Origin of the sequence: Vibrio sp. Isolate32, assembly GCF_022397955.1 — a bacterium.
Taxonomy (GTDB): domain Bacteria; phylum Pseudomonadota; class Gammaproteobacteria; order Enterobacterales; family Vibrionaceae; genus Vibrio.
In genome coordinates, this window is record NZ_JAKEUQ010000013.1 from 1 (window position 1) to 57,671 (window position 57,671).

Annotated in this window: 41 protein-coding genes and 1 pseudogene (1 of these 42 running past the window's edge); 18 read left to right on the forward strand and 24 right to left on the reverse strand. The window is 45.5% G+C overall.

Annotation, left to right across the window (positions count from 1 at the left end; all coding sequences use genetic code 11):
- Both L1D11_RS11605 and can read right to left on the reverse strand, forming a co-directional pair.
- Positions 1–236: pseudogene (locus tag L1D11_RS11605) on the reverse strand (ISL3 family transposase); the annotation flags it as partial.
- Positions 237–382: 146 nt separating this feature from the next.
- Positions 383–1,051, reverse strand: coding sequence for a carbonate dehydratase (gene can, locus L1D11_RS11610; protein ID WP_239833494.1), 669 nt, complete (start codon positions 1,049–1,051; stop codon positions 383–385).
- 286 nt (positions 1,052–1,337) lie between these two features.
- On the opposite strand from can, the gene L1D11_RS11615 reads away from it, so the two are divergent.
- From L1D11_RS11615 to L1D11_RS11625, 3 genes are all read left to right on the forward strand, one after another.
- Complete coding sequence (locus L1D11_RS11615) at positions 1,338–2,969, forward strand: SulP family inorganic anion transporter (protein WP_239833506.1); 1,632 nt, start codon at positions 1,338–1,340, stop codon at positions 2,967–2,969.
- A gap of 318 nt (positions 2,970–3,287) precedes the next feature.
- A complete protein-coding gene (locus L1D11_RS11620; protein WP_239833495.1) occupies positions 3,288–4,205 on the forward strand; it encodes an ABC transporter ATP-binding protein in 918 nt (305 codons plus the stop codon).
- A 1-nt stretch (position 4,206) separates the two neighbouring features.
- Positions 4,207–4,977 carry an ABC transporter permease gene (locus tag L1D11_RS11625; RefSeq protein WP_239833496.1) on the forward strand — a complete coding sequence of 257 codons (771 nt, stop codon included), beginning with the start codon at positions 4,207–4,209 and terminating at the stop codon, positions 4,975–4,977.
- 138 nt (positions 4,978–5,115) lie between these two features.
- Here the strand turns inward: L1D11_RS11625 and panC are convergent, their stop codons facing one another.
- The 7 genes from panC to sfsA form a co-directional block, all read right to left on the reverse strand.
- Positions 5,116–6,006, reverse strand: coding sequence for a pantoate--beta-alanine ligase (panC, locus tag L1D11_RS11630; RefSeq protein WP_239833497.1), 891 nt, complete (start codon positions 6,004–6,006; stop codon positions 5,116–5,118).
- A gap of 8 nt (positions 6,007–6,014) precedes the next feature.
- A complete protein-coding gene (panB, locus tag L1D11_RS11635; protein ID WP_239833498.1) occupies positions 6,015–6,809 on the reverse strand; it encodes a 3-methyl-2-oxobutanoate hydroxymethyltransferase in 795 nt (264 codons plus the stop codon).
- Between the two features lie 22 nt (positions 6,810–6,831).
- Positions 6,832–7,317: a 2-amino-4-hydroxy-6-hydroxymethyldihydropteridine diphosphokinase gene (gene folK / locus L1D11_RS11640; RefSeq protein WP_019819796.1), complete on the reverse strand. Its 486-nt coding sequence runs from the start codon at positions 7,315–7,317 to the stop codon at positions 6,832–6,834.
- Positions 7,314–8,669 carry a polynucleotide adenylyltransferase PcnB gene (gene pcnB / locus L1D11_RS11645; protein WP_239833499.1) on the reverse strand — a complete coding sequence of 452 codons (1,356 nt, stop codon included), beginning with the start codon at positions 8,667–8,669 and terminating at the stop codon, positions 7,314–7,316. Before pcnB ends, folK begins: the two co-directional genes overlap by 4 nt.
- A 183-nt stretch (positions 8,670–8,852) precedes the next feature.
- Positions 8,853–9,728, reverse strand: a complete 876-nt coding sequence (gene gluQRS, locus L1D11_RS11650) for a tRNA glutamyl-Q(34) synthetase GluQRS (RefSeq protein ID WP_239833500.1) — start codon at positions 9,726–9,728, stop codon at positions 8,853–8,855.
- Between the two features lie 190 nt (positions 9,729–9,918).
- Complete coding sequence (gene dksA / locus L1D11_RS11655) at positions 9,919–10,365, reverse strand: RNA polymerase-binding protein DksA (RefSeq protein ID WP_004738189.1); 447 nt, start codon at positions 10,363–10,365, stop codon at positions 9,919–9,921.
- Between the two features lie 135 nt (positions 10,366–10,500).
- Positions 10,501–11,226, reverse strand: coding sequence for a DNA/RNA nuclease SfsA (gene sfsA, locus L1D11_RS11660; RefSeq protein WP_239833501.1), 726 nt, complete (start codon positions 11,224–11,226; stop codon positions 10,501–10,503).
- A 34-nt stretch (positions 11,227–11,260) separates the two neighbouring features.
- On the opposite strand from sfsA, the gene hrpB reads away from it, so the two are divergent.
- From hrpB to L1D11_RS11710, 10 genes are all read left to right on the forward strand, one after another.
- On the forward strand, positions 11,261–13,756 hold the full coding sequence (gene hrpB / locus L1D11_RS11665; protein ID WP_275665952.1) for an ATP-dependent helicase HrpB: 2,496 nt from the start codon (positions 11,261–11,263) through the stop codon (positions 13,754–13,756).
- The gene (mrcB, locus tag L1D11_RS11670; protein WP_239833502.1) at positions 13,753–16,152 is read left to right on the forward strand and encodes a penicillin-binding protein 1B; all 2,400 of its coding nucleotides are present in this window, start codon (positions 13,753–13,755) and stop codon (positions 16,150–16,152) included. The genes hrpB and mrcB overlap by 4 nt, the downstream gene beginning before the upstream one ends.
- A 38-nt stretch (positions 16,153–16,190) precedes the next feature.
- Positions 16,191–18,530, forward strand: coding sequence for a patatin-like phospholipase family protein (locus L1D11_RS11675; protein WP_239833503.1), 2,340 nt, complete (start codon positions 16,191–16,193; stop codon positions 18,528–18,530).
- Positions 18,531–18,802: 272 nt separating this feature from the next.
- Positions 18,803–21,391, forward strand: coding sequence for a bifunctional aconitate hydratase 2/2-methylisocitrate dehydratase (gene acnB / locus L1D11_RS11680; protein WP_239833504.1), 2,589 nt, complete (start codon positions 18,803–18,805; stop codon positions 21,389–21,391).
- Between the two features lie 281 nt (positions 21,392–21,672).
- A complete protein-coding gene (locus L1D11_RS11685; RefSeq protein ID WP_239833505.1) occupies positions 21,673–22,041 on the forward strand; it encodes a YacL family protein in 369 nt (122 codons plus the stop codon).
- A gap of 224 nt (positions 22,042–22,265) precedes the next feature.
- Positions 22,266–22,604: a P-II family nitrogen regulator gene (gene glnK / locus L1D11_RS11690; RefSeq protein ID WP_004738200.1), complete on the forward strand. Its 339-nt coding sequence runs from the start codon at positions 22,266–22,268 to the stop codon at positions 22,602–22,604.
- Positions 22,605–22,631: 27 nt separating this feature from the next.
- Positions 22,632–23,861 carry an ammonium transporter gene (locus tag L1D11_RS11695; protein WP_004738202.1) on the forward strand — a complete coding sequence of 410 codons (1,230 nt, stop codon included), beginning with the start codon at positions 22,632–22,634 and terminating at the stop codon, positions 23,859–23,861.
- A 322-nt stretch (positions 23,862–24,183) separates the two neighbouring features.
- The gene (locus L1D11_RS11700) at positions 24,184–25,197 is read left to right on the forward strand and encodes a Fe(3+) ABC transporter substrate-binding protein (protein ID WP_239832583.1); all 1,014 of its coding nucleotides are present in this window, start codon (positions 24,184–24,186) and stop codon (positions 25,195–25,197) included.
- Between the two features lie 248 nt (positions 25,198–25,445).
- The gene (locus L1D11_RS11705; protein ID WP_239832584.1) at positions 25,446–27,071 is read left to right on the forward strand and encodes an iron ABC transporter permease; all 1,626 of its coding nucleotides are present in this window, start codon (positions 25,446–25,448) and stop codon (positions 27,069–27,071) included.
- Positions 27,071–28,099 carry an ABC transporter ATP-binding protein gene (locus L1D11_RS11710; protein WP_239832585.1) on the forward strand — a complete coding sequence of 343 codons (1,029 nt, stop codon included), beginning with the start codon at positions 27,071–27,073 and terminating at the stop codon, positions 28,097–28,099. The genes L1D11_RS11705 and L1D11_RS11710 overlap by 1 nt, the downstream gene beginning before the upstream one ends.
- 143 nt (positions 28,100–28,242) lie before the next feature.
- On the opposite strand, the gene L1D11_RS11715 is transcribed toward L1D11_RS11710, so the two are convergent.
- The 13 genes from L1D11_RS11715 to L1D11_RS11775 form a co-directional block, all read right to left on the reverse strand.
- Positions 28,243–29,655, reverse strand: a complete 1,413-nt coding sequence (locus L1D11_RS11715) for a phosphoglucomutase/phosphomannomutase family protein (protein ID WP_239832586.1) — start codon at positions 29,653–29,655, stop codon at positions 28,243–28,245.
- Between the two features lie 72 nt (positions 29,656–29,727).
- Entirely contained in the window at positions 29,728–32,133 is a 2,406-nt protein-coding gene (locus L1D11_RS11720) for a N,N'-diacetylchitobiose phosphorylase (protein ID WP_239832587.1), read from the reverse strand.
- A gap of 126 nt (positions 32,134–32,259) precedes the next feature.
- On the reverse strand, positions 32,260–34,194 hold the full coding sequence (locus L1D11_RS11725; RefSeq protein ID WP_239832588.1) for a family 20 glycosylhydrolase: 1,935 nt from the start codon (positions 34,192–34,194) through the stop codon (positions 32,260–32,262).
- Positions 34,195–34,206: 12 nt separating this feature from the next.
- Positions 34,207–35,091 (reverse strand): N-acetylglucosamine kinase, encoded by an 885-nt coding sequence (locus L1D11_RS11730; protein WP_239832590.1) that lies wholly within the window; start codon positions 35,089–35,091, stop codon positions 34,207–34,209.
- 2 nt (positions 35,092–35,093) lie between these two features.
- A complete protein-coding gene (locus L1D11_RS11735) occupies positions 35,094–36,815 on the reverse strand; it encodes a glycoside hydrolase family 9 protein (RefSeq protein WP_239832593.1) in 1,722 nt (573 codons plus the stop codon).
- Positions 36,816–36,913: 98 nt separating this feature from the next.
- Positions 36,914–37,909 carry an ABC transporter ATP-binding protein gene (locus tag L1D11_RS11740; protein WP_105025506.1) on the reverse strand — a complete coding sequence of 332 codons (996 nt, stop codon included), beginning with the start codon at positions 37,907–37,909 and terminating at the stop codon, positions 36,914–36,916.
- Positions 37,910–37,997: 88 nt separating this feature from the next.
- Positions 37,998–38,981, reverse strand: coding sequence for an ABC transporter ATP-binding protein (locus L1D11_RS11745; RefSeq protein WP_008222182.1), 984 nt, complete (start codon positions 38,979–38,981; stop codon positions 37,998–38,000).
- Between the two features lie 2 nt (positions 38,982–38,983).
- Positions 38,984–40,009, reverse strand: coding sequence for an ABC transporter permease (locus L1D11_RS11750; RefSeq protein ID WP_239832595.1), 1,026 nt, complete (start codon positions 40,007–40,009; stop codon positions 38,984–38,986).
- A gap of 2 nt (positions 40,010–40,011) precedes the next feature.
- The gene (locus L1D11_RS11755; protein WP_239832596.1) at positions 40,012–40,998 is read right to left on the reverse strand and encodes an ABC transporter permease; all 987 of its coding nucleotides are present in this window, start codon (positions 40,996–40,998) and stop codon (positions 40,012–40,014) included.
- A gap of 169 nt (positions 40,999–41,167) precedes the next feature.
- Positions 41,168–42,850 carry an ABC transporter substrate-binding protein gene (locus L1D11_RS11760; protein ID WP_239832597.1) on the reverse strand — a complete coding sequence of 561 codons (1,683 nt, stop codon included), beginning with the start codon at positions 42,848–42,850 and terminating at the stop codon, positions 41,168–41,170.
- A 697-nt stretch (positions 42,851–43,547) separates the two neighbouring features.
- A complete protein-coding gene (locus tag L1D11_RS11765; RefSeq protein ID WP_239832598.1) occupies positions 43,548–46,937 on the reverse strand; it encodes a response regulator in 3,390 nt (1,129 codons plus the stop codon).
- Positions 46,938–47,153: 216 nt separating this feature from the next.
- Entirely contained in the window at positions 47,154–48,176 is a 1,023-nt protein-coding gene (gene rsmC, locus L1D11_RS11770; RefSeq protein ID WP_239832599.1) for a 16S rRNA (guanine(1207)-N(2))-methyltransferase RsmC, read from the reverse strand.
- A 110-nt stretch (positions 48,177–48,286) separates the two neighbouring features.
- Positions 48,287–49,372, reverse strand: a complete 1,086-nt coding sequence (locus L1D11_RS11775) for an AI-2E family transporter (RefSeq protein ID WP_239832600.1) — start codon at positions 49,370–49,372, stop codon at positions 48,287–48,289.
- 76 nt (positions 49,373–49,448) lie between these two features.
- Between L1D11_RS11775 and L1D11_RS22650 the strand changes: the two genes are divergently transcribed.
- On the forward strand, positions 49,449–49,574 hold the full coding sequence (locus L1D11_RS22650; RefSeq protein WP_004734537.1) for a hypothetical protein: 126 nt from the start codon (positions 49,449–49,451) through the stop codon (positions 49,572–49,574).
- Between the two features lie 131 nt (positions 49,575–49,705).
- On the opposite strand, the gene hemL is transcribed toward L1D11_RS22650, so the two are convergent.
- Positions 49,706–51,001 carry a glutamate-1-semialdehyde 2,1-aminomutase gene (gene hemL / locus L1D11_RS11780; protein ID WP_004738229.1) on the reverse strand — a complete coding sequence of 432 codons (1,296 nt, stop codon included), beginning with the start codon at positions 50,999–51,001 and terminating at the stop codon, positions 49,706–49,708.
- A 296-nt stretch (positions 51,002–51,297) separates the two neighbouring features.
- On the opposite strand from hemL, the gene erpA reads away from it, so the two are divergent.
- The 3 genes from erpA to L1D11_RS11795 all read left to right on the forward strand — a co-directional run bounded on the left by erpA (position 51,298) and on the right by L1D11_RS11795 (position 56,114).
- A complete protein-coding gene (gene erpA, locus L1D11_RS11785) occupies positions 51,298–51,639 on the forward strand; it encodes an iron-sulfur cluster insertion protein ErpA (protein ID WP_004738231.1) in 342 nt (113 codons plus the stop codon).
- 250 nt (positions 51,640–51,889) lie between these two features.
- Positions 51,890–53,014, forward strand: coding sequence for an efflux RND transporter periplasmic adaptor subunit (locus tag L1D11_RS11790; protein ID WP_239832601.1), 1,125 nt, complete (start codon positions 51,890–51,892; stop codon positions 53,012–53,014).
- 10 nt (positions 53,015–53,024) lie between these two features.
- A complete protein-coding gene (locus tag L1D11_RS11795; protein WP_239832604.1) occupies positions 53,025–56,114 on the forward strand; it encodes an efflux RND transporter permease subunit in 3,090 nt (1,029 codons plus the stop codon).
- 95 nt (positions 56,115–56,209) lie between these two features.
- Here the strand turns inward: L1D11_RS11795 and L1D11_RS11800 are convergent, their stop codons facing one another.
- Positions 56,210–57,499 carry a peptidoglycan DD-metalloendopeptidase family protein gene (locus L1D11_RS11800; RefSeq protein ID WP_128159489.1) on the reverse strand — a complete coding sequence of 430 codons (1,290 nt, stop codon included), beginning with the start codon at positions 57,497–57,499 and terminating at the stop codon, positions 56,210–56,212.
- Positions 57,500–57,628: 129 nt separating this feature from the next.
- Between L1D11_RS11800 and tyrS the strand changes: the two genes are divergently transcribed.
- Positions 57,629–57,671 carry the 5' end (the start) of a tyrosine--tRNA ligase gene (tyrS, locus tag L1D11_RS11805; protein ID WP_239832605.1) on the forward strand. The gene runs 1,145 nt beyond the window's last position, so only the first 43 of its 1,188 coding nucleotides appear in the window; its start codon is at positions 57,629–57,631; its stop codon lies beyond the right edge, outside the window.

A 57,671-nucleotide genomic window follows, 5' to 3' on the forward strand; every position in this document is an offset into this window, starting at 1 on the left:
CATTCATGACACTTAATTCTTCGTGTTTGAACCGAGAGCTCAACAGGAACACCGAGCAACATGGCCTCTTTTACATGACGCCATTGATACTCATGGATAGCCTCGGCCTCAAGACCACAAGGGCATTTTGCCTCAGAGTTAGGTTTAAGAGTCAGGGTAATAAGTGATGCTGTCTGGTGAGACTTTACTATTTTAAAGCCTTCCCAGAATGAAGATAGGAAAGTATGATTCGGCATGGAAACGGTAGTTTGTGTATGATTTTTGTTTGGCGACTAAACCCTATCACTTACTACCGTTTTTTTTGTTTTTAGTTCCCGCTAATCCGCGATGAACCTTAAAAAAGCCCGCTTGATGCGGGCTTTTTGTATTTTGATTGAGATAATTAGCTTTGTTGGCTAAGAAGAGGCGTCGTTAAGATTTTATTGATAGCTTCTAAGTGGCTGTTCTCTAGGGTATCGTTACTTGAGCAACGTACGCCAAGATCTTGCAATTTGCCATCGCCAATACCATAAACCACACCGTGGATTTCAACGTCTTGTCCACGCTCCCACGCATTTTGCATTATGGTTGAGTTGCCTAGGTTATAAACCTGTTCTGCGACGTTAATTTCGCATAACTTGTCACCCCATTGCTCACGAGGTAGCCCTTCGATTTGCTTACGGTATTTTAGGTAGTTGTCACGGATGTGAAGTAACCAGTTATTGATAAGGCCAAGTTTAGGGTTATCAATCGCCGCATTAACACCACCACAGCCATAGTGACCACAGACAATAATGTGTTTAACTTTGAGTACATCGACGGCGTACTGCACAACTGAGAGGCAGTTTAAGTCGGTATGAACCACTTGGTTGGCCACATTTCGGTGAACAAACAGTTCGCCAGAATACAAACCAGTGAGACGCTCGGCCGGAACACGGCTATCTGAGCAGCCTATCCATAGAAAACCGGGGCTTTGGCCCTCTTCAAGCGTTGTAAAATACTCAGGTCGTTGAGAGCGAATTTCTTCTGACCATTTAGAGTTGTTTTCAAAAAGCTGTTTAATCTCTGGCATTTTGCGTTTTACATCCCTTAATTAAGAATCTCAACTATACACAATGTTACAAATTCAATCTCGTAAAAACTGTGTCAAATAGTACTCATCTGACGTGTACTAGTCGTTAAAATCATTAACTTAGTGTAGAAGCTATGATCCGGTTATAAGACATGAATAATGTGATTGAATTAACACTTTCTGAACACTTGATACATTTGTTAAAGTGATAAGGTTTGTCATTTCATCATCAGGAAGGTGTGTTTTGTTTGGAAGTCGTTTTACGGATATCAATCTCAAAGGGGATATGTTTGGCGGTGTGACTACAGCCATCATCTCGTTACCTTTAGCGTTGGCATTTGGTGTTGCTTCCGGTGCGGGAGCTGAAGCTGGCTTGTGGGGCGCCATCATGGTTGGCCTATTTGCAGCATTGTTTGGTGGTTCGAGTAGTCTGATTTCTGAACCTACTGGCCCAATGACGGTGATCATGACAGCCGTAATGACGAGCATGGTAGCTAAATATCCTGAAACGGGTATGGCCATGACCTTTACTGTTGTGATGATGGCCGGTGCATTTCAGATATTACTTGGCACGTTAAAGTTAGGAAAATACGTTACTTTGATGCCATATAGCGTGATCTCCGGATTTATGTCGGGTATTGGCGTTATTCTGATCATCTTGCAGCTGTCTCCATTGTTAGGACATGCTGCTCCATCAGGTGGTGTAATGGGCACACTCTCTGCTTTGCCTGATACGCTAGCAAACTTAAAAGTGAGTGAGCTATTTCTAGGTGCACTGACGCTCGGTATTCTGTTTGGTTTCCCAGCTAAGTATCGTAAATATGTACCGGCGCAACTGGTCGCGCTTGTGGCCGTCACTCTGTTGTCAGTTATCTTTTTCGATACCGATTCTATTCGCCGTATTGGTGAAATCCCAGCCGGTCTGCCTTCTCTCGTTATCCCTACGATCAGCGCTGAACAATTCACTAAGATGGTTATTGATGCCTTAGTACTGGGTACTCTTGGCTGTATTGATACGCTTCTGACCGCGGTTATCGGAGATTCACTGACTCGTAAAGAGCATGATTCAGACAAAGAACTTCGCGGCCAAGGCATTGCGAATATGATCTCTGGTCTATTTGGTGCACTACCTGGTGCGGGTGCAACCATGGGGACCGTGACTAATATTCAGGTGGGGGCGCGTTCTCCGCTTTCTGGTGTGATCCGAGCTCTAGTATTAGCGCTCGTAGTATTGGTTGCAGGTGGGTTGACTGAACCTATCCCAATGGCGGTGCTGGCTGGTATTGCTATGTACGTTGGTTTCAACATTCTTGATTGGAGTTTCATTCAGCGTGCGCACAAGGTGAGTTATGCCGGTATGGGCGTGATGTACGGTGTAATGCTATTGACCGTATTCGTTGACCTGATCATCGCGGTCGGGCTGGGTGTGTTTATCTCGAATATCCTAATTATCGAAAGATTGAGCCGAGAGCAAGCTAGACAAGTTAAGGCGATCAGTGATGGTGATGATGAAGACGATATTCCATTGACTGATAGTGAACGCCAACTGCTTGATAATGCAAATGGTAAGGTTTTGTTCTTCTATCTATCAGGGCCGATGATCTTCAGTGTCTCAAAGGCTATTTCACGTCAGCACTCAAGTATCTCGGATTATGAAGCGATGATTCTAGACCTGACGGATGTGCCTATGATTGATGTCACTGTTGGCCTTGCGCTAGAGAATGCGATTAAAGATGCATTGGATGCGCAGTGTGAGGTGTACCTGCTGTGTCCTAATGAGAATACTCGTCTGCAACTAGAGAAGTTCCACGTAATTGACCTAGTGCCGGAATCGAACACTTATCGCTTCAGATATGAAGCCCTGACAGCGGCAACAAGCTATGTCGACAGAGATGAACATCAATTTGAGTCAGTTTAATTATTCTTTAATAAGATGACATGAATGAGCCATAGACGCTCAACTTATGACGGACCATTAATGCCGTTAAGTGAATAACTTAGCGGCATTTTTATATTTGTTGAACGCTGATTTCCTCTTCACCGTAGTTAACATTCTTACTTGTTCTCCAAAGAAACTCTCACACGATATTTGTATTAATCGTTATTCAACGATAAACTTGTTTGCAAAATGGCCGCGTACATTATCTTGAGCTAGTTTAACTGGTTCATTTCAGGTTTCGTTCTCTTCATCCTGTCCGGCTAACCACACTATTTATAGCAAATGGCAATCATCTCTATGTATGCATTAGAAATTGAGCAATTAAGAAAAACTTATGCTGGTGGCTTCGAGGCACTTAAAGGCATCAGTTTACAGGTAGCAAAAGGTGACTTTTACGCGCTTCTTGGTCCAAATGGTGCGGGTAAATCAACCACAATTGGTGTTATCTCTTCACTGGTAAATAAAACTTCAGGCAAGGTTCAAGTGTTCGGTTACGACATTGATACCGATCTGGAGTTGGCGAAGCAGAACTTAGGTCTAGTGCCTCAAGAGTTCAACTTTAACCCGTTCGAAACCGTCGAACAGATAGTGTTGCAACAGGCGGGCTATTACGGCGTGCCAAAAGCATTAGCGAAAGAACGAGCGAAAAAGTACCTATCTCAACTCGATTTGTGGGAAAAGCGTGGCGAACGTGCGAGAAACTTGTCTGGTGGTATGAAGCGTCGTTTGATGATCGCGCGTGCATTGATGCATGAACCTCATTTGTTGATCCTTGATGAACCAACAGCTGGCGTTGATATTGAACTGCGTCGTTCAATGTGGGAGTTCCTAAAAGAGATCAACGAAAAGCAGGGCATTACCATTATCTTGACGACGCACTACCTAGAAGAAGCAGAAATGTTGTGTCGTAACATTGGCATCATTAATCGCGGTGAGCTAATTGAGAACACAACAATGAAAGCGTTGTTGGGCAAGTTGAGTGCGGAGACCTTTATTTTGGATCTGGAAGTGGGGGCGACTGAACCTAAGCTTGAAGGCGTTAATAGCCAAGTGATGGTCAATGGCTCGCTAGAAATCGAAATCGACAAGAACCTAGGTTTGAATACCATCTTTGCTCAATTGAGCGAGCAACAGGTTAAAGTCCTCTCTATGCGTAACAAAGCAAACCGTCTAGAAGAGCTATTTGTAAGTATCGTCCGTGAAGGGAGTAAATAATATGTACAGCCTATATTGGACAGCTTTCTGCAGTTTGTTGACCAAAGAGATTAATCGCTTCACGCGCATCTGGGTGCAAACTTTGGTGCCACCAGCAATTACCATGACGCTTTACTTCATCATCTTCGGCAACCTGATTGGTGCGCGTATTGGTGAAATGAACGGCTTTAGCTACATGGAATATATTGTGCCCGGCCTGATCATGATGTCAGTGATCACCAACTCGTACTCCAACGTTGCTTCGTCGTTCTTTAGTGCTAAATTCCAGAAGAACATTGAAGAGTTGCTTGTAGCACCTGTTCCTAACTACGTGATTATCGCCGGCTTCGTAATGGGTGGTGTAGTTCGTGGCTTGTTAGTGGGTACCATAGTAACGTTCGTGTCGTTGTTCTTTGTCGACCTACAAGTTGACCATTGGGGCGTGATTATAGCGACGGTATTTTTAACTTCAGTTGTGTTCGCTCTGGGTGGCTTGATTAACGCTGTGTTCGCACGCACGTTTGATGATATCTCGATCATTCCGACCTTCATCCTGACGCCTCTGACTTATCTTGGCGGTGTGTTCTACTCGATCAGTCTATTACCTGAATTCTGGCAAGGTGTATCGAAGTTGAACCCTATCGTGTACATGGTTAACGCGTTCAGATATGGCTTCTTGGGTGTGTCTGATGTGGGTATTGTGACGTCGTTTGGTGTATTGGGTGTGTTTATCGTAGCGTTGTATGGCATTGCACACTACCTAGTGACTAAGGGTATCGGCTTACGCAGTTAATACCAGTCGTAGTAAATAACTGGTTACCCAGAATCGCAGGCAAAGAAAAAGGTCGATATTACATCGACCTTTTTTGTATCTTTCGTTTGTGCTTTTACTTCGCGTTAGGAGCTGGTCTACGTAAAGAGCAAAAAGCGATTACTCAGCGGTTTCTTCTTTCACTTCTTCTTTGGTTTCCGTTACCAAATCTAAAACTTGGTTGTCGATAAGGCGAGTCTTACCTAGGAAAGCCGACATTAGAATCACAGCTTGAGTCGATTCTGGAGTGATCGCTTGGAGCGTTTTCGCATCACAAATGAATATTTCATCTGGTTGCAGATCTGCAGCGCGTAGCTGGTCGGTTGCATCTTCAATCACTGATGCGTAGTCATCGCGACCACCACGAATAGCACTGCTGATCCAGCGCATAGTACGCGCTAGAACTGGCGCTCGTTGGCGCTCGTCAATCGTTAGGTTGCTATTGCGAGAGCTCATTGCTAAGCCATCCATTTCACGAACGGTCGCAACGCCCACAACTTTAATGTCCAACGCTAAGTCAGTGGTCATCTGGCGAATAACAGCAAGCTGCTGGAAGTCTTTTTTGCCGAAGCATGCAAAATCTGGCTGAACAATGTTAAACAGCTTGGTGACAATCGTCGCTACACCACGGAAGTGACCTGGGCGAGATGCACCTTCAAGCATGTGAGATATGCCTGGAACCTCAACAAACGTCTGTTTGTCTAATCCCTCTGGGTACATAACCTCTGGCGTGGGTGTAAATACTAACTCAACACCTTCACCTGTTAGTTTGCTTAAATCTGCTTCTAATGTGCGAGGATAGTTGTTTAGGTCGTCGGCACGGTCAAACTGCATTGGGTTTACAAAAATGCTTACCACTACAATGTCTGCTAGTTCACGAGCTTTCTTTACCAGAGTAAGGTGGCCTTCATGCAGGTTTCCCATTGTCGGTACAAAAGCAACCGTACGTCCATCACGCTTAAACTGTTTAATCTGCTCACGAAGAGCCGCTATTTCAGCAAAAGTTTGCATACTTACTCCTAAGCAATTGTATGAGCTTCATCAGGGAAGCGCGCGCTCTCTACTTCTTCTTTGTATAGAGCTACTGCCTTACGCATATCACCTGTTTCTGCTAGGAAATTCTTAGAGAACTTCGGCATGTAGTTCGCAGAAATACCGAACATGTCATGCATAACCAAGATCTGACCATCGGTAACATTACCTGCGCCGATACCGATTACTGGCACGTGACAAGCTTCTGTAATTCGTTTTGCCAATGAAGCTGGCACACATTCAAGTAGAACGATTTGAGCACCTGCGTTTTGTAGGGCGAGTGCGTCAGCAACCATTTTATCTGCTTGATCGTCGTCGCGACCTTGAACCTTGTAACCACCAAAGATGTTCACAGATTGAGGCGTTAAGCCTAAGTGCGCACATACTGGTACTGCGCGTTCTGTTAGCATTTTCACAGTATCAACCAACCAGCTTCCGCCTTCGATTTTTACCATGTTCGCGCCAGCACGCATCAAGGTAGCTGCGCTCTCACAAGCTTGCTCTGGCGTTGCGTAGCTCATGAAAGGCATGTCAGTCATAAGAAGACAGTTCGGGCTACCAGCACGCACTGAGCGCGTATGGTAAGCAATGTCTTCAACAGTTACTGGTAATGTATCGTTATGGCCTTGTAAAACCATACCCAGTGAATCACCGACAAGCAGAACTGGCATTTCTTGGCTTTCGAATAATTGAGCAAAGCTCGCATCATAAGCCGTCGAAGTCGCGAATTTACGGCCTTCACGTTTGCATTTGATCAGGTCGTTAATGGTTACTTTTTTCATTGGTTTTCCTTAATGCGCTTGGCTATTGTTGCCAAACATTGAGCCCGTTCTTATCTACTATTTTCAGTAGTTCTGTCAGCTCAGTCCCATCAGGGAGTTGTAAACTTGGTGCGATTTCAGCAAGCGGATAGAGTACAAACTCTCGTTCTTTCATTCCATAATGAGGAACGGTTAAGCGCTCTGAATCGATCACCTCATTGCCGTATAACACAATGTCGAGATCCAAGGTTCTTGGACCCCAACGTTCGTCTTTACGGACGCGCCCTTGCTCTAACTCGATCTTTTGAGTGCAATCAAGCAGTTCAATTGGCGTTAATTCGGTTTGGATAGCGACTACCGCGTTGATGTAGTCTGGTTGATTTTGCGGCCCCATTGGAGTGCTACTATATAGCTGAGAGGTCGCAATAAACGTTGATCGCGGTAGGCTTTTTAGCGTTTCGATAGCCAAATTTGCTTGGCTAACTGGGTCGGCAAGGTTGCTGCCGACCGCAATGTAAGCAGTTATCATTCGGATTGCTTACTCTTTTTGTTTCGGTAAGTCTTACGGCGACGATGGCCTGACTTTGATGGTGCAGCAACGTCGTTAGCCATTGCTTGACGCATGTTGCGACCTGCGGTCTGGTAACGCTCCCACCATTTTGCTAACTCTTTGGTTTCGCCACCTTCAATCTCCCCACGCATTTCTAGGAAATCGTAGCCTGCACGGAACTTGTTGAGCTCCATTAGACGAACAGCGCGTTTACCGTTGCGACGAGGCAGTCGAAGTTGCAGTTGCCAAACTTCGCGAATGGTTGCGGTGTGACGACGAGGAATAGCAATAGACTTTACTTGCTGATCAAGAATGATGTTACTCGCTTCCATGATCGCATCGTAGTGTGCCATACCCTGTTCAGCGACAAGTTTGTCTGCCAGCTTGTTCATTGGGTACCAAAGCATCGCTGCGAACATAAATGCTGGGTTTACTCGCTTACCATCTTCGATGCGAAGGTCGGTTGAATCGAGAACCAAATCAAGCATCTGCTCTGTGTGAGAGTCGTAATCTTCTGTGAAGTGTTCTGCTACTGCTGGGAACATATGTTGGAATAGATTGTACTCGCGCATCAGGTGGTAGGTTTCTAAACCGTGACCTGATTGCAGTAATTTTAGAGACTCTTCGTAAAGGCGCGCTGCTGGGATGTCTTTTAGAAGGTGCGCCAAACCTTCAATTGGGTCAGCGGTGTCTTCTTCAATATCGAAATCCAGCTTCGCCGAGAAACGCATTGCACGTAGCATACGTACAGGGTCTTCACGGTAGCGTGTCTCTGGATCGCCAATTAGACGGATCAGCTTGTCTTCTAAATCTTCTACACCACCTGCGTAATCGTGGATGCTGTAGTCTGCAATGTTGTAGTACATCGCATTGATAGTGAAATCGCGACGCTCTGCATCTTCATCAACACTGCCGTACACGTTGTCGCGTAATAGCATGCCTTCTTTCGATTGTGCAGATACGTTTTTAGATGGTTCTTGATGGTGACCTCGGAAAGTTGCCACCTCAATGATGTCACGACCAAACATGATGTGTGCCAAGCGGAAACGGCGACCGATTAGGCGGCAGTTTCGGAACAGGTTCTTGATCTGCTCTGGCGTAGCGTTGGTCGCAATATCAAAATCTTTTGGTTGAGAGCCAAGTAAGATATCACGCACACCACCACCGACTAAAAATGCGTCAAAACCCGCACCATTCAGGCGATATAGTACTTTTAGTGCGTTATCGCTGATCTGCTTACGTGAAATATTGTGCTCTTGGCGAGTATAAATATTCAGTGCTAGTTCGTGGAATCCGCGTTGTTCGCTTGGGGTATTGTCGTTTGTATTCATTAGTTTAGAACAAAGTAGGTATCGCCAACTTTGTTTTTCTCTTAGTCCAAAGTGGTAGTGCAGAGTTTAATTGCGGCTAATAATAGCTTAGCGCGAGCCATTTGAGAACATCGTCTGCTTAACCACAGTGGTTGGTTATGGCATTTTTGTGTGTCGTTTGTACTATTTGCCGTGAGTTTTGAGCTAATTGCAGTGTTGTTTTTGTAAACTATCAGGTAATTGAGCAACGTTCCATTGCTGGCAGCCCCATGCCAATATCTCATCGATTGAAGCCTCACAAACGTCATTAGGAACTTCAAAACCTAAGAACTGCATGGCATTGAGCAGTGTTGGTTTAGGGTTATCGAGGTCAATAGCCGTGGCGTGGTTCTGCTTTGATAGTTTATTGCCAGACGCATCGGTCACTAATGGCAAGTGTAAGTAGCTCACTGTATTTTGCTTCAGTGTCTTATAAAGACTAATTTGGCGGCCTGTCGGTTCGATGAGATCAGCGCCTCTTACCACCTCAGTTACGCCTTGCTCGATATCATCAAGTACCACGGCCAAGTTATAAGCAAACAAGCCATCGCGGCGTTTGATGATGAAATCTTCTTTAGCCAATGCTTTAGGGATTTGAATGGTGCCATGGCGAACATCGTCGAATGACTCGATTGGGAAATCCATACATAAACGCACAGCTTGCTCGCCAGTATCAATTAACCCAGCCTGTCGACAATGGCCATTATAGAAACCACCCAAGGCTTTTATCTGTTTGCGCGTGCATTGGCAGTAGTAGGCCTGGTTGTCAGTCACCCATTGATCAATTTGTGCTTGGTATAGGTCGTGTCGTTGGCTCTGATAAATGACTTTGCCATCCCAAAATAGGTGGTAAGCCTCAAGCGTCTTAAGAATCAGGTCTGCAGCGCCAGCCATCTCTCTTGGCGGATCTAGGTCTTCCATGCGGACTAACCATTGTCCCTGATGAGACTTTGCTTGGAAGTAGCTGCCAAGAGCAGCAACCAGTGAGCCAAAATGAAGAGGACCTGACGGTGATGGTGCAAAGCGCCCGATATAATTCATATGTGAACAACCTAATCTAGAGGATACCGCAGTAGCCGATTTTTAAGACGTTTAATGTATTTCATACATGCAGCGAGTACTTCTGCTGTTTAGCACTCGTTTTAACACTGCTCATTGCTATCTAAGGTATCTCGCTTAGGCAGCAAACAAAAAAGGGAGCCAAAGCTCCCTTTCTTTACATCCGCAAGTATTAACCTTGCATTTGTTTCTCTTTGATCTCTGCAAGTGTTTTACAGTCAATACAAAGGTCAGCAGTTGGACGAGCTTCAAGGCGACGAATGCCAATCTCGATACCGCAAGAATCACAGAAGCCGAAATCATCTTCTTCGATCTTGTCTAGTGTCTTCTCAATTTTCTTGATTAGACGACGCTCACGGTCACGGTTACGTAGCTCTAGGCTGAATTCTTCTTCTTGAGAAGCACGGTCAACTGGGTCTGGGAAATTCGCTGCTTCGTCCTGCATGTGGTGCACAGTACGATCAACTTCTTCCCTGAGCTGGTTGCGCCAAGCTGCTAAAATTTTTGTAAAATGTTCCGTTTGCTCAGGTGACATGTATTCTTCACCTGGCTTTTCTTGGTACGGTTCAACACCTGCGATGGCTAGGATGCCTAGCGCTTTTTTCTTAGATTCTGGCATACAGCATCTCCTATTTACACCTAGTCAACTGCAAAGCAGCTAATTTTAAGGCGGGTATCTATAGCAGAAAGAACGAATGGTGGCAAATACTCTTATTCAAACTTGCAATCAATGTGATTTGTTCAACATCTTTGTTCAGTTACTGATAAATTCAACAGATTGTTTTAGTTGTATTTGAGTACTGCTGAGCTCTGCTTTGTAGCAAAGCACTTCAACTCCAGCGTCTTGTGCTTGTTTTAGTAATAACGAATATTTGGCGTCTATATGGTGTGCCGCAGACACTTTTTCAATACCTGAATGTAAAACAGTGAATAAAAGTACGGCTCTATTTCCAGATTCGACCATTTCTGTGAGTTCACGCAGATGTTTTTGGCCTCTGGTTGTCACCGCATCAGGGAAAAAACCTTGCCCCTCAGTTGAGGTCTCTTGTTCATCGAGTAAGGTGATGCTTTTTACTTCGATATAGCAAGGCGGCTTTTCGTTATCTTCAAGCAGAATGTCAATTCGACTATTCTCGCTACCATATTTCACTTCGGTTCGTAACGCGTTATAACCTAAGAGTTCAACTATAGTCTTATTTTCAATTGCTTCCACTGCTAGCTGGTTTGCTCGCGCAGTATTTACACAAATCCGGTGACCTTTGTCCGTTTCTGAGATCTCCCAGCTGTTTGGGTACTTTCTTTTTGCATTATCGGAGGTTGAATACCACACCGTATTACCCGGAGTCGCGCATCCTGTCATCGCTCCAGTATTGGCACAGTGAATAGTACGCTCGCTGCCGTCGGGAAGTTTGATGTCAGTGAGGAAACGTTTGTAGCGTTTGATAAGAGTCGCTGACTCTAATGGCGGATTGAACTGCATATTACTTATTTAGACGGGTAGGTTTTTATGTACAATGTTGCCAACATTACACCACAAGGTTCTCCCATTGCCACAACTGCCCATAGAAGCTGTGATGCCAGATTTGCTCGCTGGCGTAGAAACACACACTCAACTTATTCTAAAGGCCGCTCCCGGTGCGGGTAAGTCAACATTCTTCCCTTTACAGTTAGTTAAGACCAACGCCGTTCAAGGCAAAATCATCATGCTTGAACCAAGGCGGTTGGCTGCAAGAAATATTGCCACTTACTTAGCGAGCCAATTGGGAGAAAAAGTCGGGGAGAGCGTCGGTTTTAGAGTTCGTGGTGAATCTAAAACCAGCAGTGCAACTCGCTTGGAGATCGTTACCGAAGGGATCATGACCAGAATGATCCAAACTGACCCAGAACTCACCGGGGTCGATATGGTGATCTTCGATGAATTCCATGAGCGCAGTATTCATGCGGATACGGCATTGGCGTTTAGCTTGGAGATCCAAGAAGCGCTACGTGACGATCTGAAAGTGATAGTGATGTCGGCCACTTTAGATCAACAAGCTCTGCAGTCCTTGTTGCCAAAGGCTAAGTATGTTGAGTCGCAAGGTCGCACTTTTCCGGTTGAATGCCGTTACCAGCCTTTGGGTACTAATGATTACTTGGCACCTAAAATGGCTAACGTGATTCGTTCTTTAATGGAGAAGGAGTCGGGGTCACTATTGGCGTTCCTGCCTGGAGTCTCTGCAATAAAGCAGGTGGAAACTCAGTTAGAAAACTTAGCCAGTGATATTGATGTTTGTCCTTTATACGGGCAACTCAGCTTTCCTCAACAGCAGAAAGCGATCGCGCCATCAGAGAAAGGGCGTCGAAAGGTGGTATTGGCCACCAATATCGCGGAAACCTCTTTGACTATCGAAGGTATTCGATTAGTAGTGGATTCAGGGCTTGAAAGAGTCGCTAAGTTTGATTTGAAAACTGGTATCACCAAGCTCGAGCAAGTCAAAATTTCGCAATCTTCTGCTGAGCAGCGTGCGGGGCGTGCTGGGCGAATTGAAGAAGGGCTGTGCGTTCGTTTGTACAGCGAAACGCAGTTAATGCAGCAACCCGCTGTACCAGAGCCTGAGATTCTCCATTCAGACCTCTCCTCGCTGGTGGCAGAGTTGACCCAATGGGGCGCAGTAAATGCGGATGAATTGCAATGGCTCGATGTTCCACCACGAGCCTCTATTGAGCAAGCTAAGCAACTGCTGCAAAGTCTTGAGCTATTAGACACTCATGGTCAATTTACCCCGCTAGGTAAGCAAGCGCAGCGATTAGGTCTTGAGCCGCGAATTGCAAGCATGCTGATTAAAGCGCAGCAGGGCAAAGCCTTGTTGAATGTTGCTATTGTTGCTGCCGCTTTATTGGAAGAACCAGAGCGCAATGTCACGGATATTCAGCATTCGCTACATAGGCTAAAACAAAGAAAGCACTCGAAAAATAGCGTTGTGATGCAGCGAGCGAAAAATCTCGCTAGCAAACTGAATCATCACTTAGATTTGTCACAACTTGACGAATCATTGCTACCATTGGTGCTTTGTTTTGCATTCCCTGACCGAATAGCTCAAGCAAGAAGTGCCAACAGTAATGCTTTTCTGTTAGCGAACGGCCACGGTGCAGAGGTGCGCGATGACGATCCATTGGCAAACAATGAATATATCGTGGTGATTGATTTGATGCGTAGCACTGGGCGTGCTAGTCAGATTTTCTTAGCGACGCCCGTTGATATTGCACAGTTAGAAGAAGCATTCCCTAAGCTTTTTGTTATTTCAGATTATGCTGACTGGGACGAAAAACGAGGCCGTTTAGTCGCAGAGCAAAGAGTGACTTTGGGTAAACTGGTTATAAGCACCAAGGCTTTACCTGCTCCTGATGCAAGTCAGATTAGCCAAGCGCTGTTGAATTACATCGCTCGATGTGGACTGGACCGTTTAAATTGGACGCCATCGGCGAAGCAACTTGTTGAACGCGTGCGCTGCGCTCAACTTTGGATGCCGGAGCATGACTGGCCAGAAATGGACGATGCGAGCTTAGTTGAACATCTTGATACTTGGCTATCGCCGTATTTGAATGGCATTAAATCTGCGAAAGGGCTGTCAAGCGTTTCGATTGAGCAGGCGCTTTCAGCCTATCTTGGTTGGCCTCTAAATCAAGAGATTGACCAGTGGTTGCCAACCCATTACGTGATGCCTACAGGCAGTAAAAAGGCGATCCGATACCAGTATCAATCTGAACCCGTGATCTCGGTTCGAATGCAAGAGGTCTTTGGTGAGCAAGACTCACCATTGATAGCCCAAGGGCGTAAAAAGGTTGTGCTTGAATTACTTTCTCCTGCACAGCGACCATTACAAATTACTCAGGATTTAGCTGGCTTTTGGGCTGGCGCGTACAAAGAAGTGCAAAAAGAGATGAAAGGCCGTTACCCAAAACATCCTTGGCCCGATGACCCTGCTAACCATGTTGCAACCACTAAAACCAAACGACAGTTGAACCGATGATGACCAAAATGTTAACGCCAAAAAAGGCACCACCTAAAAAAGCGCCAGCAAAGAAGTCACCAGCGACCAAAGCGAAACCAAGAAAGCCGAGAGCGGCCGCTAAGAAAGGCAAGTCGAAAGCGAAAAAGACGGGCAACAGAGGTTGGTTAAAGATCCTATGGGGCATCGCGTGGAAGGCTGGCTTAGCACTGGCTGCCTTGCTGTTGTTTGTCGGTATCTACCTAGACTCCGTAGTGAAGCAGCGCTTTGAGGGCCAGTTATTTGATTTACCAACGGTCGTTTATGCGCGTGTGTTGGATTTATCTCCTGGTACTCAGATTAGCCTTGTTCAGGTGAAGAATGAACTGGATGTGCTGAATTACCGTAAGGTTAGCTCTCCTCGTCATCCTGGTGAGTATTCCTCTTCATCAACTAAAATTGAGATGATTCGCCGTCCGTTCGAGTTTGTCGATGGGCCGGAAGCCGATCGTCACGTGATGCTGCACTTCAATGGTAACGAGTTAACTCGTATTCAGTCGCTAGAGAAGAAAGGCGACATGGGGTATTTGCGTGTTGAACCTAAGATGTTGGGTATGCTTGAGAAAAGCAATGATGAGCAACGTCTGTTCCTAAAACGTAACCAGTTCCCTGAAGTGATGGTCGATGCTCTGCTGGCGACGGAAGATAGAAACTTCTACCAGCACGATGGGGTTTCACCTTTGGCGATTGCTCGTGCAATGGTGGTTAACGTTAAGGCAGGGCGCACTGTACAAGGTGGTAGTACACTGACACAGCAGCTCGCGAAAAACCTGTTCTTATCTAGTGAACGTACGCTTTGGCGTAAGATTCGTGAGGCCTATATCGCGCTTATCTTGGATCATCGTTACAGCAAAGACCGTATTTTAGAGGCTTACTTAAACGAGGTTTACTTAGGCCAAAATGGCGGTGAAGCGATTCACGGTTTTGGTTTGGCTTCGCGTTTGTACTTCGGCCAACCGATTCAAGAATTGCGTATTGACCAGTTAGCCTTGCTGGTGGGTATGGTGAAAGGGCCATCGTATTACAACCCAGTTCGCTACCCAGAGCGCGCAAAAACTCGACGCGATCTGGTTCTTCGCTTGTTGATGCAACAAGATATTTTGACCCCAAGACAATATGAAGAAGCAGCAAGCCGTGATTTGGACATTCAAGACAATCCGCGCATTGCCAGCCGTCAGCCTGCGTATTTCCAACAGGTCAACATCGAGCTGAAAAAGTACGTTGGTGATAGGTTCCAAGCGAAGAAAGGAATACGTGTTTTCACCTCTTTGGACCCGGTTTCACAAGACAAGCTAGAGAAGTCGATTGCTCGCAAGGTACCTGAACTTTCGAAAACGGCAGGTGATAAATTAGAGGCTGCAGCGATCGCGGTAGATAGAAATACCGGTGAAATCCGAGCAATGGTCGGTGGTAAGCGTACTGGCTATGACGGCTTTAACCGTGCATTGAATGCAAGCCGACCTATCGGTTCATTGGTGAAACCAGCGGTTTATTTGACTGCACTTGAGCAGCCAGAAAAGTACACATTGGCAACGACCTTGATGGATACGCCACTTAGCTTAAAAGGCAGTAAGGGCAGTGTATGGAGCCCGAGAAACTTCGACCGAAAGTTCCGCGGCGAAGTGCCTTTATACGTGGCATTGTCTAAGTCCTATAACGTACCAACGGTACGTCTAGGGATGCAGTTAGGGATTGATAAGGTTTCCGATACTATAGGTAAATTGGGTGTCGATAAAAATGAGATTCGCCCAGTGCCATCGATGTTTTTGGGGGCGTTCTCTCTAACACCGTTCCAAGTGTCTCAGATGTTCCAAACGATCACCAACTCAGGTCGTATTGCACCTTTGTCTGCGCTTCGTTCTGTGGTTGATAGTGACGGTGAGGTTTTATACCAATCTATCCCTCGCGTATCGCAGCGCGTTGATCAGCAAGCCGCTTGGCTAACCACTTACGCAATGAAACGCGGTGTATCTGAAGGTACAGGTCGATTCCTACAGAACCAGTTTGCATGGGCAGGACTAGCCGGTAAAACAGGTACCAGTAATGACAGCCGCGACAGTTGGTTTGTAGGTGTTGACGGGCGCGAAGTAACAACCATCTGGCTTGGACGTGATGATAATAAACCGACTAAGCTTACTGGTTCTAGTGGTGCATTACGTGTCTACGCTGATTACTTGAAGCAGAGAACGCCTGAACAGTTACTACTGCCTTGGCCAAACGGAATCGCAACCGCGAGTTTCACTCGTACGTCTGACGGTGCGTTGGAATTTGATTGTGATGGCGCAGTTAAATTGCCGGTTTGGGATGAAAATGGAAACCTTAAAAAGGGTTGTGAAAGTCAACCAAAACAGTGGCTAAAAAAGCTTTTTCAATGGTAAAGTCATAACAGAAAACAATGACAAGGATAGCTTAAATAATGATTTCTCGTTGGTTAGTGAGCGGCTTAGGTATGGTCGGTATTGTGATCAGCTTTCAACTGTTCGCAGCGACCGCGACGCAGGTTGATTTATCCGAACATGTTGAACTTGAACAAGATCATAAGAGGCCAACGGTCGCTGTTGTTCTCGCAGGTGGCGGTGCAAAAGGCGCTGCTCATATTGGCGTACTTAAAGCTCTCGAAGAGATGCAAATTCCGGTTGATTACATTACTGGTACCAGTATGGGTTCATATGTTGGCGGTCTTTATGCGACAGGTATGAGCGCAGAGGAGATTGAAAGCTTTATCTATACGGTAGATTGGAATCATGGTTACCGTGACCGTGTAAACCGCAGTGATCGTCGTGTACGAGATAAAGAGTATGAAGATCGTTATCAACTGAATACCGATCTTGGTTTAGGTTGGGGAGAAATTAAAGCCAAAAAAGGCGTGGTTCAAGGCCAGAATATGCTGCGTATTCTGCGTGAAACAACAGGTAACCTGTCGCCACTCGACTCTTTTGACGATCTTGCTATTCCTTATCGCTCCGTCGCAACCGACATTATTAAACTAGAGGAAGTGGTCATTGATCATGGGCACCTAGTGGATGCCATGATGGCCAGTATGTCGGTACCCGGCGCGCTTCCCCCTTATTCCCTAGATGGTCGAATGTTGGTTGATGGCGGTGTCACTAATAATATGCCGGTTGATGTTGCCAGAGCGATGGGTGCTGACATCGTGATCGCCGTTGATATCAGTTCAAATTATAAAGACAAAGAGGACTTTACAACCTTTTTGGCGGCTGCCGAACAACTCTCTAACTACCTTGTTCGTCGTAGTACTCAAGAGCAAGCGGAAACATTGACCGATGACGATGTTTTCCTGCGCCCTGATGTTGGGCAAATGGATACAACTGAATTTGATAAGATGCCGGCTGCCTATCAAGCGGGTTATAACGCTGCGATCCAGAATCGCTTTGAACTCTCCAAACTGTCACTCTCCAACGCAGATTATCAGAAGTATATCGAGCATAAGCAACAAGCTCGAAAGCAGCTAAAACATGGCGACAAGACTGTCGTCGATAGGGTTGTCATCAACAACAATACTCACTATTCAGATAAGTTGCTCGAAAACCGTTTAGACCTAGATTCTGGTAAGATCCTAAAGACCAGAGAAATTGAATCTAAAGTGCAAGATCTCTATGCACTTGATAGATTTGAGTTGGTTACTTATGAGTTTGATTATGTTGGAGGTGAAGAGCAACTTCAAGTCGATGTGAACGAAAAGTCTTGGGGGCCAAATTACCTTAATTTTCGATTCTTCCTCGAAGATGATTTCTCAACTACGAGCCAATATTCTATTGGTGTCTCTGCCAATTTTACCGATATCAACTCACACGGTGCTGAGTTAAGAACGAATTTAGAGATGGGTACGGATAAACGAATTGAGGCGGAAATATACTCGCCATTCTTTTCTAGTCAAAAATTGTTCACTTCAGCATCGGTTGTTTACAGTAAGCAGAATCGAAACTTGCCAGCGGTTGAGGATGAAATTGGAGAGCCAACACTGGACGCAACGAAAGACTACTTTCCTATGACTTATAGCGAATATGTCGGTGAATTAGCATTAGGCTATCAACCTACCTTGTGGCAGGAGCTGAAATTTGGTGTTCGTTATACTGATGGGGATGTTGAAGTATCGTCGCTACCTTCATTGGGCAGCGGCGGTTACAAGCGTATTGGTGGGTTCATTGGTTACCGACTGGATACTTTGGATAACTTCAGCCTACCGACCAAGGGTTACTTTGTAGATTTAGAGTACCTTGTCTCTCATGATGATTTTGAGAATGACAGCTCTGTTGGTGAATCGGATTTAACGTCTGAGAGTGATACGGTTTATGAGTTTTCGGCTAATTTAATGGCTGCAAAGAGTATCGATAAGCATACTTTAGTCGGAAAGGTCGATTACGGTATTGTAGAGAGTAAGAACTCCATTTTCCCTATTGATCCCAAAGAGCTTGGTGGCTTTTTAAACCTGTCAGGTATTCCAAGGAATAGTATGATCGGTCAGAACTTGGCCTATACGAGCCTTATCTATCGTTACAAGTGGTTTGAAAATGACTTCGGCCTCTTTAAATCACCGTTCTACGTGGGCGCATCCATTGAGTATGGTGGCGTTTGGTCGAACAATGATTTGAAGCTTAATAAAGCACCAATGTATACCGCGGGCTCGGTTTTCGCTGGTGTCGACTCCCCAATTGGGCCAATCATCTTGGCTTATGGACGCACGGAAGATAACTTCGATTCGGTTTACTTGATTGTTGGTACGTCTTACAAATAATCATGCGTAGAGTCGTCATTTTAGTGCGTAAATAGCCAAAAATAGTGGGACTTTCGTCTTAACTTGCTATGTTGGTCAAAATGATAAGATTTTAATTTAACGTTAAATTTGCTATTCTACCGCCCACAGTTTGGCCTCTATGACGCCGCTCATCAATACAAATTGAATGACAAAAATGGCAATGGAGAGCCAAGTTTCCAAGGATGTTCACTTCTTTATTTTACTAACAATTATGAAGGTGAGAAGTGAACCGCAATGAGAGGAAAAAAGTCGTGCTTGAAGCCTACCGTAAACACGTCGAAGAACGTGCTGCCGAAGGAGTTGTTCCAAAACCACTAGATGCTGAGCAGGTAGCTGGCCTAGTTGAACTTCTGAAGACCCCACCTCAAGGTGAAGAAGAGTTTATTCTTGACCTACTAGAAAACCGCATTCCACCAGGCGTAGATGAAGCTGCCTATGTAAAAGCGGGCTTCCTAACGGCTATCACTAAAGGTGAAGTAGCATCTCCGCTAGTAAGCAAAGCAAAAGCTGCAGAGTTGCTTGGTACTATGCAAGGTGGTTACAACATCGAATCTCTAGTATCTCTACTTGATGATGCTGAGCTTGCTCCAATCGCTGTGAAAGCACTGTCTCACACTTTACTGATGTTTGATGCGTTCTACGATGTAGAAGAGAAAGCAAAAGCTGGTAACGAATCAGCTCAACAAGTCCTTCAATCTTGGGCTGATGCTGAATGGTTCACAGCGAAAGACAAAGTCGCTGAAAAAATCACAGTAAAAGTATTCAAAGTCACTGGTGAAACGAACACTGATGACCTATCTCCAGCACCTGATGCATGGTCACGTCCAGATATCCCAGTACACGCAAAAGCGATGTTGAAGATGGAACGTGATGGCATCAACCCAGATCAACCAGGTACAGTTGGCCCAATATCTCAAATTGAAGAACTGCAAAAAGACGGCATTCAGCTTGCTTACGTAGGTGATGTTGTTGGTACAGGTTCTTCTCGTAAGTCTGCGACAAACTCAGTACTTTGGTTCATGGGTGAAGATATCCCGTTCGTACCAAACAAGCGCACTGGCGGTGTTTGTCTTGGTGGTAAAATTGCTCCAATCTTCTACAACACGATGGAAGATTCAGGTGCACTGCCTATCGAACTAGACGTACAAAACATGAACATGGGTGATGTTATCGACATCTTCCCATACGAAGGCGTTGTACGTAAAAACGGTGAAGAGATCTCTAGCTTTGAGCTAAGCAAAGTACTGCTTGATGAAGTTCGTGCTGGTGGTCGTATTCCACTTATCATCGGTCGTGGCCTAACAGGTCGTGCTCGTGCTTCTCTTGGTCTAGAAGAAACAGACCTATTTGCTAAGCCAGTTGATCCATCGGCATCTGATAAAGGCTACACACTAGCTCAGAAGATGGTTGGTAAAGCATGTGGTGTTGAAGGCGTTCGCGCGGGTCAATACTGTGAGCCTAAGATGACGACAGTAGGTTCTCAAGATACTACTGGCCCTATGACGCGTGATGAGCTTAAAGACCTTGCGTGTCTTGGCTTCTCTGCTGATCTAGTGATGCAGTCTTTCTGTCACACATCGGCATACCCGAAACCAGTTGACGTTAACACGCACCACACGCTACCTGATTTCATCATGAACCGTGCAGGTGTTTCTCTGCGTCCTGGTGATGGTGTTATCCACTCATGGCTAAACCGTATGCTTCTTCCTGATACTGTAGGTACAGGTGGTGACTCACATACTCGCTTCCCTCTAGGTATCTCATTCCCTGCAGGTTCTGGCCTAGTTGCATTTGCGGCAGCAACAGGTGTTATGCCTCTTGATATGCCTGAGTCTATCTTGGTTCGCTTTAAAGGTGAAATGCAACCGGGTATCACGCTACGTGACCTAGTACATGCAATTCCTCTATACGGCATCAAGCAAGGTCTACTAACAGTAGAGAAAGCAGGTAAGATCAACGAATTCTCTGGTCGTGTACTAGAAATCGAAGGTGTTGAGCACCTGTCTGTTGAGCAAGCGTTTGAGCTTTCTGATGCATCTGCTGAGCGTTCAGCGGCTGGTTGTACCGTTAAGTTGTCTCAAGAGTCTATCGAAGAGTACCTGAACTCAAACATCGTTATGCTTAAGTGGATGATCGCTGAAGGCTACGGTGATGTTCGTACTATCGAGCGTCGTATTACGGCAATGGAAGAGTGGCTAGCGAACCCTGAGTTGCTGTCTGCCGATTCAGATGCGGAATACGCTCACGTTATCGAAATCGATCTTGCTGACATCGACCAGCCAATCCTATGTGCACCAAACGATCCAGATGATGCTCGTCTTCTTTCTGACGTTCAAGGTACAGAAATCCAAGAAGTGTTCATCGGTTCTTGTATGACTAACATCGGTCACTTCCGTGCTGCAGGTAAGATGCTTGAAGAGTTCAACGGCTCGCTAAGCACTCGTCTATGGGTGGCTCCGCCAACTAAGATGGATAAAGACCAGCTAACAGAAGAAGGCTACTATGGTATCTTCGGTCGTGCTGGGGTTCGCATCGAAACTCCGGGTTGTTCACTATGTATGGGTAACCAAGCGCGTGTTGCAGACAAATCGACAGTAATGTCTACGTCTACTCGTAACTTCCCGAACCGTTTGGGTACAGGTGCTAACGTTTACCTAGCATCTGCTGAACTTTCTGCGGTAGGTGCGATTCTAGGTCGTATCCCAACGAAAGAAGAGTACCTAGAGTATGCGGATAAGATCAATGCAACGGCTGCCGATACATACCGTTACCTGAACTTCCATAAAATGGGTCAGTACACGGAGAAAGCGGACACGGTTATTTTCCAAGAACCAGCCTAGTTCCTCGTCATATTTGTAGCGGCAGCGTTGTTGACGGCGTACGTTCACCGGATCGCCGGCCGCCCTAATCGCATAGAGCTTCTATGCTCATAGGGATGAACGTACTTGTCGCCTAGCTGCCACTCCAACTATTTAGAGGAACCCAAATGATAGAGCGTCTACTTCGGTAGGCGTTTTTTATGCCTGAATGTTAGGTAACGAGCGACTCGATCTATTGATCACTTCGCTATATACTCTCGCCTCATTTTTAACCCTGTTTGCAGTTACTGCGTGGAGCCACTATGGAATTCGAATTTACAAGAAACACTCTAATGGGTGAGTACTACGTGAAATGCAGCATGGGACACGAGATCGTTGGCCGCTGGTTACAAGAAGAGATCGGTAAAGATAAGCAGAAACTGGATCATGTGATGGCGCTTATCGAGCAATCAAGACAGGATCAGAGCAACGAAGTGACGTTACTTGGTAAAGAGATCAGCCTAGCGATCAATGAAGATGAAGTAACGATTCAAGAAAACGTATTGGGTCATGATCAAGAGATGCAAGAGGGCAGCGAGTTCGACTTCTACAATTGTGAGAGCCAAGCAAGTTGTGGAATTGACGACTTCGAGCTGCTAATCGAGCATTGGATTGAGTTTCTAGGTTACTAACCGTTGTTGTAAAAGAGCTTCGAACTCAGTTGCCCAAAACTGGAGCAATAATAGAGTCACGCATTAAGATAGTGAAAAGGTCGCACCAAATTGGTGCGACCTTTTTTGTTATCAGTACCTTATTATCTTCATATTATTAAAAATCAATAAGTTAACTTTTTGGCACACTACTTGGATTGTAATAAGAGAATTAACGGAATTAGTGAAGAATTTAAGGAACGAATATGAAACTAATAAATGCCATTGTTAAGCCATTCAAATTAGATGACGTACGTGAAGCGCTATCTGATGTGGGTATTGAAGGTATGACGGTCTCTGAAGTGAAGGGCTTTGGTCGTCAGAAAGGACACACTGAATTATACCGTGGTGCAGAATACCAAGTCGACTTCCTGCCAAAAGTGAAGCTAGAGATTGCGACTCAAGCTGAAAACGTTGACCGAGTTGTTGAAGCGATCAGTCAAGCGGCACACACAGGCAAAATCGGTGACGGTAAGATTTTTGTGTATGACCTAAGCCAAGCCGTGCGAATCCGTACTGGTGAAATGGATGCAGAAGCACTTTAAAGAATTACAAGGACTGGAGACTTTAATATGGAACTTACAACAACAGTAACGGAACTACGTTACGCACTAGACACTTTTTTCTTCCTCATTTCAGGTGCGTTGGTAATGTGGATGGCAGCAGGCTTCGCAATGTTAGAAGCAGGCCTAGTTCGTTCAAAGAACACCACAGAGATTTTAACTAAGAACATCTGCTTGTACGCGATTGCATGTACTGCGTTCTTAGTCGTTGGTTACAACATTATGTATGTCGATAACGGCGAAGGCGGTTGGTTACCATCATTCGGTACTCTGATTGGTACTCAAGGTGAAGGTGCAGACCACTCTTTAGAATCAGACTTCTTCTTCCAGGTAGTATTCGTTGCAACCGCAATGTCTGTGGTATCTGGTGCAGTAGCTGAGCGTATGAAGCTTTGGTCATTCCTAATCTTCTCTGTAGTTCTAACAGCATTTATCTACCCAATGGAAGGTTACTGGACTTGGGGCGGTGGTTTCCTATCAGAAGCAGGCTTCAGTGATTTCGCAGGCTCAGGTATCGTACACATGGCGGGTGCAGCAGCAGCGTTAGCAGGTGTTCTACTACTTGGTGCTCGTAAAGGTAAATACGGTAAAAACGGTGAAATCTACCCAATTCCTGGTTCAAACATGCCACTTGCTACACTAGGTACATTCATCCTTTGGTTTGGTTGGTTCGGTTTCAACGGTGGCTCTCAACTGATGGTTTCAGATTTCGAGAACGCAACAGCAGTGGGTCAAATCTTCCTTAACACCAACGCAGCAGCAGCAGCGGGTGCAATCGCAGCACTACTAGTATGTAAGACAACTTGGGGTAAAGCGGACCTAACGATGATTCTTAACGGTGCGTTGGCTGGCCTAGTAGCAATCACTGCAGACCCTCTATCACCATCACCTCTGTTTGCAGTGGCAATCGGTTCAGTATCTGGTGCACTAGTGGTGTTCAGCATCATTGCTCTAGACAAAGCTAAGATTGATGATCCAGTAGGTGCTATTTCAGTTCACGGTGTGTGTGGTTTCTTCGGCCTAATGGCTGTGCCACTAAGCAATACTGATGCAACATTTGGCGCACAGCTATTCGGCGCAGCAGTTATCTTTGCTTGGGTATTTGGTGCGAGTCTAGCGGTATGGGCTGTACTTAAAGCGACAATCGGTATTCGTGTAAGTGAAGACGAAGAGCTAGAAGGTATGGACATGCATGACTGTGGTGTAGGTGCTTACCCTGAGTTTGTATCTGTAAAATAACGTCGCTATTGGATTGTTTAGGTGATAAGAAACATACTCAAATAGAACGAAATTAAATTTAAACGAACAAACCCCACATCCAAATGGTTGTGGGGTTTCTTTGTTTGTATGGACGCGCCGTAAAGGCGTTATGAAGAAGGTATTTGGTATAACAATATTAAAAATAATGACAATGTTTACAGAAATAAATTGTTACAAAAGTGAGGGTTTGAAGGGGCTAAGCGGGCTATTTTTTTGTCAGACGTCATTGTAATTATGTTACTGATGAATATAATAATGCAACTGATAAATATTATCATTTCTATGCAAAAAGGATTGAATCATGAAAAAACTGCTAACTCTTTCAGCTATTGCGTGCAGCACTATCGCACCAGCAGCAATGGCTGCAGAAGAAGTAAACGTATACTCTTACCGTCAACCTTTCCTTGTTGAGCCAATGTTCGATGAGTTCACTAAAGAGACGGGTATTGAGGTAAATGTTAAGTTTGCTAAGAAAGGTTTAGCAGAGAAGCTAGCTCAAGAGGGCGAATACAGCCCTGCAGACGTGGTATTAACTGTTGATATCAGCCGTCTATCTGAGCTAACTGAAAAAGGTTTAGTTCAAGCGGTAAACAGCGACGTTCTAGAAAAGAACATCCCTGCTCAATACCAAGATACAGACAACGAGTGGTTTGCTCTAACAACTCGTACTCGTAGCGTTTACTCTTCACGTGATCGCGTTGGTCGTTTAGGTGAAGACTTCACATATGCAGACCTAGCTAAGCCTGAATTCAAAGGCAAAATCTGTACTCGTAGCGGTAAGCACCCATACAACGTTTCTCTAGTATCTTCTATGATTGCCCATAAAGGTGAAGCAGAAACTAAAGAGTGGCTAGAAGGCGTTAAAGCAAACCTAGCTCGTAAACCTCAAGGTAACGACCGTGCACAAGTTAAAGCTATCAAAGAAGGTCTATGTGACGTTTCTCTTGGTAACAGCTACTACCTAGGTAAGATGATTAACGATAAAGAGCAAAAAGCTTGGGCTGACGCTGTTTACATCAACTTCCCTAACCAAGAGACGACTGGTACTCACGTAAACATCTCTGGTATGGCAATGGCTAAGTACTCTCCAAACAAAGAGAATGCAGTTAAGCTAATGGAATTCCTATCTGGTAACACAGCACAAGGCATGTACGCAGAAGTAAACTACGAATACCCAGTTAAAGCTGACGTTAAACCTTCTGAGCTAGTTGCTTCTTGGGGGGAATTCAAAGCAGATACAATTTCTCTAGACGAAATCGCAGATCACCACGAAGCTGCAATCAAGCTTCTAGACGAAGTTAAATTCGACCTGTAATTATTAATATAGGCTTCGGCCAATATTAGATTTAACAACCTCAAGTTGCCATTTTCGGTACTTGAGGTTGTTTTGTTTTTAGTTAAGTCACTTTTTGAAACAAAGCTCTTGATGGAACTAGAGAGTTATTAGCTCAGATCCTTGAAGTCATTACCGTATATGGGTATAAATAACCCCCACCACTAAAAGGGCATGAGATGCATTTGCAACTGCATTTGTGTTTCATTAAGCCTCGTTGTAATTAGGCGATGAAAGAAAAGAATTATTTATGGAACACCAGTAGTGGTTTGATAGCTTTACTACTGGTTTTTCCGGTCTTAGCGATATTCACCACCGCTGTAGGTGAAACAAATGAACTGTTTTCTCATTTGATGTCCACAGTGATGCCGACTTACGCTTATAACACGGTTGTTTTGGTGATCGGAACCATGTTCCTATCGCTATTATTTGGTATCCCTTCTGCTTGGATCATGGCGATGTGTCGCCTGCCGGGTGAGAAGGTGTTGCAGTGGGCATTAGTTTTGCCACTAGCAATGCCGGCTTATATTGTTGGATATATCTTTACAGATTGGTTTGACTTCGCCGGCCCGGTGCAGATTCTGCTTCGCGACCTAACCGGCTGGGGGGCAGGGGAATATTGGTTCCCGGATATTAGAACCTTGTCTGGCGCAATTACGGTTTTGTCGCTTGTTCTATACCCTTATGTATACCTGTTGTGCCGTGCTGCATTCATGGAGCAGAATGTCTCTCTACTTCAATCCGCTAGATTATTGAAATGCTCACCTTGGGAAAGCTTCCGCCGCATCTCTTTGCCGCTTGTGCGCCCATCAATTGCTGTCGGTTTATCGCTTGTTGCCATGGAAACCATCGGTGACTTCGGCACGGTCAGCTACTTTGCTGTGAGCACCTTAACCACTGCGGTTTATGATACCTGGTTAGGTTACTCAAGCTTGACCGCGGCAGCGAAAATATCGGCAATCATGTTGGTTATCGTGATTCTATTGTTAAGCTCGGAGCGATACAGTCGACGCAAACAAAAGCTATTTCAAAATCAATTCAGTAGCCGAGAAGATTTCCGTTATCAGCTGAAAGGCTGGAAAAAGTGGTTAGCACTGTTCTGGTGTTGGGGACTAGTTTGTATCGCTTTCTTATTCCCGCTCGGTCAACTGCTTATCTACGCATACAAGTACTTCGCTCAAAGCTGGACTGCTGAGTTTAGAGAGTACGCGATGAACAGTTTAAATGTCTCTGTTCTTGCCGCTGTGATTGGTGTGCTGGTAGCACTGATTGTTAACTTCAACCAACGAGTGAATCCTGGCAAGAGTAACCTTGCTTACATGCGTCTCTCTTCTATGGGCTACGCGGTACCAGGAACGGTGCTTGCTATCGGTGTTATGGTTCCGGTTCTGTTTATGGACCACTTGGTGAACGATATTGCCAAAGCGATGGAGTGGGGGCATCCAGGACTTATCTTCTCTGGTTCAATGTTCGCACTGATTTTTGCCATGGTGGTGCGTTTCTCGGCTGTCGCAATCGGCAGTATCGAAAGCAGCCTGAGCAAGGTTTCTCCATCATTGGATATGGCCTCGAAAACCATGGGTTGTAACACCAACAAGATGTTGCGCCGAGTGCATCTGCCTCTGATCAAGCGTGGTGCTTTGATTGCGGGACTATTGGTTTTTATTGAATCAATGAAAGAGTTGAATGCAGCGCTGTTGTTGCGTCCTTTTAACTTTGAAACCCTAGCAACCTATGTTTACAACTATGCCTCAGATGAGCATCTAGAGCTGGCTGCGATGCCTGCTGTGTTACTTGTACTCGTGGGGCTAATCCCGTTGATCATCGTCAACCGTTCTTTGGAGCAAAAAAACTAATGAGCTGTGCATTATCTATTAAAGATCTGACTTGTAAGTATGAGTCTCAAACGGTTCTCGAGTCGCTTTCTCTTGAAGTTGAACATGGCGAGATCGTATGTCTACTTGGCGCTAGTGGCTGTGGTAAAACAACCTTACTAAAAGCGATTGCAGGGTTACTGCCTTTGAGTCATGGGGTAATGAATTTGAACTGTCAGACTATTGATGATGGTAAGAATTGGTTACCACCAGAGCAACGTAACATCGGCATGATCTTCCAAGACTATGCGCTATTTCCGCACCTTACTGTAAATCAGAATGTAGTATTCGGCTTGCGTGATATGTCTGATCAAGACAAGAAAGCAAAAGTGAAAGAGATGCTAGAGCTAGTTCACCTTGATCAATATGGTGAGCGTTATCCTCATCAGTTGTCTGGTGGACAGCAGCAACGTGTCGCTATTGCTCGCTCTTTGGCTTATAAGCCTGATCTACTGCTACTTGATGAACCATTCTCGAACATTGATACCCAAGTTCGTCACGAGTTGATTTCTCAAATCCGCAAGATCTTTAAGAAGCAGGGCGTGACTGCTATTTTTGTTACTCACAGTCGTGAAGAAGCGTTTGCCTTTGCGGATAAAATGGCCGTAATGAACCATGGTGTGATTGAACAATATGGCTCAGCATCTGAGTTGTACTTCCACCCATCAAGCAAGTTTGTGGCTGATTTCTTAGGTGGTGGTAGTTACTTAAATGCTCAGCGTATTTCAGATAATGAATTCGAAACCAGCTTAGGCTTAGTGGAAGCAAAAGCGCAAACGGAAATTGATGTTGGCTCTGAGTGTGCACTGTTACTACGACCTCAACACATTGTCGCGAGCCACGATACAGAGAGTAACTTGTCGGTATTGGAGCAGCAATTTATGGGCGACCATTGTCGTTATGTGATTGAAGCTAATGGTCAAAAGCTACTGGCGACCTCGTCGGAAGCACTAGAAGTTGGTATGCCAGTAACCGTGAAAGTAGATACTAAAGGTGTGTTGGCATTTTAATTTGGCTTAGTTGCTGAGCTGAAAACTCGGCATAAAAAAGCCCAGCACTTTCACCAAAGTACTGGGTAAGAGTTCTTCACCTATAGGCTTTAACAAGGCAGTGATTTGTTAAGTCCCATCCAAAACTGCTGCACTCTATAAGCCTATAGAGAGAGGAAGTCTTTCACTTTTTGAAGAACACGTTCTGCTGTCTCTTTATCTTCCATTTCAGCGAAGATTCGCAGTAAAGGCTCTGTTCCAGAGAAACGAGCAATAACCCAGCCGCCATTCTTAAAGTACACCTTGGCACCATCTTCATAGCTGACTTTTTCAATCTCATACTCAAACTCAGGCAGCTGCTTCTCTACGTAGATCTTGGTGTAGAGCGCTTCTTTTTCTGAAGGTTTGAACTTGCAATCGCCTTCTGCTGTGTAGGCATAGCCATATTTCGAGTAGATCTCATCAAGCAATTCAGACAATTTCTTACCCGTTACACTGATCATCTCAACCAGTAGGCTAGATGCGAAGACACCATCTTTACCCTTGATGTGGCCACGAATGGTTAAACCACCGGAACTTTCACCACCAATCAGAGAGTCGTCGGCTTCCATCTGCGAGCTGATATGCTTAAAGCCTACTGGAACCTCAAAGCTCTTTTCACCATGATCGGCTGCCACTTTATCGAGTAGATGGGTGGTTGCGATATTACGAACTACCGATCCTTTCCAGCCCTTGTATTCCAACAAGTAGTAGTAAAGCAGCAGTAGTACTTCGTTAGGGTGAATGAAGCTACCTTTCTCATCGATAATACCTAAGCGGTCTGCATCGCCATCGGTACCAATACCAATGTCATACCCTTCAGCGGCAACTAAGTGCTTCAAGCGATAGAGCGTAGCTGCGCTTGGTGATGGCATTAATCCACCAAAATCTGGGTTTTTACCATCGTTGATCACGTCGACATCACAACGGCCATTGATAAGAACCGTTTGTAGAGCGTTCTTCGCTACACCAAACATAGGGTCAATCAGTACGCGCAAGTTTGCTTTCTTGATTGACTCGATATCGATGAAGTTAATGATCGAATCAACAAAGTCGTTCATTGGGTTGATGATCTCGATCTCTTTGTCGTTCAACGCTTGTTCGAAGTCGACACGGATAACGTCTTCGTTGGTTAGAGTTGCGATCTGCTGTTCGATCTTCTCTGTGATGATCTCATCAGCATCACGACCACCTTCAATAAACACCTTGATGCCGTTGTAATCCGCTGGGTTGTGAGAAGCGGTAATACATGCCGAGTAGGTGCAGCCCATCTCTTTTGCTTGGAACATGACGATAGGGGTTGGAACAAACTTATCGATGAAGCTGACTTTGATGTTGTTAGCGGCTAATACTTCAGCAAACCAACATGCAGCTTTATCGGAAAGGAAGCGACGGTCATAACCGATCACAAATCCGTTTTTAGCTGCATTTTCATTGTTGATGATGTTTGCCAGCGCTTGTGCCACAAGGCGAACGTTCTCTCTGGTGAACTCTTCACCAATGAAAGCGCGCCAGCCACCTGTACCAAATTTAATCATTAGAAAATCCTTTTAGTCTCTTGCCTCAAACCCAATAGGTTTGGGGCAAGAGTGGTTCGTTAAGTTGCGTGACTAGCCTAGAACAACGACAACATCGTTCACGCTGCCTTCTGCTTGAACTGGGATTGCGCCTTCTACAGACTCACCGTTGATAGTGATAGAGGCAACCCCTTTGCTTACTGCATTCGGGTTCTGTACTGTGATGTTGTATGTCGCACCACGCCATTGACGAGTCACTTCAAACTCTGGCCAATCTGTTGGGATACAAGGATCTACGGTTAAGCCTTCAAAGCCAGTACGAACGCCAAGAATGAAGTTGGTTACCGCAAAGTAAGCCCAACCAGAGGTACCGGTTAACCATGGGTGGTTTGCGCGGCCGTGGTCTTGGTGGTCTTTGCCCATGATGAACTGCACGTACGAGTATGGTTCTGCGTAACGTGTTTCAATCATGTCGTTTTGGTTGTATGGGTTAAGTGCATCGTAGAATTTCATCGCACGGTCACCACGGCCAAGCTTCGCTTCTGCTACCCAAGCCCATGGGTTCGGGTGAGAGAAGATAGCGCCATTCTCTTTTACGCCTTGGTAAACGCGAGTGACGAAACCAATGTCATCGTTTGGTGTCGCGAATGATGGAGAGTTTAGGTGCAGGCCGTATTCAGAGAATAGGTTCTCATCGACTGCATCCATCGCTTTCTCACCACGCTCTTGAGAAACCGCACCAGATAGTACTGCTAGTGTGTTTGACTCAAGGTGTACCCGACCTTCTGCTTGTTGAGCAGTACCGATCTTGTCGCCATTTTTGGTTAGACCACGAATGTACCAACCGCCTTCATCATCCCAAAGGTGTGTTTCACATGCTTCACGAACGTTCGCTGCCATTTCTGTGTATTTCGCAACGTCAGCATCGTTATTACGGAACTTAGCAAGGTCTAAGAACTCTTGTAGTGCCCAGAAGTGAAGGAATGAAACCATTGACGACTCACCACCACCTAGGTTCAAGCAGTCGTTCCAGTCAGCTCGTAGACCTTTACAGATACCTGTTTGACCAACGTATTCTGCAGAGAAGTTCAGTGCCGCTTTCATGTGTTCGTAGACAGTTGCTTCTCCGCCGTCTGCGTAAGGAATCACTTCATCAAAGAACTCATGTTCACCGGTTTCCATCACGTATTTGATGATGGTCGGAACGATCCATAGATGATCATCAGAGCAAGTATCTTCAATGCCGTGGATCTTGTCGTCGTCTGATGGAGTCGGAACTACCGTTGGTGATTTCGAAGGCTTAACATCCGCTTTCTCTGGATCAAACCAGTCTGGATCGAATAGGTGTAGACCGTAGCCCGCTTTAACTTGGCCGCGTAGTAGGTCGACGATACGTTTACGAGTCATTGCTGGGTTAGCGTGAGGTACTGAGATAGCGTCCTGCGCGGTATCACGGTAGCCAAGACCAGTACGACCGCCCACTTCAATGAATGATGCAAAGCGCGACCACACCACACAAGTTTCTGCTTGGTATAGTGTCCAAGTGTTGATCATGGTGTCCAAGCCTTCGTTTGGAGACTTAACTTGGAACTTGTTGCAACGCTCGTCCCAGTGATCTTTGATGCCTTGGAACGCAGCATCTACGTTTGCAGTGTCTTGGTACTTCTCACGTAGGCGCTCACCGTTGCCTTTGCCGATACCTAGTACGTAAGCAAAGCGAACTTCTTCACCCGGTTGAATGGTGAATTGCTTATGCAGAGAGCCACAGTGGTTGTAACAGGTTTGAGCGCTGTTCGAACATTTACCGTTTTCAACCGCAATTGGGTTCGCTTCATCGCGGTACATGCCAAGGAAGTTGTCACGCTGACCGTCGTAGCTGTCTGGTGAGAAGGTTGACGCTAAGTAGTAGAAGCCTTCAAAGTCATTAGTGTTGTAGTACAGATCGTATTCCAACACACCTTCTTGGTAAGACGTGCCCGCAGAGTACAGAGACATCTGGTGGTTTTGGTTGTCTGATTGAATGTGGCTGAACGAGAACTCTACAAATGAGAATGTGCTGATAGTACGTGGCTTATCAGTGTTGTTCTTTAGTACAACGTCCCAAACTTCTGCATCTTCGCCCTTAGGTACGAATAACGTTTTGGTTGCGGTAATACCGCTGTATTCACATTTGAACTTTGAGTATGACAAGCCGTGACGAACTTCGTAGTTTGCTTCATCTAGGCTCTTTGCCACTGGCTGCCAAGAGATAGACCAGTAGTCACCAGTTTCATCATCACGCAGGTAAACATAGTGTCCTGGGCGGTCAAAGGTGCCGTTCGGACGGAATTTAGTAACACGGTTGTATTCCGGAGAATTGTAGAACGAGTAACCGCCCGCATTGTGCGAAATTACAGTACAAAACTTTTCAGTACCTAGGTAGTTAGTCCAAGGTGCTGGTACATCAGGGCGAGTGATGACGTATTCGCGATTGTCGTTATCGAAATAGCCGTATTTCATTGTCATTTCCTTTTTAACAAACTGCATCTATGCAGCTAATTTTTAAATAGTGATGCTGAGTTTTATTGGACTGAGCACCTTAATTTGAGTCAGCAATCACTCGGTGGGAGTGTGCTGTGGTTTGTTTTATTCAGCTTTCCAAGGGTTGCGGTAATCAACATTGAGTCTGTCGAGTAGCGGCAAGTGACCCTTCAGGCGAGATAGGTAATCTAGCCAGTTTCGGTTGTTTTTATGTGTCCAACATCCTTCAGCTAAAGCGCTAATTCTTGGGAATACCATGTAATCCATGCGCTTTTGGTTGGTGACGATCTCACACCATAGAGCACACTGAATTCCGCGGATCCGCTTACGAATTGGGTCGGTGTCGGATATCTCAGCAAGCGCTTCGTAGGTATAAGCTTGTTCTAATGGGATAACGGCAGCCCAATCTACGCCCGGCTCTTCCGGTGCATAATCTTGGGTCATGTCGAGATAAGTAAATTGTGCGGGTTGCAGAACCACATCAAAGCCTTGGCGAGCACAGTTCACGGCGGCTTCTTCGCTGAGCCAAGAGTAGATGATGGTCTCTTTACTCACCTTGTCGCCGTGTTGTGCTTCTTCCCAGCCCACCATGCGTTTGCCTAGCTGCTTAAGTTTGTTCTCGGCATAGCGGAATAGGTGGCCTTGTAGGTCTTTGCTGTCTTGGTATTGATGTTCTTTCATCAGTGCTTGAGCTGCAGGACTGTTGGTCCACACTCCCGGTGGCACTTCGTCTGCGCCCATGTGAATTAATTCACTCGGGAAGAGTTTTGCTACTTCTTCAATAACGATATCTAAGAACTGATAAGTACCCGATAAGCCTGGGTTTAGTACATTGTCGTTGTAGTGCTGAATGCTCTTGTATTGAGTGGTGTCCGCTTGCTCGACCAACATGTCAGGCAGTGATTTGATCGCGGCGCGGCAGTGTCCCGGGATATCGATCTCAGGGATCACAGTGATGCTGCGTTGCTCTGCGTATTCAATAACTTCGCGAATCTGTTGTTGTGTGTAGAAGCCGCCATAATTCTCTGCAATGTGGGTGTATTGCGGTTCTAATGCGTGGTCAGGACCACGCCAAGCTCCAATTTCTGTTAGCTGAGGTAGTCGCTTAATCTCGATTCTCCAACCTTCATCATCGGTTAGGTGCCAATGAAAAACGTTGAATTTGTAGTGCGCCAGTTGGTTGATTAATCGCTTCACTTGCTCCACAGAGTGGAAGTGACGTGCGCAATCCAACATCATGCCGCGGTATTTGAAACGAGGTTGATCGGCGATTTTGCAACATGGCACAAAGAAGTGTTCTGCATCTTGTTGTTGAACCAATTGGATTAAGCTGGCAACGGCATGCGTGAAGCCTGATTGACTACCTGATTCTACGACTACTTGCTGGGCTGTGATCTTTAGCTTGTACTTGGCTTCATCTAAAGTCGGGTTGCTGCGAAATACAATGTCTCCGCTAGCTTCTGGTGATAGTTCTGTTGAAACCGTTAGCTCAAACGTAGTCAGTAATTCTTGTTGTAGCCAAACATTGGCTTTCTCGGCAAGGTGAGACTGAACTTCAACTTTGCACGCTTTGTTCAGTGCGAAGCTGCCTTGTTTCAGCTCGAATTGATTCGGTTGGGGGATCAGTGCCACCGCTGCCGCATCTACTTCTGGGATTTGGCTGCGTTCACGATATGGTGAAGCTAGCACTATTGGTGATATTGCTACTGGCAGTACCGAAGTTTCGCCTTGGTTATGCGTTTGGATAAAGGCGTCGTTGAGACCATCAGAATAGAAACGGAATGGGGCGCTTTGAATACTGAATTCTAGGTAATAATGGTTGTTCGCCTTTAGCACGGTGGTACTTGGCTGGTAAGAACAAAAGCTTCCTACCTGAGTTAATTCGCCTTGCGACAGACTCTCTGGAAGGATGAATCGGTCAAACGCAAAGTGGAGTGACCAATCTGTAACGTCAAGATCACTTAAGTTATGTACCGTAAGGCCAAATCGGCAGTTATTTTTTTGTTCAGAAAGAACAGCTAAGTCGATGCGATAATTCATATAACTTCCCTGCTAAGCCTGTTGATACAAGTTGTGTTGTGGTTTTCCGGCAAACATCAATGCGCCTTCGATAGCGTCAAATTGAGGTTCAACGATCCATTGTTGTACTGGTGGTGATAGCCAGTTGAGAATGCGCTCTGCGATACTTCCCATTAGGCACACCTTGTCTGCACCTTTGCGATGCAGTGCTAGTACAAACATTTCGATATCAGCGGCGGTTTGCTTGAGCATCTCAATCGCGAGCTCATCGCCTTCGTTAGCCAGTTGAAAAATCACTGGTGAGAATTGACCGTAGTCTTTTGGAATAGCGCCTTTTGACCATTCGACGATGGCATCAACATCATTGCTAAAGTGGTTCATTACGTGTTGAGTCAGTGGTGTCTTGTTGCGAATGCCATCTTCTGCCAGTAGGACTTGTTGAATCAAACGAAGGCCCATCACTGCGCCACCACCTTGGTCGGAAATTGGAAACTCACGGCCACCAACGACATGTTGCTCACCATCTTGTAGGTAGATGCCGCATGAGCCTGTTCCACCTATCATGATGGCACCGTTTTGGCCATTGTGAGCACCAATGCAAGCGCCGTAAGCGTCTGTGTTGAGCGTCATGCTGGCGAAAGGGTGCGGTTGTACCATGAAGTCGAACCATGCTGACTTTTGCTCAGCACCTGCCAGCGCTAGGCCGACATGCATATTTGAAAAATGACTTGAATCGAGTTGCCCTTGCTGTGCCGCTTGAGTAATGGCATCGACAATTGAGCTCATCGCCACATCAACACCCAAAAGGATGTTAGCGCTTCCACTTTTCGCTTCACCAATGAGTGTGCCTTGGTCATCGCGAATACGAGCACGACAAGAGGTGCCGCCGCCATCAATACCTACGTAATAAAGCGTCATGATTATTGCTCCTTACGTTGTGCTAGGTAATTGAATTGCGCAGCGGTTGCCAATAGGAACCATGCACCGTGAGGGATCCATTGTTCGCCCCAGCGCCAGTTTTGAAGCATGTCATCTTTTTGTGCTGGTGGATTGAACGCAATGTCTTGATCATCTTCAAAGCCAGCGGTAATGCCGTTACAGATACCGCCTTTGGCATTGAAAAAACCAAGCTGAGGTAAGTAGTCAGGGTTGTTATGACCGTGACCATCAAGCATGCACATATGGTAAGGGTTGAGGCCCAAGATCCAGTCGAGGCTGTTCTGTGAAAGCTGGATCAAACGTTCTTGCAAATCACGATCTTTAATATGGGGCTGAACGAGGTAAGCCATGGTCGCTATAGAACCAAGGCGAGCGTTTTCGCCTTGCCACCAGTAGCCGGTTTCGTTCTTCTGAGCGACGAAGAATGCATCGCGCTTCTCACCATCCACATTCTTAACGTACTGTCTTGGGTAGCCAAATGGGTTGGTGACTTTATCTGTGATTTTGATTTCGAATTGACATGCTTGTTCAACAACGGTGCGAGCTTGTTCTTTCAGTTCTGCGTCAGTTTCATTATTGATGTATTCGCACAGGGCTATCACTGGTAACCCAGCTTCCGCAGCGTGGAAGTATGGACGAGAGCCATCAGCATTAGCTGACCAGAAGTGCTCAAATGAATCATCAGATTGCTGGCGAGTGCTTAATCTCTTAGCCCAAGTTCTAGCTTCTGAAAGGTATTGTTCGTCTTGTGTTACTCGGTAAAGCTCGTTGGCTGCGAGTAGGGCGCAATACTCATCGATGATGTTCTCTTCACCATTGTTTAGGTACTGCAAGTTGTATTCTTTTAGGTGCCAGTAACCTTTGGTCGCAGTATCAAGATAGGTTTGGCTTGAGTAGCTACCCGATATGTCTAGTTCAGACGCTGCGGCAAGTGCTGCAATTGCCACACCTGCTCCTTGTCGGTAGCCGGCTTGCAAGTCTGTTGATTTATGACCTTCTTGAGTGGAGTACGCGCAGATGTCGCGTTGGTTGATATCTTTGCTCCACTTGTCGAATACAGTCATGTAGAAGTAGCCGGCCGCGTCTTGCATACGTACTAAGAAATCAGCACCGAATAGCGCTTCTTCCGTTAGTCGTGTCATAGAGAATTTAGGGAAGTCTGGGTTGTTGCTGGTTAAGCGCACGCTTTTAAGCATGTTCCAAACTACCATTGGAATCTGTTGTGGGTTTAGGTAATTGCCATACGACAAGTGGCTAAAATACTTACTCATATCGCCTGATGCGTCGTACCAACCACCATGCACATCAACGTATCGGTCGGTGCCAAGAATTTGGGCTTGGCGATCTTTTTTATCAAAAATGCCGCCACAACGTTGAGACTTAAAGTAGTGAAGCACATCAGAAAATGTGTGGTTCATTAGCAGGTTATTACCAATCTCAAACACTTCTGAACGAAGGTTGTCAAAGCGCAGGTAGTAACGACCGCTCTCTGTGAATGAGCTGAAATCGATCGTGAAGAATTGCCCTTGATGCCAGTTTGCTACGCGACCCTGTTTTACAACGTCGAAGTTACCTACGGTAATATGGTTGTCGGCACACACGAGCAATACAGTGGAGCTTGATAAACGCGCTTTCTTAGTCTGTAGAATAGCTTGCTTAGGAGCCGAAGGTTCGTAGCCAATATGGTTGGTCAATAACAGCATCAATATTCTCCAAAGGTCCTAGTTTCTTGTGGCTAGGTACCTGAATTGTTTTGGATATAAGTAGTTAGGGCCCGCAGACCCTAACTCAGTCTTAATGTTTAGCTTTCGTGTAGGTAACAGCGAACGAAGTGGTTCTCTGCTAATTGAGTCACGCCCGGAAGTTGTTCTTTACACTTGTCCATGGCGTGAGTACAACGACCAGCAAATGGACAGCCGACAGATGCTGGCGTCCAAAGCGGGATTTCACCTTTGTTGCCGGCCAGTTGGTCATGGATTGATTTCTTTGGGTCTGGAACTGCTGAAACCAATAGTTGTGTGTAAGGGTGCTGAGGGTTAGCGATAACGTCATCGGTATCGCCCCATTCAACCATGTGACCAACGTACATTACTGATAGGTCTTCAGCGATGTAACGCGCGGTTGCGATATCGTGGGTGATGTAAAGCAGAGACATTTGCTTCTCAAACTTCATCTCTTCCATCAAGTTCAGAACGCCGGCACGAATCGAAACGTCGAGCATTGATGTTGGCTCATCGGCAAGAACGACTTCTGCACCTACTGCGATGTTGCGTGCAAGGTTTACACGCTGACGTTGGCCACCAGACAGTTGGTGTGGATACTTTTTCGCTGTCTCTTTTGGTGGGATTAGGCCGACTTGTTCTAAAAGATCGTATACACGCTCTTCTAGCTCTCTCTTGTTGCCTGGAGTCACCTTCTTGTGAATCAACAGTGGTCGAGCGATATGGTGGAAGATGTTATGTGTTGGGTTTAGAGAACCAAACGGGTCTTGCCATACCATTTGCACACCTTCACGGTACTGCATTAGGTCTTTACGGCTTGAGATATCTTGAATATCACGGCCTTTGTATTCAATGGTACCGCCCGAAGGTGCGTACATTTTTGCGATCATTTTTGCTGTGGTTGATTTGCCTGAACCAGACTCACCAACTACGGCTAGGCCGCGGCTTTTGTACATCTTGAATGACACGTCGTTAATCGCACGCATCATTGGGGTTTGAATAGTGGTACTGCTTATTGGGAAGTCTTTTACGACGTTCTTACCTTCTACCAATAATTGACCGAAATCTTTGCTCATAATTGTCTCCAGAATCCTTATTCGCTTTGCTTGCTTTTTGGCGGACAAAGCCGCCTTATTTGTTATTCACGCTGAATCAGCGTGCAAGCTATAGCTTTCTTTGTACTATTGGGTCACCGTACAGGTGGCAGTTCGACAAGTGTCCCGGCTCGATAGAGCGCAGCTTGGTTGGCACCTTAGTACAGGTTTCGTGTACACGGTCACAACGAGCTTGGAAGCGACACCCTTCAGGGATCTCTAATAAGTTCAGAGGGTTGCCTGGAATACCGGTTAGTTTTGTCTTTGGCCCAGTTAGTGGAGGGAAAGAACTACCTAGCCCTTTGGTGTAAGGGTGGTAAGGGTTTTCTAGAATATCTTGTGAGTTAGCGACTTCGATCAGTTCACCTGAGTACATGATGCCGATGCGGTCAGAGAACTCGACCATCAACGACAAGTCGTGGGTGATGAACAGAATCGAGAAACCAAACTCTTCTTTTAGCGCATAGATCTTTTGTAGGATTTCGCGTTGTACAACCACATCGAGTGCTGTTGTTGGCTCATCCATGATGATCAGTTTTGGATTCAGTGCTAACGCGATAGCAATAACTAGGCGTTGACGCATACCACCAGAGAATTGGTGAGGGTAGTCACTCAAACGGCTAGGGTGGATATCTACGATTTCCAGCAGGCCTTCTGCGCGCTTTTTAGCTTGCTCACGAGTCATGTTAGTGTGACGCATGATTACGTCACAAAACTGCTCTTCCATTGGTAATACTGGGTTGAGTGCGTTCATCGCACTCTGGAATACCATCGACATCTCACTCCAACGGAACGCTTGCATACGGTCATCACTGTATTCAAGAATGTTTTCACCATTGAAGATAACCTCACCACCACTGATGTAAGCGGGCGGCTTATGAAGACGCATTAGCGAGAAAGCAACGGTTGATTTACCACAACCCGATTCACCGGCTAGACCAAATACTTCACCAGGTGCGATATCGAAGCTAACGTTGTTACACGCACGCACATCACCTGACTCTGTGATGTAATCCACGCATAAGTTGCGGATAGAAATTAGTGGTTCAGACATGATTATTTATCTCCGCTCCAAAGTACATTTTGTGGTGGTTGTTCTGGTTCGCGTTCTTGTTTGTCTTGAGCTGCAAGCTTCTTCCAACGCTTCATACCTTTGTGAGAGCGCAGTTGTGGGTTGGCAATCTCATCGACAGCGAAGTTAAGTAGTGCAAGGCCAGTTACCAATAGTGTCAGTGCGATACAAGGAGCCAACAGTTCCCACCAAGCGCCAATCAACATTGATGAAGAGGTTTGAACGTTGTAAAGCATGATGCCCCAGCTGATTGTGTTCGGGTCACCAAGACCTAGGAACGAGATAGTTGCTTCCATCATGATTGCGTACATTACTGACCCGATGAAACTTGCACCTACGATAGAGATAAGGTTTGGCAGAATCTCTACGAAGATGATACGGAATGAAGATTCACCCAATACTTCTGCTGCTTTAACGAACTCTTTTTCACGTAGTGCAAGAGTTTGGGAGCGAACAACACGAGCGCCCCAAGCCCAGGACATAAAGCCGATAACCAAGGTTATTGTGAGTGGCCCTGCCTCACCGATGAAAGCTGCTACTACGAAAAGTAATGGGTATTGAGGGATAACCAGCATGATGTTCATCGCAGCGGTTAGTACGTCATCGACACGACCACCGAAGTAACCTGCCGAAACACCGATAACTGTTGCTAGTAGACATACAGTTAGACCAGCACCGAAGCCTACTGCCAGTGATACGCGTGCGCCGTATACCACTTGTGACCAAACATCACGGCCCATACGAGTCGTACCTAAAACGTGGTCAGCCTTTTTAGACATGATCAACGTGCGACGGTCGTCTGCAAGGTTTTGTGCCACCCAGCCGTTCGGGCTAGTTTGTGCCGACTTAACAACAAAGCCAGGGTATTCGTGTGGGTTACCTGTACGCTTGTCTGGTGCATGTTTGGTGATCAGTGGAGCTGCAAGAGCGCCAAGAACAAAGATGCTTAGGATGATGACGCCTGTTAGGGCCATCGGGTTACGCCAAATGAGTTTTAGAAAGTCTTTCATGATTATTTACCACCCTTACGAAGACGAGGGTCAAGAACTACGTAAAGCATGTCTGCAACCAAGTTAAAGAACAGCATGAATAGCGTCATGATAAGTAGCTGACCTTGCAGTACTTGGTAATCACGAGCGTTAATTGCATTGAAAAGTACGCTGCCAAGACCTGGGTAGTTGAAGATGATTTCGATAATTAGCTGACCACCGATTGCCATACCTAGCGACATAGAAAGTGCTGTCACACTTGGTAGCATCGCGTTACGAGCTGCGTAGTTGAATACCACTCGGTTTTCGCTCAGGCCTTTGCCTTTCGCCATGGTGATGTAGTCTTCTGCTAGTAGGTTGATCATGTTGTTACGCATGTTGACTAGGAAGCCACCAATTTGAACAACTGAAGCACAGAACAGTGGTAAGAAAGCGTGGTAGGCAACATCTTTGATGAATGCCGAGCTTGTCCAATCAGGCACAGTACCAGCGGTGTATGCGTAACCCGTTGGGAACCACTTCAAGCCGATTGCAAACGTAAATAGTGCAATCATCGCGATAACGACTTGAGGAACGGCTTGTAGAATCAGCATTCCCGGCGTAACAAAGGCATCGTATTTACTGCCACGTTTCCACGCCGCGAAAATACCTAGGATTGAACCGATAGAGAAAGACAGAATTACAGCGGTACCTGCCAAGAAAAGCGACCAGCCGAATGCTCCACCCAACAATGAGTTTACAGAAAGAGGGTAGAATTGAATTGATGTACCAAGTTCCCAGCTAAGGATGTTCTTCATGTACGCTGCGTATTGAACTAGTAAGCCGCCATCAACGAAACCTAATAGCTCTTTCATTGCAGCAATACGTTCTGGAGTAACTTGTACAGAAGCGTTTGCAAACATCATGGTAACTGGGTCACCAGGCATTGCTCTTGGAATAATAAAGTTTAACGTCGCTGCAACTAATAGCGCGACAAAATAAAATGACAAACGTCTTAAAAAATAACCCATAACTCACACCTTACTCACCCAGATTGTTTCCCTGTTTCTGGATTCAGGTCGCTCCTAGCGAAATTTGGAACGAAAAATCCCCTGACGACGAGCGCCATACTTTCAATTGAGAGTGTGGGGATTTTTATAAGCGGCGTAAGAGGTTACGCCGCAAGGATTGAACGATTACTTATTTAACTGGTTTTAGGTCCAGTACATGAAGTAGACGCTCTGGAATACCAGCCCAAATGTTTGGACGGCCTTTTGGATTTTCTTCGTTCCACCAACCAGTGAAGCGAGTTGTGTTGTATTGGTACATGTAAGCACCAGACATCACAGGGATTGTCACTTGGTCTGCAGCGATGATTTGCTGAATACCGTGTGCAATATCTAGCTGTTCGTTCTTATCTGCTGTTTTGTAGAAGCTGTTTAGAAGACCATCTAGTTTCTCGTTTTTGTAGAAGTGCATAGCGAAACGAGGCATACCTTCTCCAGACTGTAGTGATGAGTTGTAAGCACTATTCCAGTAGGTGTATGGATCCGCACCGTGGAAGTAGTTTGTGTATGCTACGTCGTATGTACCTTCAAGCATTGCTTGGTTGTACACAGAGAAATCTGGCGTACGAGCTTTCGCTTTAATACCGATTTCGTTTAGCTGTTCTACCGCTAGTTGAACTGTGTTGTTGAAGTCAGTCCAGCCGTTTGGCGATTGGATCATTAGTTCAAAAGACTTACCTGATGGAGTGTCAACAAAACCATCTTTGTTTACATCTTTGAAGCCAGCGTCAGCAAGAAGCTTTTTCGCCCCTTCAGCGTTGTAAGTGTTGAAGCCTTTGTACTTGTTGTGAGTCTTTTCATCAGACCAAGCTTCGAATGCGTAACCAAGGCCCGATGCAAAATCGTTCACAGTACCGCCGCCGTAGAATGCGATGTCGATGATAGTTTGACGGTCAAGAGCCATAGAGAAAGCACGACGGAATTCAACGTTGCTCAATGCTTCATGCTTCGCAGCATCTGGGTGCTTGAAGTTAACAACGAATGCTTGTGTACCTGCTGGCGGGTACCAGTAGTGGTGTTTAGGGCTAGCTGCCGCGTACGTACGGTCGATATCTGGAACGAAAGAAGACGTCCAGTCCATCTCACTGTTTACAACTTTACCTAGGAATTGGTCGTTGTTAGCAATTTGTGGAACACGTAGACAGTCAACATCTAGGTTGTCTGCATCCCAGTAGTTCGGGTTTGCACACTGGATGTATAGTTGCGCTGTAAACGTATCGATTTCTGTAAATGGACCAGAACCTACCGGGTTTTCATTGGTAAACGTTGATGGATCTTTAACGTCTTTCCAGATGTGCTTAGGTACTACAGGTACTTTAGCAATCTCGTAAGGTACGTTTGAGTTTGCTTCGGTTAGGTTGAACTTAACTTGGTAGTCGTTCAGTTTTTCTACAGAAGCCACCCAAGAGTTGATACCAGATTGGTCAAGCTCTGTTTTCTCTTTTACAAGATTGAAAGAAAAAACAACATCATCAGCAGAGAAAGTTTCTCCATCAGACCATTTCACACCCTTACGAATATCAAAAACTACGCTCATCAGATCATCTGACATAGTGAAGTTTTCAGCTAGACGGAACACTGGAGTGTTACCGTGCATTTCGTTAAATACAACTAAAGGCTCGTATAGGAAATCCCAGGTTGTATGTAAATGAGTTGCGCCTAGGTACGGGTTGAAGTTACGTACAAAGGTTGTGAACTCTTTAGGGTGAATCGTCAGTTCACTGCGTTCTGCAGCTGTTGCTACTGATGCAAAACCTGTTGTAGCGGTCGCAATAATTGCTGTTGCTAGTGCTGTTTTTTTTATATTGGCAAGCATAGCTGTTCCTTACTATTTGCTTTCATTTCACTAATGGATTGAATGTTATCTGTCGCTAAATGGTTTGGTAGATACACACTCTAGTTAAAGGCCTACCTCTTCTTCGTTACTCCAGATTCATCGTTGATTCCGAGAAGTGGTAAGAGTGGCCTGTAGGCCTTTGGCAGGAGTAAGAAAACACCTTATCGATGAATTAATCAAACTCGTTTCCCGTCAAAAACGTTAAAAATAGATAACCTCACGTCATTAACGTCAAAATAGGGCGCTTTGGTGGTTTTTTGTTCGTAATTGTTAGGGTGATGTGACTCGCAACTAGTTGAGTGTTGAATGTTGAATGTAAGTGGTTACTTACATTGGGTGTTTTTAAAGATGGTGGTTGTTTCTAATTTAATCTAATTGTAGATCTTGGTCACTTACTAATTTTACGTTAAATTTTCCGAGAAAATTAAATCTGCCGTTCTGTTGTGACTCGCTTCTCAAACTGCAACAAATAGTCAGGCTACGGTTAGAATCGGTGGAGAATAGAGCAAAATTGGTAACTGATGCTGATACTCATTACGTCGAAATAGCGTGATATTTCTCTTGTTTAAAGCTGTAAAAGAAGTGGGTGTGAACGGCTCTAATTGTGCTTTTTATCACTCTATATGTACAAAAAAGCCCACGCAAGGTGAGCTAATAAAGTGAGGTTAGTTCAGGATTAACTGGTCAGTAATTTCTGTAGTTTGTCTCTGAGCATCTCAATGTGCGTTCTCTCTGGTGTCTGTTCTTTACAGTGTTCGAGAATAAACTCGATAGAGCTTAGAACTGTTCGCCAGCGAGGTGTTTTGGGCAGCGTTTCTACACGTAGGTATTTGTCTAACGTTCGCGTTTGTAGCGTGCTTCTGTCTAGGTAAACACGCCATAAGCCACTCTTCTCTGCGAACGCAAACTTAGTTTCTCCGGTAACCGATTCCCAGTAAAAGATGGCGTTGGTCATCGCGTCGACTAAGACTTCACGCATTAACTCTTGTTTGTTTTTACCTTCTCCAGTGGCTTTATCTGCCAGACGAGTAAACTCACCACCGAGTTCTTTCAATTGTTGCAGTTTGTCTTTATCACCTTCAAAGGCATAGCTAGAAAGCGCTTCAACTGCGGTTTCAAGGTTATTAATACGGTTTGAGTTAACGCCACCGCCAACATTGAAGATGTACATGGTGTCTAGCCCAGAGCCTTCAGGTAACTTGAGGATGTCACTAGGTATGCGCTGACGAGTGTCATCTATATAGATGTCGATATCACCACAGTAGTGTGCTTGTTCTACCTTGAGGTATTTAGGTGCAATGATCTCGTCGGCCATTGAGCGTTTTAGTTGCTCTTGCCCGCGCCTAAAGAGTTTCGCCGCCGCTTCGTTAGCAAAGCGAATTCGTTGGTCATCACGAATACAGATGATGGCCTCTGGCGCTGATTCTAGCTGCTCGAGTAAACGTCCTTGAGTTTCTAGCAAGTTAGCTTCAACCATCGCTCTGTGCTTGAGCTCTAGTTGTAGTTGGTCGTTCTCAAGACGTCTCTGCTCAGCTTTACTTGCTGATAGATGCGCTGTAATTCGAGCGGCTAGTTCTTGTTTGTTAAATGGCTTAGACAAATAATCATTAGTGCCAGCTTCGAAGCCGCGTACACGGTCTTCTGCTTGGTTGAGTGCGGTCAGCATTATGATCGGTAGTTGCGCATGGTCATATTGCTTACGCAGTGTTTCACACACTTGATAGCCGCTCATGCCTGGCATCATGATGTCGAGCAGCAATAGTTCTGGCTTCTCTTTTTCAATCAATTCGATGGTTTCAGGGCCATCGCAGGCTGTACGTACTCGATAGCCCTCTAGTTTCAAGAAACTGTCTAGCACACGAAGGTTAACGGGTTCATCATCAGCGATAACTAGCAGTGGACCATCAGGGTTCTCATTGGTGACGCTGTTTTCCTGCTGCGTGTTATCAATCAAGTCAGGAGCTTTGAAGTGTGAGTGGCTACCTGATTCATTGTAGTTTTTAAGCTCTTCTTCTGTCGCTAAAGGCAGAGTGAAGCTGAACGTAGTACCTAGCATTGGTTGGCTACTTACGTACAGCGAACCACCCATTAACTCAATTAACTGGCGGCTAATCGATAAGCCAAGGCCAGCACCTTGGCGATAGTTACTGGCGTCTTGGCCTGCTTGAATAAGAGGTTCGAAGATATGCTCAAGGTACTCTGCTGGTATGCCTTGACCGGTATCGACCACTTGCACACGAATGTTATCGTCGATAACGCTTGCAGAGATAACTATTTTACCTTCTGATGTGTACTTGATAGCGTTGCCGACCAAGTTATACATCACCTGCTCAAGGCGCTGAGGATCGGACGAAACTAGCCCCAAATCACTCGGCACTTGGTTAATAATACGAATCGGCTTATTGCCCAACAGGTGGTGTGATAGCTCAAGCACCAAGCTGGTGGCTGCAGACAGATCAACGGCAGATTTCTTAATGTCCAAGCTGCCGTAACGCATCTTATGATAATCAAGCAGATCATCAACCAAGGTTGCTAGTCGCTGACCACTATTGATGATGATATCCAACTGATATTTCTGGTTAGCCGGAATAGGGCCATTCGCACCTGATATCAATGCTTCAGCAATACCAACCATACCGTGCAGAGGTGTTCTCAACTCGTGTGAGGTGGTTGCTAAGAATTCATCTTTGAGTTTGTTGGCTAGCTGCAACTCATCATTTTGTTTTTGGATGGTCTTAAGGTTGTCTTCAAGCTCATCGTTTTGGCTTTTGATCAGCTGAATTTTTTCACGAATCGAACGCTGCATTCTTTCGAAGCTGACCGCGAGGCGGCCTATCTCATCTTTGCGTTCGGTATTGATCATGGTTTCATCGAGATCGCCCGCAGATACCTTTTCAGCAGCCCACGTCAGTTTAAGCAGGGGGGATGTAATGAAGTTAGACAGATAGTGCGATGCAACTACTACGAGAATGATCGCTGTTAGCATCACGATCACAAAGATCTTTTCTAGCTGATGAATTCGGGCAAACGCCTCTTTTTCTGGCAGCTCTACGACAAGAGCCCATGTTGCGTATTTCAGCTCAATTGGCGTATAGGCCGCAATTATCGCTTGATCTAGTGTGTTGTCGAAGGTACCAACCGCCGTTTCACCAGCCAGAGCTTTATCAACAACATCTAGACTCAGATTAATAGACTCTTGTGAATGGGCAAGGCTGCGTGGTTGGTGATCATCGCCGACAAGCAAGGTTTGAATATTTGAACTCTTGTTGAGATCGGTGATTAGTTTAGTAATCCCATTGATTGGCAGTCTAAACATAGCGTAACTGTGCAGGTAGCCTTGTTGCACGATAGGTGCGCCTAACCATGCGGTCTGTTTACCATTTTCGTCTTTAAAGTCAGAAACGATAACCGGCGTGTAGTCTTCGTTGGATTTACGTTTGTCTTTTACGTCCTTTTCCAAGCGTTGAAAGGTTTTGCCTAGGTTTGCATTTTTGTATTTACCTGTTATCAAGTTAGTGCCGTAATCGTCATTTTTAAAGACGGAGTAAGCAACGTTACCGTTGATATCAACCAATAAAATATCGTCAAAATCGGAGCGTTTAAGTAGCTCTAGATACGCGTTATGGTAGCGCTTATGCAGTAGGCGATAACGTTCACTACCAATATAGCTGCTCGATTCTGGAAGAATGGATGTTTTGATCTGATCGCCAGACCCCTGAATATAACGTTGCTGAGCATTGCTGCGAGCTTCGTCAATATCTAACCCTAGGCGTTGGAATGCATTGATTAAACCGTAGAATCGCCCGCCACTGGCATTGGCTAGTTCTGAGCGAACAAAGCCCATCACTTGGGATTCTTGAGCCTGTAGGTAGTCGACAATCTGTTGTTGCTTAGTATCACGAACAGAAACAAGGTGCGAAGTGCTTTGTTCCTGAAGATCCTGACTGTGCGATTGGAGGAAAAATATCGCGATAAGTGTCACTGGAGTAATACTAAGGACAAGAAATGCCAGCATTAGGGTGTTTTGAAGGCGCTTAAACTTCTGCTTACGATAAAATCTAAACATAAATTGGGTACTACTTTCCTTTGATGTACTGCTAAAAGGGGCTAAAACAAGTACAGAGAATAGAATTAATGGTTTCCAATTTAACGAAATTAACGAGTTTTTTTACTTTGACAAGTAAGTGGTATTTAAAGCGTGTGCAAAAGCTCACTTTTATAGACTTTTGATAAAAATATGAACAGACAGCGCAGATAATGACCCTGCGCTGTGCTAGAGAGGCTATTTGTTTGCGTGGTAGATCGCGAATTTTGTGGTCTTATTTAGAGTCGCGCATTTTCCAAATGCTTGCTCAATAATCGGGATGTATTTTAAGAAGCTGTTCGCAACGATGATCAGCTCACCAAAACGGTTTAAATACTGTGGAGCCTGCGCCAGAAGGGTTTCTGTTGCACTGTAGCTAGTATCCAAGCCCGAGTGGAATGGTGGGTTGCTGATAATGAATTGATAGTCTTGCGCTGTATCAGAATAGACATCAGAAGCGAAAACTTTGCCCGTTAAGCCGTTCGCTTCTAGAGTTGCTTGGCTCGACGCTACTGCAAACGCACTGATGTCACACATCTCAAGCTCAATATCAGGGTTGCGAGAGGCCATCACTGCACCGAGTACACCTGCACCACAACCGAAGTCCAGCACTTTACCCTTCAAGGTTGGCAAAGTATCGAGCAGAAGCTGGCTACCGACATCGAATTCACCATGGCTAAAGACACCTGGCAGGCTTTTAACAGTAAGAGACTGCTCACCAATGTTCACCGTGTAGGTTTTAAACCAGTCTTGCAGGTTAAAAGCGGCTGGCTGCTCAAAGCATTGACCCCAGTAGAAAGAGCAACGACGCGCTGAATCGTATTTTGCGACCTTACCGTAAGCGGCAAACATCTTCTCAATACTTTTCACACCAGAGCGGTTCTCACCAACCACAACAATCTCAGTATCTTTGCCTAGTTTGGCAAACAGCATCGCTAGCAAAAACTCAGCTTCAGCTTTTGCTTTTGGCCAGTACAACATCACTAAATCAGCTTTGGTCTCTTCGGTAAACTCAGCACCGTAAAAACGTTGAATAGTGCTGTAGCCTTCAAGCTGACGGTAGTAGCTGTAGTTTGAAGTAAATACAGAAACAGACTCACAGTGTTTTGCTAACTCAACAGGGAATAAGTCTTCAGCCTCACCGGCAACTAAAACATGTTTGCCTTCAAAGTAGGCAAGTTGGCGCTCAGCAATCTGGCTTGGGGCAATATAAGCTGACATAGGACACTCTATTGAATTGTTAGCAAAAAATGAGGGCGGATTTTCGCATAATCCGCCCAAAGCTTGAAGCGTTTAATACTCGTTCGGCAAGTAAGTGATTGAAGAGCGGTTTAACTCTTGTCTTGCTGATTTAAAAAGTCCTTAAACTCTTCATCGTAGATGTTAAATAGAACAATGGTAATCGCAAAAATCAGCGGGCCGTAGATAAGACCAATCAGTCCGAATAGTTGGATACCACCCAGTAGCGAGAAGAAGATCATTAGGGTGTTCATACCCGCACTGCCTTGCATTAACAGCGGTCGTAGTAGGTTATCTATCGAGCCAACAATCGCCACGCAGTAAACCGTTAGGAAGATAGCCCAAGTCGTGTCGCCGGTTAAGAACAAGTAAGCCGCCGCCGGGATCCAGATTAGCGCAGTACCGACCACCGGGATGAAAGAGGCAAAGCCCATCATGGTGCCCCAGAACAGTCCTGGGAAGCCAGCAATCCACATACCGAAACCACCAGCAATACCTTGTGCGATAGCGGTTAGGAATGACCCCATCACTGCTGATTTTGATACTTGCTCAATCTCAGCGAGAAGTTTGTCTTCTTGGCTGCGAGACAGAGGAAGAATGTGGCGAACCACACTGATGATTTTGTCATGATCTCTTAGTAGGAAGAACAGAACGAACAGCATCAAGAAGAAGTCCATCAAGAAGTTGGTCGCATCACCAAGGATCTTCGCACTAATGCCGACAAGCTTAGAGCCAAAGCTCGTCGCGAACTCGCCAACTTTCTGTGCGATAGCTTTCGGTTCAATATTGTCGAAAGGCAGGTAGTTATTGATGAAAGATAGCGCTTTAACCACGATAGGGTGCTCAAACAGGGTTTGAATACCGCCATGGGTGACCCATTGATAAGTGTTTTGAGAAAATAGAGAGCCTTGCTGCACAATCGCTGCAAATACTGCCAGTAAAGGGACAACAATAATAAAGGTTAAGATCACACAGGATAGCAATGAGACGAGGTTTGCTTTGTTTGGGATCTTCTTTTCAAGCCACTCATGGATCGGAAACATTAACAGTGAAATGATGAAGGCCATCACGATTGAGTTAACGTATGGTTCTATAAGTAGGTAACAAGCATAAGCCGCAGCGAGCAGCGCAATGATGATTACCCAGTGACTGGAATTGATTTTAATTTTTTCTGACACGGTAATGGTCTCTATATTTGCGTTCTGAGTTTATAATGGCTGCAAAACAGAGAGTTAGCAATGAGGAGTTTTGATAATGGGATGCTGTAATAAAGATAAGAAATGCCAAGATGAAGAGCAGCAAACGAAAAAAGAGATCCCTTGGTTCAGAATGTTCCTTGGTACGCTGATGTTGTTGGTTTTCTTGTTCTGGGAACGTTAAGCGCTTTGCCGGTATAGCTCGACGGATGCGACAGAGGGAGTTCCCTTTATAAGCTTAGTGCTATCCATTAAAAAGGGCTGCGTTAATGCAGCCCTAAATTCAATCAGTTAGCGACTTATTCGCGCTTTTGATTATTTGCTTTCTGCAGCAATAATAGCAAGAGAACGGTCAGCGGCTTCTAGTGTCGCTTCAATCTCTTTTGAACCGTGAGCAAGAGATGTGAAGCTTGCTTCGAATGCTGAAGGTGCAAGGTATACACCGTGATCTAGCATTAGGTGGAAGAAGCGCTTGAAGCGTTCTACATCACACTTGGTTACATCTTCGTAGCACGTTACTGCTTCTTGCTCAGTGAAGAAAAAACCAAACATGCCACCGACTTGGTGAACTAGCATTGGAATACCGTGCTTGTCAGCAAGTTGCTTGAAGCCATTCGCTAGCTGCTTTGTTTTTGATGCTAGGCGCTTCTCGTTGCCTTCTTCACGTAGAAGGTTCAGACATGCATAGCCCGCAGCCATTGCTACTGGGTTACCTGAAAGAGTACCAGCTTGGTAAACTGGGCCCGTTGGTGCGATGTATTGCATCACGTCTTTACGACCACCAAAAGCACCCACTGGCATACCGCCACCAATAACTTTACCAAGACACGTTAGGTCTGGCTTGATGTTGTAGTAAGCCTGCGCACAGCCTTCAGCAACGCGGAAACCTGTCATTACTTCATCAAAGATCAGTAGCGCGCCTTCTTGGTCACAGATCTCACGTAGACCTTCGTGGAAGCCTTCTACTGGTGGAATGCAGTTCATATTGCCCGCTACAGGCTCAACGATGATACAAGCGATCTCACCTTTGTTTGCTTCAAACAGCTCACGTACAGAGTCTAGGTTGTTGAATGTCGCCGTTAGTGTGTGCTTAGCAAAGTCTGCTGGTACGCCAGGAGAGCTTGGTTGACCTAGAGTCAGAGCGCCAGAACCTGCTTTTACAAGTAGACTGTCTGCGTGGCCGTGGTAGCAGCCTTCAAACTTAAGAATTTTGTCACGACCAGTAAAGCCACGAGCAAGGCGAATTGCACTCATCGTTGCTTCAGTACCTGAGCTAACCATACGTAGTTGTTCCATTGACGGAACCATCTCAGACACAAGTTCAGCCATTTTGATTTCAGTTTCAGTTGGAGCACCGAAGCTAAGACCACGTTGAGCTGCTTCAATTACAGCATCACGGATAACAGCGTGGTTGTGACCAAGGATCATTGGACCCCAAGAGCCAACGTAGTCGATATATGCTTTACCATCAGCATCAAAAATAAGTGGGCCATCAGCGCGTTCAACGAAGATTGGAGAACCACCTACGCCATTGAATGCACGGACTGGAGAGTTTACGCCACCAGGAATAGTTTGCTGTGCTTTTTCGTACAGCTCTGCTGATTTGGTCATTGATATATCCTCTTTTGACTGTCGGACCAATTGGCAGGCATTGTACCTATCCATAATCCAACTAGGAATGGTTTAGCTGATATAATCGCCCGAATCTGATTATTTTGTGTGGTTGCACATTCATTTTGTTTTTATTTGATGAGTTTTTAGCAGGAAAAACGGCGATCAGGTGGTGAATACTTGAACGTTTCAGTCAGGTATTGGATAATCAGCAGAATATAAGAAAATACTCAACAACTATGGTCTCGAATTAGATTTGTATCATGTTGTTTTTGACACAGGTAAGAGAGGTTGTCGTGAGCGAAGCAAATATCCCATTGTCTTTTTCTGATGCAGCAGCTACCCGCGTACAAACGCTGATTGCTGAAGAAGAAAACCCAGAGCTAAAACTGCGTGTATACATTACAGGTGGTGGTTGTAGTGGTTTCCAATACGGCTTCACATTCGATGAAAAAGTAAATGATGGTGACACTACTATCGTAAACAGTGGTGTAACGCTGGTTGTCGATCCAATGAGCCTACAATACCTAATGGGTGGCGTGGTTGATTACACTGAAGGCCTAGAAGGCGCACGTTTCTTTGTAAACAACCCTAATGCAACAACTACATGTGGTTGTGGTGCATCATTCAGCGTATAGGCCGAGATTAACGTCGCTTAATTGAAAGCCATATTCGAAGCATCGTAAACGCCGGACTTATGTTCGGCGTTTTTGTTTTTTATCCCCTTTATTTTTACTTCCCTTTAGTACTCGGAATATTTTTTAAACTGTCGATACTGTCCAACTTCATTTGTCCTTGGTCTGTTAAGGTTACCTATGTGTATCAGGAAGTTGCACACGACGCGATTGAGCTAATTTACGCGCGTAATGCGCCAGAAAAGGATTTGCTATGCCTACTCTATTTTCTAACTTGCCACTTTTTCAGAAACTAAAGCAGCCGTGGTTGGTCTCTCTGACTTTAGTCATACTGCTTTCTGTCTGGCTTGGCTTAGGAGTGGGACAAGCCGAAGAGTCGCCAGACAAAAAAGCGACAGAGATTCCATTAGCCAAGGTTTCCTACCAAACATTTACCTCATCACCCACTTTTAGAACCATTGATTTATACGGTCGAACAGCACCCGATAGGCATGCTCGATTGGGAGCAGAAGTTGCGGGCAAGGTCGTCAGGCTAAACGTTGCTAAGGGTGATACTGTAAAAGCAGGGCAAGCCATTGCTCAGATCGATAAAGGCGACTTGGAAATACAGTTAGAGCGGGTTTGGGCTCTATATCGCCTTAAACAGAAAGAATTTAAAGCGGCACAGTCACTGAAGAAAAGAGGGCTGCAAGGGGAAATCGCCTACACCACTGCAGAGGCTTCGTTAACAGAAGCGAAGGCTATGATGCGCAATGTGGAACTGGCTTTAAAGAATACTGTGATTACTTCACCGTTCTCGGGTGTGGTGCAAGATTTAATGGTCGAGCTCGGTGATTTTGTTGGTGTGGGAGATTCCGTTGCTAGTGTGATTGACCTCGACCCTCTGGTGATTAAAGCGGACGTCAGTGAGCGTCATATTCAGCATCTGTTAGTCAATCAAGACGCATTGGTCCGTCTACTTGGTAGAGATGAAGTAGAAGGGCGATTGCGTTATGTGTCTCGAATCTCTTCAGCTTCTACTAATACCTTCCCAATCGAAATTGAAATCGATAACTCTGAAGGCCTACTGCCCGCAGGTGTGAGCGCTGAAGTGAAACTCAACCTAGAAACACGAGATGCTATTAAGGTGACACCTGCGATGCTGGCATTGGATGAAGCCGGAAATCTCGGAGTTAAAACATTGGTGTCAGTCGGTGATACACCAAGCGTTAAGTTTGTCGGTATACAGCTCGTTAAGGCAGAGCAAGATGGCGTGTGGCTCACTGGCTTAGATCAACAGGTCGATATTATTACCGTCGGACAAGGCTTTGTTCGTGATGGTGATTCGGTGATTGCAGTTGGGCAAGGTGCTGCTCTCTCAAGTTCAACGGCTGAGTAGGAGATAACCGATGTATTCAATTATTGATGCAGCCTTGTCTCGTGCTCGCACCATGCTTTCTCTGTTGGCGCTGATCTTGGTCGCAGGTGTTATTACCTATATCACGATCCCCAAAGAATCGAGCCCAGATATCACTATCCCGATTATCTACGTTTCAGTTGGGCACCAAGGGATCTCACCAACCGATGCTGAGCGCTTGTTGGTGCGACCTATTGAGCAAGAGCTTAGGTCGATTGAGGGCGTAAAAGAGATGAATTCAACCGCCGCAGAAGGACATGCTTCTGTGGTGTTGGAATTTAATGTTGGGGTTGATCTTACCAAAGCGATGGCAGATGTGCGTGACGCCGTTGATCTTGCTAAGCCAAAACTCCCAGAAGACAGTGATGAGCCGACCGTTAATGAAGTAACACTCGCTTCTAAGCAGCCAGTGCTGTCTGTCGTGTTATTCGGCACCGTTCCTGAACGCACAATTGTACAAATTGCCCGAGAGCTGGGAGATAAATTAGAAAGCTATCGCCAAATACTAGAGGTCGATATTGCAGGTGACAGAGAAGACATCGTTGAAATCATCGTTGATCCTCTGCTTATGGAAAGTTACAGCCTAGACCAAGCGGATATCTATAACCTGATTGCATTGAATAATCGGGTGGTTGCCGCCGGTTTTGTCGATACGGGCTATGGCCGTTTCTCAGTCAAAGTCCCTTCGGTGTTTAACTCTTTAAAAGATGTGCTTGAGTTACCGATCAAAGTGGATGGTAAACAAGTCGTTACTTTTGGTGATGTGGCGACAGTACGCCGAGCATTTAGAGACCCAGAGAGCTTTGCTCGCTTAGATGGTCAGTCTGCGGTGGTCTTGGATATCAAGAAGCGTGCTGGTGAGAACATCATTGAAACGGTTGAGCTGGTGAAAGCGGTAATGGCTAGCGCTCAGCAGCAAGCCGAGTGGCCAAATAATTTGCTAGTCAAGTACACCAAGGATGAATCTAAAGATGTGAAGATCATGCTCAATGATCTGCAAAACAATATCTTATCCGCCATTATTCTGGTGGTGATCGTTATCATCGCTATTCTTGGTGTGCGTACTGCTTTGTTAGTGGGTATTTCTATTCCCGGCTCATTCCTGACAGGGTTACTCGTCCTCTCGGTATTCGGTTTGACCGTTAACATCGTAGTGCTGTTTTCGCTGATTATGGCGGTCGGAATGCTGGTGGATGGCGCGATTGTGGTGACTGAATTCGCAGATAGACGGATGCAAGAGGGAGAAGGGCGCAAAGATGCCTACCGAGATGCAGCCAAGCGGATGGCATGGCCGATAACGGCATCAACCGCAACGACATTAGCGGCGTTTGCTCCGCTGTTGTTCTGGCCTGACGTGACGGGCGAATTCATGAAGTTCCTACCACTCACCTTGATCGCGACTTTAACGGCTTCATTGATTATGGCGCTGTTGTTTGTGCCGGTGTTAGGTGGCTTGATTGGTAAACCTCAGTACGTTTCGCCTCAGAATCAAGCTCGAATGGTCGCCCTGCATAACGGCGACTTTTCTCAAGCGACAGGCTTAACTAAGGCGTATTACCACACACTTTCTTTAGCGATTAAGCACCCGTTTAAAATTCTCTTTAGCGCGATATTGCTTGCGGTTGCAGTCGGCTTTACTTACTCAAAAGCAGGCTTAGGTGCCGAGTTTTTCCCAGAGGTCGATCCGCCATTCTTTAACGTTAAAGTGCGCTCGCATGGTGATCTCTCTATTCAAGAAAAAGATGTCATCATGCATGATATTGAGCAAGTGATGCTGAATCATGAAGAGTTCGATACCGTTTATACGCGTACCGGTGGTGACGACCAGATTGGTTTGATTTCGATTACGCCTGTCGACTGGCAATATCGCCGTAGCGTGAAAGCGATCATTGAAGAGTTAAAGCAACAAACCGACCAGTACGCTGGCGTTGAGATCGAATATAAGTTCCCAGACGCAGGGCCCCCGGTTGAAAATGACTTGGTTATCGAGCTATCCGCTAAAACACCAGAGCAGCTCAATCAGGCAGCAAAGATCGTGAGAAGTTGGGCGGATGGTAATCAAACGCTGACCAATATCAGCGATACAGCAAGTAAAGATGGTATCGATTGGAAGGTGGATATTCGCCGCGACGATGCTGCGCGTTTTGCCGCTGATGCCACCTTAGTGGGGAATACCGTTCAATTCGTCACTAATGGATTAAAGATTGGTGATTATCTTCCTGATGACTCAGCAGAAGAAGTCGATATCTTGGTACGCTACCCAAGCGATAAAAGAGATATCGGGCGCTTTGACCAGTTAAGAGTCAAAACGCCAGCAGGCCTAGTTCCGATAACTAATTTTGCTCAGATCGTTCCAGACCACAAGCAAGACACCATCAAACGCCTTGATGGTAAGCGAGTTGTCAACATCATGGCAGATATGGAAGAAGGGTATAACCTTGCTTTAGAACTGCCAAAGATCGAGCAGGCGTTAAGTGAGCTAGGGCTTCCAGATAGCGTAGATTTTCGTATTCGTGGTCAAAATGAAGAGCAGGAGAACTCGTCAGCCTTTTTGCAAAGTGCATTCTTAGTAGCACTAGCGGTGATGGCTTTGATTCTTATCACTCAGTTCAACAGCTTCTATCAAGCCTTCTTAATTCTAAGTGCAGTCTTGTTCTCTACGGTTGGCGTGTTCGTTGGTTTGCTGATCTTCCAACGCCCGTTTGGCATTGTGATGTCGGGGATTGGGGTCATAGCGTTAGCCGGCATAGTGGTGAACAACAATATCGTGCTGATTGATACTTATAACCAGCTCATCAAAAGAGGCTTAGATAAGCGAGATGCGATTCTAAGAACGGGTGTTCAACGTTTAAGACCTGTAATGCTCACGACCGTCACGACTATCTTAGGTTTAATGCCGATGGTATTAGAGATGAACATCGATCTGATTAACCAAAAGATAGAATTCGGCGCGCCGAGCACCCAATGGTGGTCACAGCTTGCGACCGCGATAGCCGGTGGTTTGGCGTTTGCCACGTTACTGACTTTAGTGCTGACTCCTTGCTTGTTGATGCTAGGGCGAAACAACAAAACCGAAAAATAGTAGGAATCATGGTTTGACGATCTTAAAAAAGAGCGCCTTGATGGGCGCTCTTTTCGTTTTTCTATTTTGCTATGAAGCTACAGGTCTTGAACTTTCTAGTTCGTCGCTAGTAACTGACCGTATCGCTCAAGGTTTTTCAATCGAATCTCTGAGTTTGCAATAAAGGTTGCTTTTGCCTTACCCGTTAGCGACTTAGATTGAGGTAGCTTCACAGTACGTGCATTCTTGTGAACGCCATTAACTAAGAACTCGTAGTGCAAGTGTGGGCCAGTTACACGGCCTGTACCGCCCAGAGTACCAATAGTTTGACCTTGTTTGACTCGTTGCCCTGTTTTCACCATGCGTTTCTTCATGTGCAAGTACTTAGTGATGTAAGTATTGCTGTGTCGAATGAACACGTAGTTACCGTTGAACTGGTTATAGCCAGACTTTTGCACGATACCATCACCTGCAGCCCAGATAGGTGTACCAACTGGGGCTGCATAGTCGGTGCCTCGGTGAGCACGAACCTTACCTGTTACTGGGTGTTTTCGGCGTGGGTTGAAGTTCGAGGTTACACGACGAAAATCGATAGGAGAGCGCAGGAAGGCTTTCTTCATCGCTCGGCCGTTTTCATCGTAGTAGTTACCGCTTTTATCGTCTAATACCGCAGTAAATGAATCGCCTTGGTTGGTAAAAATAGCAGCCATGATCTTGCCTCGGCCAATCACTTCACCTTCAACTACTTTCTCTTGGTATAAGATTTTAAAGCTGTCGTTTTTACGAATATCCAATGCAAAGTCGATGTCCCAACCAAAGATACCCGCCAGCTCCATGATTTGGTTGGCGGTTAAGCCTGCGCTGACACCAGCATTCCAGAAGTTAGAGGTGATATTGGCTTCTGCATAGTTGTATTGATAAGCGACTTCTTTTTTATCAAAACTTGAAGTGAATGAATCGCCAGATTTGGTGATTTTGAAGCTTTCAAACGCGCTTAGTTGTCGTTTTAGCTGAATAAGGTCGTTGTTTTCATCAAATCCGAACTGCAGCACATCACCAGGTCTTAGGTTTGAGAGCTGCTTTTTGATGTCTTTATTGGTATTGAGAAGGTTGAGTAACAAGCGGTATGAGAGACCAATACGTTCAAATAAAACAGAAGTGCTTTCGCCAGAGCGAACTGTGTATTTTTCCCAGTTAAGGACAGCTGTTGGTGGTGCGTCATTCGAGCTTACTAGCGCGGAAGCATCGATGCTCAAGGGGTAATGTTTACCTACGACAAGTGCGCCCGTATCGTCGCGTAAGCTGTTGACGTCGGGAAGTAAGAAAATCGCTATGAAAATTATGGCACTAAAAAATGCGATAAAAGCCCGGTGCAATATAGGAAGGCGTGCAAAAATAGACAACATGTTCCGGTTCGTTCTGTAAATATTATGAAAATCGGCGACGGAATAGTGTAACTGGTTTCAAAATACATCGCTATTCAAGTAAGATGTCTAACTATTATATTTTTGCCAAATCTGTGGGAGTGAACAAGAATGGCGAGTATTGAAGCTGCACTAGCCGAGATCAAACGTGGCG

What these genes read in the sequence shown, in the direction of transcription:
- L1D11_RS11715 (WP_239832586.1), bottom strand. Translation starts at nt 29,655, where the DNA reads ATGATTAAATTTGGTACAGGTGGCTGGCGCGCTTTCATTGGTGAAGAG.
- panC (WP_239833497.1), bottom strand. Translation starts at nt 6,006, where the DNA reads ATGCAAACTTTTGCTGAAATAGCGGCTCTTCGTGAGCAGATTAAACAG.
- rsmC (WP_239832599.1), bottom strand. Translation starts at nt 48,176, where the DNA reads ATGTCAGCTTATATTGCCCCAAGCCAGATTGCTGAGCGCCAACTTGCC.
- hemL (WP_004738229.1), bottom strand. Translation starts at nt 51,001, where the DNA reads ATGACCAAATCAGCAGAGCTGTACGAAAAAGCACAGCAAACTATTCCT.
- L1D11_RS11745 (WP_008222182.1), bottom strand. Translation starts at nt 38,981, where the DNA reads ATGTCTGAACCACTAATTTCTATCCGCAACTTATGCGTGGATTACATC.
- L1D11_RS11760 (WP_239832597.1), bottom strand. Translation starts at nt 42,850, where the DNA reads ATGCTTGCCAATATAAAAAAAACAGCACTAGCAACAGCAATTATTGCG.
- L1D11_RS11730 (WP_239832590.1), bottom strand. Translation starts at nt 35,091, where the DNA reads ATGACGCTTTATTACGTAGGTATTGATGGCGGCGGCACCTCTTGTCGT.
- L1D11_RS11750 (WP_239832595.1), bottom strand. Translation starts at nt 40,009, where the DNA reads ATGAAAGACTTTCTAAAACTCATTTGGCGTAACCCGATGGCCCTAACA.
- folK (WP_019819796.1), bottom strand. Translation starts at nt 7,317, where the DNA reads ATGATAACTGCTTACATTGCGGTCGGCAGCAACCTTGCCGACCCAGTT.
- L1D11_RS11675 (WP_239833503.1), top strand. Translation starts at nt 16,191, where the DNA reads ATGATTTCTCGTTGGTTAGTGAGCGGCTTAGGTATGGTCGGTATTGTG.
- L1D11_RS11790 (WP_239832601.1), top strand. Translation starts at nt 51,890, where the DNA reads ATGCCTACTCTATTTTCTAACTTGCCACTTTTTCAGAAACTAAAGCAG.
- L1D11_RS11700 (WP_239832583.1), top strand. Translation starts at nt 24,184, where the DNA reads ATGAAAAAACTGCTAACTCTTTCAGCTATTGCGTGCAGCACTATCGCA.
- hrpB (WP_275665952.1), top strand. Translation starts at nt 11,261, where the DNA reads ATGTTGCCAACATTACACCACAAGGTTCTCCCATTGCCACAACTGCCC.
- L1D11_RS11620 (WP_239833495.1), top strand. Translation starts at nt 3,288, where the DNA reads ATGTATGCATTAGAAATTGAGCAATTAAGAAAAACTTATGCTGGTGGC.
- can (WP_239833494.1), bottom strand. Translation starts at nt 1,051, where the DNA reads ATGCCAGAGATTAAACAGCTTTTTGAAAACAACTCTAAATGGTCAGAA.
- L1D11_RS11710 (WP_239832585.1), top strand. Translation starts at nt 27,071, where the DNA reads ATGAGCTGTGCATTATCTATTAAAGATCTGACTTGTAAGTATGAGTCT.
- L1D11_RS11755 (WP_239832596.1), bottom strand. Translation starts at nt 40,998, where the DNA reads ATGGGTTATTTTTTAAGACGTTTGTCATTTTATTTTGTCGCGCTATTA.
- L1D11_RS11765 (WP_239832598.1), bottom strand. Translation starts at nt 46,937, where the DNA reads ATGTTTAGATTTTATCGTAAGCAGAAGTTTAAGCGCCTTCAAAACACC.
- pcnB (WP_239833499.1), bottom strand. Translation starts at nt 8,669, where the DNA reads ATGAATACAAACGACAATACCCCAAGCGAACAACGCGGATTCCACGAA.
- L1D11_RS11685 (WP_239833505.1), top strand. Translation starts at nt 21,673, where the DNA reads ATGGAATTCGAATTTACAAGAAACACTCTAATGGGTGAGTACTACGTG.
- L1D11_RS11625 (WP_239833496.1), top strand. Translation starts at nt 4,207, where the DNA reads ATGTACAGCCTATATTGGACAGCTTTCTGCAGTTTGTTGACCAAAGAG.
- L1D11_RS11705 (WP_239832584.1), top strand. Translation starts at nt 25,446, where the DNA reads ATGAAAGAAAAGAATTATTTATGGAACACCAGTAGTGGTTTGATAGCT.
- L1D11_RS11720 (WP_239832587.1), bottom strand. Translation starts at nt 32,133, where the DNA reads ATGAAATACGGCTATTTCGATAACGACAATCGCGAATACGTCATCACT.
- L1D11_RS11615 (WP_239833506.1), top strand. Translation starts at nt 1,338, where the DNA reads ATGTTTGGCGGTGTGACTACAGCCATCATCTCGTTACCTTTAGCGTTG.
- L1D11_RS11725 (WP_239832588.1), bottom strand. Translation starts at nt 34,194, where the DNA reads ATGAATTATCGCATCGACTTAGCTGTTCTTTCTGAACAAAAAAATAAC.
- mrcB (WP_239833502.1), top strand. Translation starts at nt 13,753, where the DNA reads ATGATGACCAAAATGTTAACGCCAAAAAAGGCACCACCTAAAAAAGCG.
- glnK (WP_004738200.1), top strand. Translation starts at nt 22,266, where the DNA reads ATGAAACTAATAAATGCCATTGTTAAGCCATTCAAATTAGATGACGTA.
- L1D11_RS11740 (WP_105025506.1), bottom strand. Translation starts at nt 37,909, where the DNA reads ATGAGCAAAGATTTCGGTCAATTATTGGTAGAAGGTAAGAACGTCGTA.
- L1D11_RS22650 (WP_004734537.1), top strand. Translation starts at nt 49,449, where the DNA reads ATGGGATGCTGTAATAAAGATAAGAAATGCCAAGATGAAGAGCAGCAA.
- gluQRS (WP_239833500.1), bottom strand. Translation starts at nt 9,728, where the DNA reads ATGAATTATATCGGGCGCTTTGCACCATCACCGTCAGGTCCTCTTCAT.
- dksA (WP_004738189.1), bottom strand. Translation starts at nt 10,365, where the DNA reads ATGCCAGAATCTAAGAAAAAAGCGCTAGGCATCCTAGCCATCGCAGGT.
- L1D11_RS11795 (WP_239832604.1), top strand. Translation starts at nt 53,025, where the DNA reads ATGTATTCAATTATTGATGCAGCCTTGTCTCGTGCTCGCACCATGCTT.
- sfsA (WP_239833501.1), bottom strand. Translation starts at nt 11,226, where the DNA reads ATGCAGTTCAATCCGCCATTAGAGTCAGCGACTCTTATCAAACGCTAC.
- panB (WP_239833498.1), bottom strand. Translation starts at nt 6,809, where the DNA reads ATGAAAAAAGTAACCATTAACGACCTGATCAAATGCAAACGTGAAGGC.
- L1D11_RS11800 (WP_128159489.1), bottom strand. Translation starts at nt 57,499, where the DNA reads ATGTTGTCTATTTTTGCACGCCTTCCTATATTGCACCGGGCTTTTATC.
- L1D11_RS11695 (WP_004738202.1), top strand. Translation starts at nt 22,632, where the DNA reads ATGGAACTTACAACAACAGTAACGGAACTACGTTACGCACTAGACACT.
- L1D11_RS11735 (WP_239832593.1), bottom strand. Translation starts at nt 36,815, where the DNA reads ATGCTGTTATTGACCAACCATATTGGCTACGAACCTTCGGCTCCTAAG.